The 57,671-nt window shown below is 69.9% G+C and carries 51 protein-coding genes (2 of these 51 cut by a window edge); 17 read left to right on the top strand and 34 right to left on the bottom strand.

Going from position 1 to position 57,671, the window contains the following annotated elements; translation table 11 throughout:
• Positions 1-490, top strand: the 3' end of a protein-coding gene (gene rsgA / locus QNI14_RS00765) for a ribosome small subunit-dependent GTPase A (RefSeq protein ID WP_283714281.1). Its footprint begins 548 nt before the window's first position; the window shows 490 of its 1,038 coding nt (coding positions 549-1,038); its start codon lies off the left edge, out of view; the stop codon is at positions 488-490.
• A gap of 38 nt (positions 491-528) precedes the next feature.
• Positions 529-993: a thioredoxin-dependent thiol peroxidase gene (bcp, locus tag QNI14_RS00760; RefSeq protein ID WP_283714280.1), complete on the top strand. Its 465-nt coding sequence runs from the start codon at positions 529-531 to the stop codon at positions 991-993.
• A gap of 3 nt (positions 994-996) precedes the next feature.
• Here the strand turns inward: bcp and QNI14_RS00755 are convergent, their stop codons facing one another.
• Entirely contained in the window at positions 997-1,407 is a 411-nt protein-coding gene (locus tag QNI14_RS00755) for a histidine kinase (RefSeq protein WP_283714279.1), read from the bottom strand.
• A gap of 232 nt (positions 1,408-1,639) precedes the next feature.
• Between QNI14_RS00755 and QNI14_RS00750 the strand changes: the two genes are divergently transcribed.
• Positions 1,640-1,888: a WhiB family transcriptional regulator gene (locus tag QNI14_RS00750; protein ID WP_184215935.1), complete on the top strand. Its 249-nt coding sequence runs from the start codon at positions 1,640-1,642 to the stop codon at positions 1,886-1,888.
• 46 nt (positions 1,889-1,934) lie between these two features.
• On the opposite strand, the gene QNI14_RS00745 is transcribed toward QNI14_RS00750, so the two are convergent.
• The 3 genes from QNI14_RS00745 to QNI14_RS00735 are packed head-to-tail and all read right to left on the bottom strand — an operon-like array spanning position 1,935 to position 5,341.
• A complete protein-coding gene (locus QNI14_RS00745; protein ID WP_283714278.1) occupies positions 1,935-3,428 on the bottom strand; it encodes a sensor histidine kinase in 1,494 nt (497 codons plus the stop codon).
• Positions 3,429-3,479: 51 nt separating this feature from the next.
• Positions 3,480-4,715, bottom strand: a complete 1,236-nt coding sequence (locus QNI14_RS00740; protein WP_283714277.1) for a CpaE/TadZ family protein — start codon at positions 4,713-4,715, stop codon at positions 3,480-3,482.
• Positions 4,712-5,341: an SAF domain-containing protein gene (locus tag QNI14_RS00735; protein WP_283714276.1), complete on the bottom strand. Its 630-nt coding sequence runs from the start codon at positions 5,339-5,341 to the stop codon at positions 4,712-4,714. Before QNI14_RS00735 ends, QNI14_RS00740 begins: the two co-directional genes overlap by 4 nt.
• A 98-nt stretch (positions 5,342-5,439) precedes the next feature.
• Here QNI14_RS00735 and QNI14_RS00730 point away from each other — a divergent pair, with 98 nt between their 5' ends.
• The gene (locus QNI14_RS00730; protein ID WP_283714275.1) at positions 5,440-5,709 is read left to right on the top strand and encodes a helix-turn-helix domain-containing protein; all 270 of its coding nucleotides are present in this window, start codon (positions 5,440-5,442) and stop codon (positions 5,707-5,709) included.
• Positions 5,706-6,050: a LysR family transcriptional regulator gene (locus QNI14_RS00725; protein ID WP_283714274.1), complete on the top strand. Its 345-nt coding sequence runs from the start codon at positions 5,706-5,708 to the stop codon at positions 6,048-6,050. Before QNI14_RS00730 ends, QNI14_RS00725 begins: the two co-directional genes overlap by 4 nt.
• Before the next feature lie 29 nt (positions 6,051-6,079).
• Here the strand turns inward: QNI14_RS00725 and QNI14_RS00720 are convergent, their stop codons facing one another.
• Entirely contained in the window at positions 6,080-6,673 is a 594-nt protein-coding gene (locus tag QNI14_RS00720) for a hypothetical protein (protein WP_283714273.1), read from the bottom strand.
• Positions 6,674-6,812: 139 nt separating this feature from the next.
• On the opposite strand from QNI14_RS00720, the gene QNI14_RS00715 reads away from it, so the two are divergent.
• Entirely contained in the window at positions 6,813-7,250 is a 438-nt protein-coding gene (locus QNI14_RS00715) for an Rv3235 family protein (protein ID WP_283714272.1), read from the top strand.
• A gap of 13 nt (positions 7,251-7,263) precedes the next feature.
• Here the strand turns inward: QNI14_RS00715 and QNI14_RS00710 are convergent, their stop codons facing one another.
• Together QNI14_RS00710 and secA are read right to left on the bottom strand one after the other, a co-directional pair.
• Positions 7,264-8,487 carry a pyridoxal phosphate-dependent aminotransferase gene (locus QNI14_RS00710; RefSeq protein ID WP_283714271.1) on the bottom strand — a complete coding sequence of 408 codons (1,224 nt, stop codon included), beginning with the start codon at positions 8,485-8,487 and terminating at the stop codon, positions 7,264-7,266.
• 107 nt (positions 8,488-8,594) lie between these two features.
• The gene (secA, locus tag QNI14_RS00705; RefSeq protein WP_283714270.1) at positions 8,595-11,378 is read right to left on the bottom strand and encodes a preprotein translocase subunit SecA; all 2,784 of its coding nucleotides are present in this window, start codon (positions 11,376-11,378) and stop codon (positions 8,595-8,597) included.
• 151 nt (positions 11,379-11,529) lie between these two features.
• Here secA and QNI14_RS00700 point away from each other — a divergent pair, with 151 nt between their 5' ends.
• Together QNI14_RS00700 and QNI14_RS00695 are read left to right on the top strand one after the other, a co-directional pair.
• On the top strand, positions 11,530-12,852 hold the full coding sequence (locus QNI14_RS00700; protein ID WP_283714269.1) for a hypothetical protein: 1,323 nt from the start codon (positions 11,530-11,532) through the stop codon (positions 12,850-12,852).
• Positions 12,852-13,682: a serine hydrolase domain-containing protein gene (locus QNI14_RS00695; protein ID WP_283714268.1), complete on the top strand. Its 831-nt coding sequence runs from the start codon at positions 12,852-12,854 to the stop codon at positions 13,680-13,682. The genes QNI14_RS00700 and QNI14_RS00695 overlap by 1 nt, the downstream gene beginning before the upstream one ends.
• A 67-nt stretch (positions 13,683-13,749) precedes the next feature.
• On the opposite strand, the gene hpf is transcribed toward QNI14_RS00695, so the two are convergent.
• The 9 genes from hpf to QNI14_RS00650 all read right to left on the bottom strand — a co-directional run bounded on the left by hpf (position 13,750) and on the right by QNI14_RS00650 (position 24,020).
• Positions 13,750-14,415, bottom strand: coding sequence for a ribosome hibernation-promoting factor, HPF/YfiA family (gene hpf / locus QNI14_RS00690; RefSeq protein WP_283714267.1), 666 nt, complete (start codon positions 14,413-14,415; stop codon positions 13,750-13,752).
• 28 nt (positions 14,416-14,443) lie between these two features.
• Complete coding sequence (locus QNI14_RS00685) at positions 14,444-15,160, bottom strand: phosphoribosyltransferase family protein (protein WP_283714266.1); 717 nt, start codon at positions 15,158-15,160, stop codon at positions 14,444-14,446.
• Positions 15,161-15,254: 94 nt separating this feature from the next.
• Complete coding sequence (locus QNI14_RS00680; RefSeq protein WP_283714265.1) at positions 15,255-16,928, bottom strand: LpqB family beta-propeller domain-containing protein; 1,674 nt, start codon at positions 16,926-16,928, stop codon at positions 15,255-15,257.
• Positions 16,925-18,601 (bottom strand): MtrAB system histidine kinase MtrB, encoded by a 1,677-nt coding sequence (gene mtrB, locus QNI14_RS00675; protein ID WP_283714264.1) that lies wholly within the window; start codon positions 18,599-18,601, stop codon positions 16,925-16,927. Before mtrB ends, QNI14_RS00680 begins: the two co-directional genes overlap by 4 nt.
• A 25-nt stretch (positions 18,602-18,626) precedes the next feature.
• Positions 18,627-19,307: an MtrAB system response regulator MtrA gene (gene mtrA / locus QNI14_RS00670; RefSeq protein ID WP_283714263.1), complete on the bottom strand. Its 681-nt coding sequence runs from the start codon at positions 19,305-19,307 to the stop codon at positions 18,627-18,629.
• Between the two features lie 138 nt (positions 19,308-19,445).
• Positions 19,446-21,776 (bottom strand): catalase/peroxidase HPI, encoded by a 2,331-nt coding sequence (katG, locus tag QNI14_RS00665; RefSeq protein WP_283714262.1) that lies wholly within the window; start codon positions 21,774-21,776, stop codon positions 19,446-19,448.
• 38 nt (positions 21,777-21,814) lie between these two features.
• Positions 21,815-22,246 (bottom strand): Fur family transcriptional regulator, encoded by a 432-nt coding sequence (locus QNI14_RS00660; RefSeq protein WP_283714261.1) that lies wholly within the window; start codon positions 22,244-22,246, stop codon positions 21,815-21,817.
• A 60-nt stretch (positions 22,247-22,306) separates the two neighbouring features.
• Positions 22,307-23,764 (bottom strand): adenosylhomocysteinase, encoded by a 1,458-nt coding sequence (ahcY, locus tag QNI14_RS00655; protein WP_283714260.1) that lies wholly within the window; start codon positions 23,762-23,764, stop codon positions 22,307-22,309.
• A gap of 49 nt (positions 23,765-23,813) precedes the next feature.
• Positions 23,814-24,020, bottom strand: coding sequence for a DUF3499 family protein (locus QNI14_RS00650; protein ID WP_283714259.1), 207 nt, complete (start codon positions 24,018-24,020; stop codon positions 23,814-23,816).
• A 114-nt stretch (positions 24,021-24,134) separates the two neighbouring features.
• On the opposite strand from QNI14_RS00650, the gene QNI14_RS00645 reads away from it, so the two are divergent.
• Complete coding sequence (locus QNI14_RS00645; RefSeq protein WP_430539222.1) at positions 24,135-24,557, top strand: metallopeptidase family protein; 423 nt, start codon at positions 24,135-24,137, stop codon at positions 24,555-24,557.
• 28 nt (positions 24,558-24,585) lie between these two features.
• Here QNI14_RS00645 and QNI14_RS00640 read toward each other — a convergent pair whose 3' ends face one another.
• The 4 genes from QNI14_RS00640 to manA form a co-directional block, all read right to left on the bottom strand.
• Entirely contained in the window at positions 24,586-25,971 is a 1,386-nt protein-coding gene (locus QNI14_RS00640) for a DUF5719 family protein (RefSeq protein ID WP_283714257.1), read from the bottom strand.
• Complete coding sequence (locus tag QNI14_RS00635) at positions 25,968-28,817, bottom strand: glycosyltransferase (RefSeq protein WP_283714256.1); 2,850 nt, start codon at positions 28,815-28,817, stop codon at positions 25,968-25,970. Before QNI14_RS00635 ends, QNI14_RS00640 begins: the two co-directional genes overlap by 4 nt.
• Positions 28,818-28,882: 65 nt before the next feature.
• Complete coding sequence (locus QNI14_RS00630) at positions 28,883-29,203, bottom strand: WhiB family transcriptional regulator (RefSeq protein ID WP_283714255.1); 321 nt, start codon at positions 29,201-29,203, stop codon at positions 28,883-28,885.
• Between the two features lie 156 nt (positions 29,204-29,359).
• Positions 29,360-30,493, bottom strand: coding sequence for a mannose-6-phosphate isomerase, class I (gene manA / locus QNI14_RS00625; RefSeq protein ID WP_283714254.1), 1,134 nt, complete (start codon positions 30,491-30,493; stop codon positions 29,360-29,362).
• Between the two features lie 38 nt (positions 30,494-30,531).
• Here manA and QNI14_RS00620 point away from each other — a divergent pair, with 38 nt between their 5' ends.
• From QNI14_RS00620 to QNI14_RS00605, 4 genes are read left to right on the top strand one after another with little or no spacing between them, the layout of a single operon-like run.
• A complete protein-coding gene (locus QNI14_RS00620) occupies positions 30,532-31,929 on the top strand; it encodes an O-antigen ligase family protein (protein WP_283714253.1) in 1,398 nt (465 codons plus the stop codon).
• Positions 31,930-31,937: 8 nt separating this feature from the next.
• Positions 31,938-33,254, top strand: coding sequence for an O-antigen ligase family protein (locus tag QNI14_RS00615; RefSeq protein WP_283714252.1), 1,317 nt, complete (start codon positions 31,938-31,940; stop codon positions 33,252-33,254).
• Positions 33,255-33,308: 54 nt separating this feature from the next.
• Positions 33,309-35,219 carry a glycosyltransferase gene (locus QNI14_RS00610; RefSeq protein ID WP_283714251.1) on the top strand — a complete coding sequence of 637 codons (1,911 nt, stop codon included), beginning with the start codon at positions 33,309-33,311 and terminating at the stop codon, positions 35,217-35,219.
• Complete coding sequence (locus QNI14_RS00605; RefSeq protein ID WP_283714250.1) at positions 35,216-36,190, top strand: glycosyltransferase; 975 nt, start codon at positions 35,216-35,218, stop codon at positions 36,188-36,190. Before QNI14_RS00610 ends, QNI14_RS00605 begins: the two co-directional genes overlap by 4 nt.
• 43 nt (positions 36,191-36,233) lie before the next feature.
• On the opposite strand, the gene QNI14_RS00600 is transcribed toward QNI14_RS00605, so the two are convergent.
• From QNI14_RS00600 to glf, 3 genes are all read right to left on the bottom strand, one after another.
• Positions 36,234-36,965, bottom strand: coding sequence for an ABC transporter ATP-binding protein (locus tag QNI14_RS00600; RefSeq protein WP_283714249.1), 732 nt, complete (start codon positions 36,963-36,965; stop codon positions 36,234-36,236).
• Positions 36,965-37,756 carry an ABC transporter permease gene (locus QNI14_RS00595; RefSeq protein ID WP_283714248.1) on the bottom strand — a complete coding sequence of 264 codons (792 nt, stop codon included), beginning with the start codon at positions 37,754-37,756 and terminating at the stop codon, positions 36,965-36,967. The genes QNI14_RS00600 and QNI14_RS00595 overlap by 1 nt, the downstream gene beginning before the upstream one ends.
• A gap of 67 nt (positions 37,757-37,823) precedes the next feature.
• Entirely contained in the window at positions 37,824-38,960 is a 1,137-nt protein-coding gene (gene glf / locus QNI14_RS00590; RefSeq protein WP_283714247.1) for a UDP-galactopyranose mutase, read from the bottom strand.
• A 275-nt stretch (positions 38,961-39,235) separates the two neighbouring features.
• Between glf and QNI14_RS00585 the strand changes: the two genes are divergently transcribed.
• The gene (locus QNI14_RS00585; RefSeq protein ID WP_283714246.1) at positions 39,236-40,723 is read left to right on the top strand and encodes a lipopolysaccharide biosynthesis protein; all 1,488 of its coding nucleotides are present in this window, start codon (positions 39,236-39,238) and stop codon (positions 40,721-40,723) included.
• Between the two features lie 3 nt (positions 40,724-40,726).
• Here the strand turns inward: QNI14_RS00585 and QNI14_RS00580 are convergent, their stop codons facing one another.
• From QNI14_RS00580 to QNI14_RS00570, 3 genes are read right to left on the bottom strand one after another with little or no spacing between them, the layout of a single operon-like run.
• Positions 40,727-41,236, bottom strand: coding sequence for a serine O-acetyltransferase (locus QNI14_RS00580; protein WP_283714245.1), 510 nt, complete (start codon positions 41,234-41,236; stop codon positions 40,727-40,729).
• A complete protein-coding gene (locus QNI14_RS00575; RefSeq protein WP_283714244.1) occupies positions 41,233-42,243 on the bottom strand; it encodes an NAD-dependent epimerase/dehydratase family protein in 1,011 nt (336 codons plus the stop codon). Before QNI14_RS00575 ends, QNI14_RS00580 begins: the two co-directional genes overlap by 4 nt.
• Complete coding sequence (locus QNI14_RS00570; RefSeq protein WP_283714243.1) at positions 42,240-43,475, bottom strand: UDP-N-acetylglucosamine 1-carboxyvinyltransferase; 1,236 nt, start codon at positions 43,473-43,475, stop codon at positions 42,240-42,242. Before QNI14_RS00570 ends, QNI14_RS00575 begins: the two co-directional genes overlap by 4 nt.
• A 145-nt stretch (positions 43,476-43,620) precedes the next feature.
• Here QNI14_RS00570 and murB point away from each other — a divergent pair, with 145 nt between their 5' ends.
• The 3 genes from murB to QNI14_RS00555 are packed head-to-tail and all read left to right on the top strand — an operon-like array spanning position 43,621 to position 47,548.
• Entirely contained in the window at positions 43,621-44,619 is a 999-nt protein-coding gene (gene murB, locus QNI14_RS00565) for a UDP-N-acetylmuramate dehydrogenase (RefSeq protein ID WP_283714242.1), read from the top strand.
• Positions 44,616-45,623, top strand: a complete 1,008-nt coding sequence (locus QNI14_RS00560) for a glycosyltransferase family 2 protein (RefSeq protein ID WP_283714241.1) — start codon at positions 44,616-44,618, stop codon at positions 45,621-45,623. Before murB ends, QNI14_RS00560 begins: the two co-directional genes overlap by 4 nt.
• Positions 45,620-47,548, top strand: coding sequence for an acyltransferase family protein (locus QNI14_RS00555; protein ID WP_283714240.1), 1,929 nt, complete (start codon positions 45,620-45,622; stop codon positions 47,546-47,548). The genes QNI14_RS00560 and QNI14_RS00555 overlap by 4 nt, the downstream gene beginning before the upstream one ends.
• Before the next feature lie 97 nt (positions 47,549-47,645).
• Here the strand turns inward: QNI14_RS00555 and QNI14_RS00550 are convergent, their stop codons facing one another.
• From QNI14_RS00550 to purE, 8 genes are all read right to left on the bottom strand, one after another.
• Positions 47,646-49,460, bottom strand: coding sequence for a glycosyltransferase family protein (locus QNI14_RS00550; RefSeq protein WP_283714239.1), 1,815 nt, complete (start codon positions 49,458-49,460; stop codon positions 47,646-47,648).
• Positions 49,461-49,507: 47 nt separating this feature from the next.
• Positions 49,508-50,578, bottom strand: a complete 1,071-nt coding sequence (locus tag QNI14_RS00545) for a glycosyltransferase family 2 protein (protein WP_283714238.1) — start codon at positions 50,576-50,578, stop codon at positions 49,508-49,510.
• 173 nt (positions 50,579-50,751) lie between these two features.
• Positions 50,752-51,501 carry an ABC transporter ATP-binding protein gene (locus tag QNI14_RS00540; RefSeq protein WP_283714237.1) on the bottom strand — a complete coding sequence of 250 codons (750 nt, stop codon included), beginning with the start codon at positions 51,499-51,501 and terminating at the stop codon, positions 50,752-50,754.
• On the bottom strand, positions 51,498-52,388 hold the full coding sequence (locus QNI14_RS00535) for an ABC transporter permease (RefSeq protein ID WP_347177820.1): 891 nt from the start codon (positions 52,386-52,388) through the stop codon (positions 51,498-51,500). Before QNI14_RS00535 ends, QNI14_RS00540 begins: the two co-directional genes overlap by 4 nt.
• Positions 52,389-52,507: 119 nt before the next feature.
• On the bottom strand, positions 52,508-55,012 hold the full coding sequence (locus tag QNI14_RS00530; RefSeq protein ID WP_283714236.1) for an SH3 domain-containing protein: 2,505 nt from the start codon (positions 55,010-55,012) through the stop codon (positions 52,508-52,510).
• Between the two features lie 81 nt (positions 55,013-55,093).
• Entirely contained in the window at positions 55,094-56,203 is a 1,110-nt protein-coding gene (locus tag QNI14_RS00525; RefSeq protein ID WP_283714235.1) for a glycosyltransferase, read from the bottom strand.
• Positions 56,200-57,648: an LCP family protein gene (locus QNI14_RS00520; RefSeq protein ID WP_283714234.1), complete on the bottom strand. Its 1,449-nt coding sequence runs from the start codon at positions 57,646-57,648 to the stop codon at positions 56,200-56,202. Before QNI14_RS00520 ends, QNI14_RS00525 begins: the two co-directional genes overlap by 4 nt.
• 10 nt (positions 57,649-57,658) lie before the next feature.
• Positions 57,659-57,671, bottom strand: the 3' portion of a protein-coding gene (gene purE, locus QNI14_RS00515) for a 5-(carboxyamino)imidazole ribonucleotide mutase (protein ID WP_283714844.1). Its footprint extends 455 nt past the window's final position; only the last 13 of its 468 coding nucleotides appear in the window; its start codon lies off the right edge, out of view; its stop codon occupies positions 57,659-57,661.

The following is a 57,671-nucleotide window of genomic DNA, read 5'->3' as shown; positions in this document are numbered from 1 at the left end:
CGAGGGGCTCGACGACCTCGAAGTGTTCACGAGCGGCCGCGAAGCGATGCCGGTCGAGACCATCGGCGCGCGACTGGCGGGGCACTCGACCGTGTTCGTCGGGCACTCCGGTGTCGGCAAGTCCACGCTCGTCAACGCGCTCGTCCCGGACGCCCTCCGTGCCACCGGGCACGTCAACGAGGTGACCGGCCGCGGCCGCCACACGTCCAGCTCGGCCGTCTCGCTGCGATACGTCGGCGACGACGGCAAGGGATGGGTGATCGACACCCCCGGTGTGCGGTCGTTCGGACTCGGCCACGTCGACCCCGCGAACATCCTGCGCGCGTACACCGACCTCGCCGCCGTCGCCGCGGAGTGCCCGCGCGGGTGCACGCACCTCCCGGACGCCCCGGACTGCGCGATCGCCGAGGCCGTCGCCGACGGCCGGCTCGGTGACCGCGGCGCTGCGCGGCTCGACTCCCTGCAGCGGCTGCTCGCGACCTTCGCCTGACCCGCGGCACCCCTCCGCCGGACGCCTAGACTGGGTGGATGCCACGTCTCGAGCCCGGCCAGCCCGCACCCGACTTCACCCTTGTCGACCAGGACGGCTCGTCCGTCGCACTCGCGGACCTCCGTGGCACGAACGTGATCGCGTTCTTCTACCCGGCCGCCATGACGCCGGGGTGCACGACCGAGGCCTGCGACTTCCGCGACAGCCTCGCGCCGTTGCAGGCAGCGGGCTACACCGTCGTCGGCATCTCGCGCGACGAACCCGCCAAGCTCACTGAATTCCGTGAGCGGGACGGGCTCACCTACGACCTGTTGAGCGACCCCGACCACGCAGTGCACAACGCCTACGGCGCGTGGGGCGAGAAGATGAACTACGGCAAGGTGGTCGAGGGCGTCATCCGCTCAACCTTCGTCATCGACGCGGACGGCACGATCGCGCACGCGCTCTACAACGTGAAGGCCACTGGGCACGTCGACCGGATCCGGACGCTCCTCGGCGTCTGACGCTCAGGCGTCGCCGACGTCCTCGGCGCGTTCACGCTGCGTCCGCGGACCGGCGGCGCGCGACGCCGCCACGAGCAGGACGAACCCGAGCACGCCCGGAGCGGCGATCGCGGCAGCCGTTGCCGGCGCGGCATCCGGTCCGGTCAACGTCCCACCCGCAATCGCGAGGATCAGCAACTGCGCGACGATGCCGCCGGAGCGACCCCACGAACCGCCGCGCCAGACCGCCACCGCGAACGCGGCGAGCGCTGCGGCGACGACGAGCGTCAGCACGAGCAGCGCGATCGAGCTCGACACCGCAGCCGTGTCGCCACGCAGCAAGGCGACGAGCTCCCACGCGGTCAGGGCGACCACGCCGATCGCTTCGAGCGCGAGGAAGACCGCAGCGACGCGTTCGATGGCCGTTGTCCGCATGCGTTCCCTGTCCGTTCGCCGGCGTCACGGCGCAGCGACGGCCGGCGGGCGCGTGAAAGCGCCGAAATACTCCGTTAACCCTTGATTCACATGCCTGAGCATGGGACCATATATGAGCAAGTGTGCTCCCACAGCGCCGTGGGGCGAGCAATCAGCTCGCACACCCACATCAGGTTAGTCGACGTCGCCCGGCGTCGCACCCCGACCTCATACATCCGCAAGGAGCACCGCTATGGATTGGCGCGACAAAGCAGCCTGCCTGACCGTCGACCCGGAACTGTTCTTCCCGGTCGGCAACACCGGCCCCGCCGTCGACCAGATCGAGAAGGCCAAGGCCGTCTGCGCCCGCTGCACCGTCACTGAGCTGTGCCTGCAGTACGCCCTCGAGACCGGTCAGGACTCGGGCGTCTGGGGTGGCCTGTCAGAAGACGAGCGCCGCGCGCTCAAGCGCCGCGCCGCGCGCGCCCGCCGCGCTTCCTGACCCACGCTCCCCGTGCGGGTCGGCCGTGCCGGCCCGGATCGTGCGCTCAGCTGCGATCGCGCCCGATGTAGCGCATCGGGATCTCGATCGTCACCTCGGTACCGCTGCCCATGAGCGTGTGCCAGTCGATCGTTCCGCTGAGTTCACCCTGGATCAGGGTGCGCACGATCTGGGTGCCGAGCCCCCGGCCGACCTGCCCCTCGGGCAGGCCGACGCCGGAATCGCGGACGCGCACTTCGAGCTTGTCGTCGTCGCGCTCCGCGACGATCTCGACCTCGCCCTCCTTGTCGGCGAGGCCGTGCTCGACGGCGTTCGTGACGAGCTCGGTGAGGGCGAGTGCGAGCGGCGTCGCGTATTCGCTCGGCAGCGTGCCGAACGCGCCGGTCTTGAGCGTCCGCGCGCGCGTGTTCGGCGACGCGGCGACCTCGGCGACGAGCTTGAGCACGCGGTCGAACACGTCGTCGAAGTCGACGCTCTGGGTGAGGCCCTCCGACAGCGTGTCGTGCACGACCGCGATGGCCGACACCCGTCGCATCGCCTGCGTGAGCGCATCCCGCGCCTCGTCCGAGTGCGTCCGGCGGGCCTGGATCCGCAGCAGCGACGCCACGGTCTGCAGGTTGTTCTTCACCCGGTGGTGGATCTCACGGATCGTGGCATCCTTCGTGATGAGCTCCTGCTCCTGGTGCCGGATCTCACTCACGTCGCGACAGAGCACGATGGCGCCGATGCGGTTGCCGTTGTCTCGGAGCGGGATCGTGCGGAGCGACACCGTCACGCCACGGGCCTCGAGGTCGGCGCGCCAGGGCGCGCGCCCCGCCATCACGATCGGCAGTGACTCATCGAACTGACGGGATGCCGGAAGGATCGCCGTCGCGACCTCGATGAGCGACTCCCCCTCGAGCTCGTCGTCGAATCCGAGCCGGTTGAACGCCGACAGCGCGTTCGGGCTCGCGAAGGTCGTGACGCCGTCCACATCGAGGCGGATGAGGCCGTCCGATGCTCGGGGCGCGCCGCGGCGCGGTGAGGTGGGTGCCGCGAGGTCGGGGAAGTCGGCCGAGGCGACCATCCCGAACAGGTCGTCGGCGCAGTCGTTGAACGTGATCTGCTGCCTGGAGGGGGTGCGCGCCTCACCGAGGTTGGTGTGCCGGGTGAGGACGCCGACCACTGTGGGCGGCGTGTGCTCGGTGCCGCGTTCACGGACGATCGGCACCGCGCGGACGCGCGTCGGGGTCTCCTCGAACCAGTCCGGCGAGGCCGAGTCGACGACGCGCGCCTGCGTGAACGCGTCCTTCACCTGGGTCCGCCACTGCGGGCGCACCAGGTCACCGACGATGTCACGGTAGAAGAGCGTCGCAGCGCCGCTGGGGCGGGTGTGGGCCACGGCGATGAACGAGTCGTCTGCCGTCGGCACCCAGATCACGATGTCCGCGAAGGCGAGGTCCGCGAGCAGCTGACCGTCGCCGGCGAGCCGGTGGAGCCACTCGATATCGGCAGCGGAAGAGCGCCCCTGGGCGTAGACGAGGTCACTGAGAGTCGACACGCCTCCACCCTAGAACGCCCACCCTCGGTGGACGCGCACAGCGCCCGCCCGTCAGGCGGTGCGGGCGAGCCGCCGGCGCGTCGCAGCGCGGGACGGCGGGGTGGATGCCGACACCGTGAGGGTCTCGGCGACGAGGCGGCGCACCGCCGTGGCGATCGCCGACCGCGGTGCCACGTGTGCGATCGGGCGGGCCGCGAGCATCGCGGCATCCGTCCCCTTCGCGTCCCACGGGACGAAGGACACCTCCGAGACACCCGCGTATCGCTCGAGCGTGCGGCGGATCTGCCCGCGCGCGTCGATGCCGAGCGCGCCGGGGCGGGTTTTGTTCACCACGACCCGGACGGGCGTCGTTCCGACCACCGCGCGGAGGTCCGGCCACGCGCGGACGAACCGGGCCACGCCGACGGGATCGGCGGCCACGACCGCGATCACCAGGTCGGCCGCCTCGAGCGCAGCGCAGGTTGCGGCGTTTCGTCGCGGTCCGTCGACGAGGTCGCTGACGATCTCCTCGTCGCGCTCGAGGGATGCCGCGACGTCGACCACCACGTCGTCGACCCAGTCTCGGCATCCCTCGAGTGCCGCGAGCACCCGGGCGGCGGAGAGTTCTGGCCACCGCCCCGGTCGGTTCACGCCGGTCAGCACGTCGACGTCGCCGAGCGACGCGGCGATCCGGGTGAGCTCGGCGACAGTGAGCGCGCCCCGCTCCGCCTGCCGGCACGCGGCCGCGAACCCGGGGCCTTCGTCCGCCAGACCGGTCGCGAGTGCGAGTGACGGCGCGTGCGTGTCGGCGTCGACGAGTGCGACGCGGCGGTCGCCGCCTGCGAGCGCGCAGGCCAACTCGACCGCGAGCGTGGTCCGTCCGGGCGAGCCGTGCGTGCCCCACACCGTGATGACGCGTCCTCTGGTGGGCGGCGCGACCTCGGTGTCGGACTCGGTCGCCGTCAACTTGGCCACGCTGTCGTCGATCCCGCGCGGGACGAGTCCGAGCGATGCGGCCAGCCGCCGGTCGGCGACCCGTTCGCACAGCGGCACGACCCGGACACCGAGGCGATCACAGGCGGCGACGAGCTCGGCGCTCAGCGAACCGGCGCGCACGTCGACGAAGAGCAGATCGGCGCGCGAGAGCTCGGCGAGGAGCTCGGCCGCCTCGGGCGTCGACAGCGCGTCGCGGAGCGCGGCCGCGAGGCGCGCGGCCGCCACGACGGCCCGTACGTCGACCGCGTCGTCGCGCAGCCGATCTGCGAGATCCTGCGCCCGGCGGCCGTCGACGGCGACCACCGCCTTCACGATGCCGCTCCCGAAATCGGCACGACCGAGAGCCCGGATCCGTCGCCGAGTGCCGCCAGTGTCGCCGCGACGTCGGCGCGCGCGATCACCAGCTCGAGCGAGACATCCTCGCCCGACACGACCGCATCGTCCCGAGAAACAGCGACGACCGTGGCCGAGGGCACCAGGATGCGCGGCGTGCCGTACTCGCCGCGCTCCCCCGGCGGCGCCGCCCACACCTCGACGACGCTGCCGGTAGTGACCGACGCCGAGACGTCCCCCACGGTACGGACGACGACGGTCGTGGTGGTCGCGGCGGCGGCATCCGCCATCGCCGTCCGTGGCACGAGCTCACCCGCCTCGATCGTGCGCGTCGCAACCGCGCCGGGTTCGAGCGATGTGGGCGACGCATACGCGTCACCGGACTGCCCCAACGCGACCTCGACGACGTGGAGGTCGGATGCCTCGACGATCTCGCCCGGCACGATCGTGCGCGCGGCGGCGAAGACCGGCGCGGTCTGCCGCGCGCTGGCGACGACGATCCAGACACCCGCGACGGATGCCACGATGAGGGCGATCCCGAGCAGGAATCGCGCGTCGGCCCAGAACGCGCGGGGCTTCGGGCGGACGGTCTCAGCACTGGTCATGACGACATGCTGACCGAGGCGGACGGTGAGCGGCGCTGATTTTCCACAGCCCGGCGCGGGTCCGGCCGAGGCCGCCCCGAGGCGCCGATAATGGGGGCATGCCCGAGAACCCGTCATCGCGCATGCTCACGCCCGCACAGGTCGCGGAGATGCTGCAACTCGACGTCGACGAGATCGTCGCGCTCGTGCTCGACGGGCGCCTCCGCGGCGCGAAACTCGGCTCGCCCGCCGTGTGGCGAGTCGAGGCGGACAGCGTCGAGGACTACCTCGACGACGAGGCAGAAGCCACGCGGCGCCATGCGCTGTGGCACCAATCCAATGCCGCGAGCTTCCCGGAGCTGTGGGGACGGGGACGGCGAGGCGAGTGAACGTCACCTATCTGCAGCGTTTCCTCGCGGTCGCCGAACACCTGCACTTCCCGCGCGCCGCGATCTCGCTCGGCATTCCGCTCGCCTCGCTGTACACGTCGATCGACAAACTCGAGGCCCAGGTCGGCGAGACACTTGTGCACCGCGAGAAGCCGACCACCTTGACCCCTGCCGGCACTGCGCTCCTGCGCGACGCGCCCCGACTCATCGCCGAGGCGCCGCCGCCCGTCGAACGACCCAGCGTCCCTGCGGGCGGGAAGGCGAAAGCGTCGAAGGGCAAGGGCCGCGCGCCGATCGTCAAGGGGCAGCCGAAGCCCTACAAGAAGCGCCAAGGCCGCTGAGAACCCAGAGCTGCTGACGCGGCATCCGCTCAGATCACGGTTGCCGGCGTCTCCAGCCTCACCGCGACGAGCGCGGCAAAGGGCACGATGCGGTGCCCGGTGACCATGTCGGCGCGTCGGGGCGCGTCGTGGTCGTGCAGCGCGATGTCGAGATGATCGGATGCCGCCCGATCGATCGTCCCCGCGAGCGAACGCCCCGACACGGTGCGGAGCGTCACCGGCACCCGCCGCCGCACCAGATCGCGCAGCACGAACCCGAAGGTCATCCGCTCCCGCAGGCGCGAGACCGTGCCTCCGCGAGCCGAGCGGAGGATGTCCGCGTGCGACGCCCCGATCGCGGTGATCGCCGCTGCGGGGAGGATCGTCGCGCCACGTGCGACAGCGCCCGCATCGAGCGCGATCCAGTCCGGGCCACTCGCGACGAGCGTTCCGGAGAGGTCGTCCCCGCCGGCCAGCTCGACCGTGACGGACGTCTCGCCCACGCAGAGCGCGGCGAGGCGTTCGGCGAGGCCGAGTCGCGCCACACGCAGCCGTTCGGCTTCGGTGTCGAGGGCGGCCCGCTCGGCCTCCCATTCGGAGTCGAGCTGGTCCTCGAGGTCTTCGAAGAATCGATCCCAGCGCACGCGGCGACTGTATGGCATCGCCTGATGCCAGGTCGGTCGCTGTCCACATGTTGGAGGATTCTCATCCCGGCACGCTCGCCGCTGTGCTGTACTCGGGTCCACTTGCGAAGCCCCTCCCCTGTCGACGAGAGGAACCGACATGGCACACCCCGCAACCGACGACGCCCGACTCCCCCGTTCGGGGAGCGCCCTCGACGTCGCCGAGTACTTCGCCCCGCAGCGGACCTCGTCGGAGGACCTCCCCGAGATCGAACCGCTCGTGAAGAACCTCACCATCGGCGTCCTCGAAGTGCTCGCCGGGGTCCGCGAGGTCGACCAGCTCGCACGCTGGCTCGGTGAAGACGCCTACCGTGCGCTCGTCACCCGGTCGAACCTCTCGGCCCGCGCGCGCAGCGCTCGCGGGGTCGCCGCAGTGCGGCCCGCGCACCGGATCCTCACGCAACGACTGTGCGAGCCCACCGACGGCGTCGTCGAAGCGGTCGTCGTGGTCGCCGGTCCCGCCCGCACCCGCGCGGTCGCGATGCGCTTCGAAGGCTGGGACGGCCGCTGGCGGGCGAACTCGCTCGCGCTGCTCTGACGGCGGTGGGCAGCTACTGCCGGTACGACGACAGGAAGTTCCCGAGCCGCTCGATCGCCTGCGTCAGCACGCGCGCCTCGGGCAACGTGACGATGCGGAAGTGATCCGGCGTCGGCCAGTTGAATCCAGTTCCCTGCACGAGGAGCACGTGCTCCGCGACGAGGAAGTCGTAGACGAACTTGGCGTCGTCGTGGATCTCGTACACGTTCGGGTCGAGCCTCGGAAACGCGTAGAGCGCACCCTGCGGCTTCGCGCAGCTCACGCCGGGGATCGAGGTGAGGCCCTCCCACGCGGCATCCCGCTGCTCGTGCAACCGCCCAGTCGGGGCGATGAGCGAGTCGATCGACTGCACACCCGACAGCGCCGCCTGCACGGCGAACTGCGCGGGGACGTTCGGGCAGAGCCGAGTGGATGCCAGCAGTTGGATGCCCTCCAGGAACCCGGCGGCGTGCCGCTTGGGACCGGTGATGACCATCCACCCGGAGCGGTAGCCGGCGACGCGGTACGTCTTCGAGAGCCCGTTGTAGGTGAGGCAGAGCAGGTCGGGAGCGAGGGTGGCGAGCGGGATGTGCTCGGCGTCGTCGAACAGGATCCGGTCGTAGATCTCATCCGACAGCAGCAGGAGGTCGCGCTCGCGCGCGATCTCGACGATGCCCTCGAGGATCTCGCGCGAGTAGACCGCGCCGGTCGGGTTGTTCGGGTTGATGACGACGATCGCCTTGGTGCGGTCGGTGACCTTCGCCCGGATGTCGTCGAGGTCGGGCTGCCAGCCGGCCTCATTGTCGGTGCGGTAGTGCACGGGCGTGCCGCCGGCGAGGCTCGTCATCGCGGTCCACAACGGGTAGTCCGGCGCCGGGATCAGCACTTCGTCGCCCTCGTCGAGCAGCGCCTGCATCGTCATCGTGATGAGCTCCGAGACGCCATTGCCGAGGTAGACGTCGTCCGGATCGAACTTCGGGAAGCCGGGCACCTCTTCGTAGCGCGACACGATCGCGCGGCGAGCGGACATGATGCCGCGGGAGTCGGAGTAGCCGTGGGCGCGCGGGATCGCCTCGATCATGTCGCGGACGATCTGGAACGGCGCCTCGAACCCGAAGACGGCGGGGTTTCCGGTGTTGAGTTTGAGGATCGTGTGACCCTCGTCCTCGAGGCGGTCGGCCTCGACCAGTGCTGCCCCGCGGATCTCGTAGAGGACGTCTTTGAGCTTGGACGACTGATCGAGCATGCGGGGTGTCATCGGATCAGACTATCGCCGACCCGGCGGTCCAATCCGAGGCCGGTGGCCTGCATGACGAACGCCGAGCCGTTCGGCTCGGCGTTCGTCATGCGCGGGTCGGTGCCGCGTTACTTCTTCTTCTCGGCGCGGCGCTGGGCGCGGTTCTGCGGCGCCGCATCAGGGGCGTCGGTGCGCTGCCCGAACGCGCCGCGAGCAGCCTCGGCTGCGGGAGCCGACGACTGCTGCTGTCGCACCTTCGTGGTCGCCGCCTGCTGCACCTGGCCGCGGTCGTTGCGGACCTCGACCTCGCCCGCGTCGTTCGCCGCGGTGTACTGCAGCTTCTGCGCCTCGATCGTCGGCGCCGTGAGGCCCTTCGCCTCGACCTGCGCGTCGATGTCGCCGCCCTCGGCCTGGCGCACCTCGACCTCGAGGTTGTAGAGGAAGCCGACCGACTCCTCCTTGATCTGCGCCATCATCGACTGGAACATCTGGTAGCCCTCGCGCTGATACTCGATCAGCGGGTCGCGCTGCGCCATCGCGCGCAGGCCGATGCCGTCCTTGAGGTAATCCATCTCGTAGAGGTGGTCGCGCCAGCGGCGGTCGAGCACCTGCAGCACGACGCGACGCTCGAGCTCGCGCATCGCGGGGGTGCCGAGCTTCTCCTCACGCGCGGCGTAGGCGATCTTGGCATCCGACAGCAGTTCGCGCTTGAGCAGCTCGGGCGTGATCTTGCCCTTCGCGCCGCTCTCGGCGACGACCTCGTCGATCGTGACGCTCACCGGGTACAGCGTGCCGAGCTCAGTCCAGAGCGCGTCGAAGTCCCAGCTCTCGTTGTGGCCGGTGCCGGTGTGGTCGTCGATCACGGCGCCGATGGCGTCCTCGATGAAGTGCTCCACGCGCTCAGAGAGGTCGTCGCCCTCGAGCATGTGCCGACGGTCGGCGTAGATCGCCTCGCGCTGACGGTTGAGCACGTCGTCGTACTTGAGGACGTTCTTGCGGATCTCGGCGTTGCGCGACTCGACCTGTGCCTGCGCGCTCTTGATCGCGCGGCTCACCATCGACGATTCGATGGCGACGTCGTCGGGGAAATTCGTCCGCGAGAGGATCGCCTCGGCGGCACCCGACTGGAACAGTCGCATCAGGTCGTCGGTGAGCGACAGGTAGAACCGGCTCTCGCCCGGGTCGCCCTGACGGCCCGAGCGGCCCCGGAGCTGGTTATCGATACGGCGCGACTCGTGACGCTCGGTGCCGAGCACGTAGAGCCCACCGGCGTCGACGACCTTCGCCGCCTCTTCGCCGACCGTCTCCTTGACGGCGCCGTACACGTCGTCCCAGGCGGCTTCGTACTCGTCGGGGGTCTCGACAGGGTCGAGCCCCTTCGACTTCATCTCCTGCACGGCGAGGAACTCGGCGTTGCCGCCGAGCATGATGTCGGTGCCTCGACCCGCCATGTTCGTCGCGACCGTGACGGCACCGAAGCGACCGGCGCGCGCAACGATCTCAGCCTCGCGGGCGTGGTTCTTCGCGTTCAGGACCTCGTGCTTGACGCCCTTCTTCGAGAGCAGGCGCGACAGGTACTCGCTCTTCTCGACGCTGACGGTGCCGACGAGCACCGGCTGCCCGGACTCGTGGCGCTCGGCGATGTCTTCGACGACCTGCGCGAACTTCGCCTGCTCGTTCTTATAGACGAGGTCTGGCTGGTCCTTGCGGACCATCGGCCGGTTGGTCGGGATCGGGACGACGCCGAGCTTGTACGTGGACATGAACTCCGCGGCCTCGGTCTCGGCCGTACCGGTCATGCCCGAGAGCTTGTCGTAGAGACGGAAGTAGTTCTGCAGCGTCACCGTGGCGAGGGTCTGGTTCTCGGCCTTGACCGCCACACCCTCCTTCGCCTCGATCGCCTGGTGGATGCCCTCGTTGTACCGGCGGCCGACGAGGATGCGACCGGTGTGCTCGTCGACGATCATGACCTCGCCGTTCATCACGACGTAGTCGGTGTCGCGTTTGAACAGCGCGAGCGCCTTGATCGAGTTGTTGAGGAACGAGATGAGCGGGGTGTTGGCCGACTCGTACAGGTTGTCGATGCCGAGGTAGTCCTCGACCTTCTCGATGCCGGGCTCGAGCACGCCGATCGTGCGCTTCTTCTCGTCGACCTCGAAATCGACGCCTGCCTCGAGCGTGCGCGCGATCTTCGCGAACTCGAGGAACCAGCGGTTCGCCTCGCCCGAGGACGGGCCCGAGATGATGAGCGGCGTACGCGCCTCGTCGATGAGGATCGAGTCGACCTCGTCGACGATGCAGAAGAAGTGGCCCCGCTGGACGAGGTCCTCCTTGCGCCACGCCATGTTGTCGCGGAGGTAGTCGAAGCCGAACTCGTTGTTGGTGCCGTAGGTGATGTCCGCCTCGTACTGCTGGCGGCGCACCTCGGGCGTCTGCCCCGAGACGACGGTGCCGGTGGTCATGCCGAGGGCGCGGTACACGCGGCCCATGAGCTCGGACTGGTACGACGCGAGGAAGTCGTTGACCGTGATGACGTGGACGCCCTTGCCGGCGATCGCGTTCAGGTAAGCCGGGAGCGCGGCGGTGAGGGTCTTGCCCTCACCGGTCTTCATCTCGGCAATGTTGCCGAGGTGAAGGGCGGCGCCGCCCATGATCTGCACGTCGTAGGGACGCTGACCGAGCGTGCGGGATGCCGCCTCGCGGACTGCGGCGAACGCCTCGGGCATGAGCTTGTCGAGCGACTCGCCCGCCTCGTACCGGGCGCGCAGCTCAGCGGTCTCGCCGCGCAGCTCGTCGTCGGTGAGGTGGGTGTAGTCCTCCTCGAGGGCGCCGACCGCCTTCACGACCTGCTGCAGCCGCCGCAGGATGCGTCCTTCGCCGGCGCGAAGCAGTTTCTCGAGTGGGTTGGCCACGGAGGATCTCCATCTGTCAGGTCCCCCCGACGCACAGTGTCGACGGGAGCCGGAGCGCAGAACGCGCAGACATACCCCGCTATGTTATCTGCCCGTGACCTTCGAAGGTGCTGGACAACCTCGAGCGGACCCGGCGACGTAGGATCGGCTCATGGCCGGTTTCTGGGGCAGACGCAAGCGCGAGGACGCGGAGATCGAGGCGCAGGACGCCGAGCTGAGCCGGAAGGCGGGAGCCGCACTCGTCGCCGCAGACGAGCGCATCCGCGTGACCGACGACGAACTCGCGTACGCCGAGATCGAGCTCGGCCGCGACGCGACGAAAGAGCTCCGCAACGCGCTCGACGCCGTCCGCCAGCACATGGGCGAGGCGTTCCACCTCAACCAGCTCAACTTCGACGAGATCCCCGACACTCCCGAAGAGCTGCGCACCCGAAACGCGCGCATCGTCCAGCTCTGCGAGTGGGCCGAAGACCTGCTCGACGACCGCACCGAGAGCCTGGCCGAGTCGATCGCCCGCGCACGCCGCGCACCCGAGATCATCGAAGGCATCCGTCGCGACGTCGCCCGCATGCGCGAGCGCCTGCCTGCGCTGAACGCGACCCTCGAGCGACTGGCGGTCCGATACTCGGATGCCGCGATGCGGACCGTCCTCGGCAACGCCGCAGAAGCCGAGCAGCTCCTCGCGTTCGCCGAGCACAGCGCCGGCGTCTCGGAGCGTCGCCGCGACGACGGCCACCGCGAGCAGGCGAACCTCGCGCTGGAGACGGCGATCGAGGCATCCCGGCGCGCGTCGACGCTGGTCGACGCGGTCGACACCTTCGAGATCGAGGCCCTGCGCGCCGAGTCGACGCTGTCGGCGATCGTCGAAGACTCGCGCGAGGACCTCGTCGTCGCGCAGCCGATGCGCGGCACCCCCGCGGTCGGCGAAGCCGCCGCCGAGCTCGAGGCCGCGCTGGCCTCGCTCACGCCCGCCGGCAGCAAGCCCGACCCGTTCGCCGAACTCAGCCGGCTCCGCACCGCCAATGCCGCGTTGGATGCCGCGGTCGCAAAGGCCCGCGAACGCGCCGAGCGGCCGATCCCCGCCGAGTCGCACGTGCACCACGCGATCGACGACGCGGACCGCCAGATCGGCGTCGCCCGCAGCGTCATCTCCGGCCACCGCGGCTGGATCGGCGCGGACGCCCGCACCCGCCTCGCGGAGGCCGAGCGCATCCGCGGTGAACTGATGGCGTTCGCCGGCCCCATCGCCGAGGACGACCGCGAACGCGCGATGACGCTCGCGCGTCGGGCCGGGCAGCTCGCCGGCCAGGCGCTTGAACTCGCGCAGCGCGACATCGACTCGTCCCGCCCGAACGACTGGGGCGGCGGCGGGTACGGTGGCGGGCGTCGCGGCGGCGGCATGGGTGGCGACATGGTCGGCGGCCTGCTCGGCGGCCTCATGATCGGCGGCATCCTCGACGGCATCTTCGACTGATGTCCGCGCTGCAGGAGGCCGTCGCGCAGGCGGCGACGTGGCCCGCCCCGCACGTGTCGGCTGCGGTCATCACGGCGGACGGTGCGGTCGCGGCATCCGTCGGCGATCAGGAACGTCGATACCGGCTCGCCTCGGTCACCAAGCCCCTCAGCGCGTACGCCCTGCTCGTCGCGATCGAGGAGGGCGCACTCGCCCTCGACCAGCCGGCAGGTCCCGACGGCGCAACGGTCGAGCACCTGCTCGCCCACACCGCGGGGTACGACTTCTCCTCGCACGAGCTGCGCGCCGAGCCCGGCGCCCGGCGCCTGTACTCGAACACCGGTTTCGACGTGCTCGGCGACCTGCTGGAGTCGGAGACCGGCATCGGCTTCGACGACTATGCCCGCGAGGCGGTCTTCGCGCCGCTCGGCATGACGCAGACGACGACCGGCGACTCCCCCGCCGCGGGTGGCTGGTCCACCGCTGCCGATCTGTCGCGCTTCGCCGCCGAGCTGCAGGCACCGACGCTCGTCGACGCGTCCACGCTCGCCCGGGCCACGAGCGTCGCGTTCCCGGAGCGGCGGGGTGTGCTCCCGGGCTACGGCGTGCAGCAGCACAACGACTGGGGCCTCGGGTTCGAGATCCGCGCGAACAAGTCGCCGCACTGGACGGGCGCCTCGAACTCGCCGGCGACGTTCGGGCACTTCGGTCAGGCGGGCACGTTCCTCTGGGTCGACCCCGTCCTCGGCGCTGCCACGGTGGCGCTGTCCGATCGCCCCTTCGGCGAGTGGGCGATCCGCGCCTGGCCGGGATTCAGCGACGGCGTCGTGGCCGCGCTCCGCGCCAATTGACGCAGGACGAGACGGACAGCACGAAGGGCGAATGCCACGCGGCATCCGCCCTTCGCAGGTCGGGGGCTCAGCTCGCCAGTTCAGCGGCCTCCGGAGCCGCGGTCGTGGTCAGCGAGATGACGCCGTAGTCCCAGCCCTTGCGGCGGTACACGACGCTCGGCTGGTCGCTGCGCGCGTCGATGAAGAGGAAGAAATCGTGACCGACGAGCTCCATGCGGTCGACGGCGTCCTCGACGGTCATCCACTCGGGCTCGAAGCGCTTGGTGCGGATGACGACGGGCGTGTAGTCGGCCTCGTCCTCGATGCCGTTCGCGACGGGGATTTCCCCGGTCGCGACCGCCCGGAGCACATCGACCGACGCGGGCTGCACGTCGATGCCGGTGATCGTGCCGCTGCCCTTCTCGAGCTTGGCGCCGCGCGGGTGGTTGCGGGCGTCAACGCGCTTGTCCTTGGCGCGACGGATCTGCTCTGCGAGCTTGGTCACCGCGAGGTCGAGCGCCGCGAACTTGTCGCCGTCAACGGCCTCAGCCCGGACGATCGGGCCCTTGCCGGTCAGGGTGACTTCGACCGTCTCGTCCTCGCGCATGCCGTTGTGATACGCGCGATGGGTGACCTTGATGTCGAGGCGCTGCGCGCGCGGGGCAAGGTGTTCGATGCGGGCCGACTTCTCCTCGGCGACCGAGCGGAAGCGATCACTCACGCTCACTCCCACGCCGACGATATTGATCTCCATCGTGACCTCCTTGTTCCGGTCCACCCGGTCAAGGGCGGACCTGGGGTTCGCCTTGTGTCCCCCCACGGTAGTGCTCCGCCTGCGCGATGTCACCCTCTCGTTCCGAGGAGTTTCCGACGCGTTCGGTATGCCGTGGGGTGGATGCCACGGTACGCGCACCGAGCACGATCGCACCCGCGCTGCGGAGGGCGGAGGCGGCAGCGGTGAGCGTCGCACCGGAGGTGACCACGTCGTCGACGAGGACGACGCGGAGCCCCTCGCACCGTGACGCGGCGAGGGCGCCGGCGAGGTTCGCGGCGCGCTCGACCCGGGTGAGTCCGCGCTGGTCGTCGGGGCGGCGCACCCACCGCAGCACAGGGACGAGCGGGATGCCGGCGCGCCGGGCGACGAGCTCCACGGGGGCGAATCCGCGGCGACGAAGCGATGCGCGCGAGGGCGGCACCGCGACCGCGGCATCCGCCGCGAGGTCAGGGGTCGCGGCGAGCGCAGCCGCGAGCGGGACGGCGAGCGCCGTGCGGCCGTCTTCCTTGTAGGCGCGCAGCGCCCGCGCGGCGACGCCCTCGAAGCGGATGCCGCTCCACACCTCGAGGCCACCGTCGAGGGTGCGACGTTCCGCGCGCGGCAGGAGCGCGGTCGCGCACGCGTCGCAGAGGAGCACATCGACGGCGTCGCACCCGGCGCACCACGTCGGGAACACGATCGAGAGCGCCTCCTGCAAGGCCGAGCGCAGACCGGATGACCGCATGCAGCGAGTCTCATCGGGGCAGGGTATCCGCTCGGCGCCGGCGACGGCGCTCGTGGAGCTTCGGGCGCAGGACGCACCGGTGGAGAATGCGGCGTCAGTCGGGCGTGCCCTGCTGCACCGCGAGCACGTCGACATCGGCCGCGAGGATCTGCCACGAGCCACGCTGGACGAACAGCGCGCCCTCCGCGGTCCGCAGCCGGACGCTGCCCGGCTGGTTGCCGCCGGCGACCGAGACGACGCCCGCCGGGGCGAGGATCTCGACGCCTTCACCGCCGATCGGTTGCTCGCGCATCATGCGCTGCTCGCCGTCGGTCCAGACCAGCGCGACCGTCGCGTCGTCGAGCCACGTCAGCTCGATGCCGTCACCGGCGAGCGTCGCGACCGGGTGCGGCTCGCCGATGGCGACCGGCACGTCGCCGTCGTCCCGCACGATGCCCGCGACCCACACCGCCGAGCGCACGCCGTCTCGGACGAGCGCCGCGACCCGCGTGCCGTCGCGAGACACCCGCATCGCCGACACCGCCGTCGCACCCGTCCAGCCGCCGGCGAGCGTACGAGCCGACCCATCGGGCCCGTACGCGACGATCTCGGCCGGTGTCGAGGAGGGCACCGTCCAGATATGTCCGAACGGGTCGATGCTCGGTGCGGTGAGGCCCGCCCTGGTGTCGAGCTCGGCGACGGAGCCGTCGGATGCCACCCGCAAGACAGCGCCGCTCGTGGTGCGCACCGCCGCCGTCGTGCGATCGGCATCGAGTTCGATCGACTCGGGCTCGATCGTCGAGAAGGCGGCGGTCAGCTCGGGGAGCTCTTCGAGCTCCGACCCGGAGAGGAAGCCGAACCGCCCCTCCGCGAGGACGAGCGGCCGCACTTCGACGCGGTGCTCCTCGACTGTCGCCGCCCGGACGTCGAGCACCTCGTCGCCGACGAGCATCTGCACCTTGAGGATGCCGGCGTCGGCGAGACTCGCCTCGAGCTGTGCCTGCATCCGCGACAGCGTCTGCGCCGAGAGGTCGCGGGCGCTCGCGTCGAGCGAGACCTGCGCCACACCGGCATCCACGGGCACCGACGGCTGGGTCAGCGAGACGTCCTCGGGGAAAGCGTTCTGCACCGAGCTCGCCAGCCACGGGCTCTTCGGACCCGTCACGAGTGCGTCGGTGATGCGGGTCGCCGGGTTCGTCGCCGGGAACCAGCGCACGTCGGGAACGAGCGAGCGCCATTTCGGGTCGAAGTAGGCGAGCGAATAGCTGCGGAACACCGAGCTGAACCGGTTGGCGTCGAGCACGATGCCGTCGGGCGCCTGCGCGATGCGCCACTGCTCGTTCTCGAGGACGAGCTCGTATCGGAGCGGGATGGCGCCCTCGCCGCTCGGTTCGTACGCGCCGGTGTCGTCGACCGTGGCGACGGGATCGACGTTGACGACGATCTCCTCGTCGCTGACCACGTCGACCGTGCGGTCGCCGGCGGCATGGATGATGACGCCCGCCTGCGGCTTCCACGTCTCGCGGAACTCGCGCGTGAGGAACTCCTGCGCCGTCGCCCAGTTCTGCCGCGGACCCGAACCCGCCGCGATGAACCCCTCGACGACCTGCTGCGGGGTGGCATCGGCCACCGGACCGTCCGGGACGAACGAGAAGTCCGGCAGCCCCTCGACCTCATCGATCGCCCGTCCGACGTGCACCGGACCGTCGACGGGGAGCCCGGCGCAGGCGGTGAGCGTGAGCGCGACGAGGGTCGCGGTCACGGCGGCGAGGCGGGTGCGCAGGCTCATGCGCGGTCCTCCCGTCCCGGGAGCAGGATCGGCTGGGTGAGTCCGAGGTCCTCGAGCGAGAGCGAGCCGTCGCGGGGCTCGACGTCGATCGGGGACGACGTTCCGAGGCTGTCGCCGAGCCGGCGTGGCAGGGTCAACACGAAGTTCGTCCCACCGCCGAGCTCGGACCACACCGCGAGCGTGCCGCCGTGCAGGCGGGCGTCACCGAGGGCGATCGAGAGTCCCAGCCCGGTGCCGCCGATCGTGCGGCGCCGAGACGGATCGGCGCGCCAGAACCGATCGAAGACGCGCTCGGTGTCGGCGGGCGCCATCCCGAGCCCGAAGTCCCGGACGCCCAGCGCGACGGCGCGCTGATCACTGTCGACGGTCACGACGATGGGTCGGCCCTCGCCGTGCTCGATCGCATTGCCGAGCAGATTCCGCACGATCCGGCGGACCCGACGCGGGTCCATCTCCACCGGCGAGTAGCCGCCGGGTGCGACGAGGCGCACGTCGGTGCCGTGCTGGTCGGACAGTTGCCGCATCGACTCGATGACGTCCTCGGCGAGGTGCGCGAGGCTCGTCGCCTCGACCTCGAGCTGCACCGACCCCGCGTCATAGCGGCTGATCTCGAGGAGATCGGCCAGCAGCACCTCGAACCGCTGCACTTGCGCGTGGAGAAGCTCGGCGGCGCGAGCGGTCGTGGGCTCGAATGCCTCGCGCCCGTCGTTGATCATGTCGGCGGCGAGTCGGATGGTGGTGAGCGGGGTGCGGAGCTCGTGCGACACGTCGGACACGAAGCGCTGCTGCACGAGCGACAACTCGGCGAGCTCCTTGATCTGGCTCTCGATGCTGTCGGCCATCGCGTTGAACGAACGGCCCAGCGTCGCGAACTCGTCCTCACCGCGGACCGGAAGCCGCACGGCGAGGTCACCCGCGGCCAGCTTCGCGCTCGTCTCTGCGGCCTGCGCGATCGGCACGGTCACCGAACGGAGCACGAACAGCGAGATCGCACCGATCAGCACCAGCAGCGCGAGACCGACGACCCACAGCGTGACCTGCACGAACTGCAGCGTCTGCGCCTCGGATGCCAGGTCGTAGGCGAAGTACAGCTCGTACGCGCCCGCTTCGGGCAGCAACAGCTGCTGCCCGACGATGATGCCGGGCGTCGCGCCGTCGTCGCCGTCCGGCAGCGCGATCGACTGCCACCACTGCCGGTCGCCGGTGAGCCGGACGCTCTCCTGCAGCTCGGAGCTGATCATCGCCGCCGTCAGGCCGCCGCCCTCGAAGCCCTGCGGGGCGATGGACGAGGGCTCATCATCCACACGGAAGACCGCGACCATCGTCGTGCCCGCCTGGCGCGACAGGATCTCGCGGCGCACCTCGTCCATGAGCACCTGCAGAGCAACGACATCGCCCTCGACGACGGCGGCGTCGAACGTCGTCTGCGCCGCCTGCGTCGCGCGCTTCGCGGCATCCTGCACCTGGTCCGCGCGTGATTCGTACAGGTCGTTCTGGATCGCGAGCGACATCCACACGAGCGCCACGAGGATCGTGAGCGCCGTGAGCGTGAGCGTCACCGCGAGGGTGCGGAACCGCAGCGAGCGGCGCCAGAGCGACAGGAGCCGTCTCCCCCACGACCGCCAGTCACGCCACGAGGGGACCACGGTGTGCGTCCCCGTGCGCGTCGTCATCGACACGGGTGCCTGCGCACGACGGTCACACGGCGGCGCCGGCGCGGTAGCCCACGCCGCGCACGGTCGTCACGATCTGCGGGTTGTCGGGGTCGCGCTCGACCTTGGCGCGCAGCCGCTGCACGTGCACGTTCACGAGGCGCGTGTCGGCCTTGTAGTGGTACCCCCACACCTGCTCGAGGAGCATCTCGCGGGTGAACACCTGCTGCGGCTTGGAGGCGAGGGCGACGAGGAGCTCGAACTCGAGCGGCGTGAGCGCGATCGGCGCCTCGCCGCGGCGAACTTCGTGGGCGGCGACGTCGACGGCCAGATCGCCGATGCGGAGGGTCTCGGCGGCAGGCGCCGATGACGGGCGGAGCCGCGTCCGGATGCGGGCGACGAGCTCCTTCGGGTTGAACGGCTTCACGATGTAGTCGTCCGCGCCCGACTCGAGTCCACGGACGACGTCGGCGGTGTCGGTGCGTGCGGTCAACATGATGATCGGCACGCCCGACTCGGCCCGGATCTGCGTGCACACCTCGATGCCGTCGAGGCCCGGCAGCATGAGGTCGAGCAGGATCAGCTCGGGGCGCTCCTCGCGCCAGGCGTCGACCGCGGCCGCACCGTCGGCGCAGAAAACGACGTCGAAGCCCTCCGTGCGCAGCACGATGCCGATCATCTCGGCGAGAGCGGTGTCGTCGTCGACAACCAGGATGCGCGATGTCATGTGGGCCGATTCGTCCTTCACGTGTGGCGGGGTGGACCCACCGTCGGGTTCCTCAACAGTAACCGAACCGTGACCTGCGATGCAGAAGCGCGCGGCCCGCCCCCACGAGGGAGGACGGGCCGCGCGGAGCGCACCGGGTCAGCGGTGCAGGTCGAACCGGTCGAGTTCGGTGACCTTCGTCCACGCGGCGACGAAGTCGCGCACGAACTTGTCGGCGGCGTCGTCCGAGGCGTACACCTCGGCGATCGCGCGCAGCTCCGAGTTCGAGCTGAACAGCAGGTCGGCGCGGGTGCCGACGCCGATCGGCGACCCGTCCGAGGCCGTGCCGCGGAAGGCGTGCGCGCCGGGGTCGAGCGCCGTCCACGTCGCGCCGAGGTCGAGCAGCTTCACGAACACGTCGTTCGAGAGCACGCCGGGGCGCTCGGTGAAGACGCCGTAGGCCGAGCCGTCCCAGTTCGCGCCGATGGCGCGGAGACCTCCGACGAGGACGGTGAGCTCGGGTGCACTCAGCGTGAGCAGGTTCGCCTTGTCGACGAGGTGGTGCTCGGCGGGCAGCACGGCCTTCGGGCCGTAGTAGTTGCGGAAGCCGTCGGCGGCGGGCTCGAGGTAGCCGAACGACTCCACGTCCGTCTGCTCCTGCGTGGCATCCGTGCGTCCCGGGTGGAACGGGACGGTGACATCCACACCGCCGGCCTTCGCCGCCGCCTCGACGCCGGCGTTGCCGGCGAGGACGATCAGGTCGGCCAGCGAGACGCGCTTGCCGCCAGCCTCGAACGCGGCTTTCACGCCCTCGAGTGCTCCGAGCACCTTCTGCAGCTGGGCGGGGTTGTTGACCTCCCAGTCCTTCTGCGGTGCGAGGCGGATGCGGGCGCCGTTGACGCCACCGCGCTTGTCGCTGCCGCGGAACGTGGATGCCGCTGCCCACGTCGTGGCGACGAGCTCGGCCACCGTCAGGTCGGTCGCGAGGATCTGCGCCTTCAGGGCGGCGGCATCCGCGTCGTCGATCAGGTCGTGGTCGACGGCGGGGACGCGGTCCTGCCAGATGAGCTCCTCCTGCGGCACCTCGGCGCCGAGGTAGCGCTCGATGGGGCCCATGTCGCGGTGGGTGAGCTTGAACCAGGCGCGGGCGAACGCGTCGCCGAACGCGACCGGGTCGTCCTTGAAGCGGCGCGAGATCGCGTCGTAGGCCGGGTCGGTCCGGAGGGCGAGGTCGCTCGTGAGCATGCGGGGCTCGCGGCGGCCTTCCGAGTGCGCGAGCGGCACCATGTCGGCGCCGCCGCCGTCCTTCGGGCGCCACTGGTGCGCACCCGCGGGGCTCCGCATGAGCTCCCACTCGTAGGCGTAGAGAATGTGGAAGAACTCGTTGTCCCAGCGGGTCGGGTGGTAGGTCCACGTGACTTCGAGGCCGGAGGTGATGGTGTCATCGCCGACGCCCGAGCCGTTGTTGTTCTTCCAGCCGAGGCCCTGCTGCTCGAGGCCGGCGGCCTCGGGGTTTGCCTCGAGGTTCGTGTCGGGCGCGGCGCCGTGGGTCTTGCCGAAGGTGTGACCACCGGCGATGAGAGCGACGGTCTCCTCGTCGTTCATGCCCATGCGGCCGAAGGTCTCGCGGATGTCGCGCGCCGACTTCAGCGGGTCGGGCTCACCGTTGGGGCCCTCGGGGTTGACGTAGATCAGACCCATCTGCACAGCCGCGAGCGGCTTCTCCAGGTCGCGGTCGCCCGAGTAGCGCTCGTCGGCGAGCCACGTGGTCTCCGGGCCCCAGTACACGTCGTCGTCCGGCTCCCAGACGTCAGGACGGCCACCGGCGAAGCCGAAGGTCGAGAAGCCCATCGTCTCAAGCGCGACGTTGCCGGCAAGGATCATGAGGTCACCCCAGGAGAGCGACTGGCCGTACTTCTTCTTCACCGGCCACAGGAGGCGACGGGCCTTGTCGAGGTTGACGTTGTCGGGCCAGCTGTTCAGCGGCGCGAAGCGCTGCTGGCCGGTGCCGCCGCCACCGCGGCCGTCGGTCGCCCGGTAGGTGCCGGCGGAGTGCCAGGCCATGCGGATGATGAGCGGGCCGTAGTTGCCGAAGTCGGCGGGCCACCAGTCCTGAGAGGTGGTGAGCACCTTTGCGATGTCGGCCTTGACTGCAGCGAGGTCGAGCGCTTCGAAGGCGGTCTTGTAGTCGAAGTCCTCGCCGACGGGGTTGCCGACGGCCGGATTCTTCTTGAGGATGCGGAGGTTCAGCTGGTTCGGCCACCACACCTGGTTCGCGGAGCCGACCGTGGGGTGGGGCTGGCCGCCCTGGTTCTGGCGGTCGGCGCCGGGCGCACCGTGGAACACGGGGCATCCGTCGGTCTCGTTCGGACGGGGACGGGTCTCGCCGTCCGCACGCTCGTCGACGGGCGTGTCGATCGGGGTGACGGCCTGGTCGGCGTCGGTCGCCTCCGAACCGATGGGTTCGGCCTGCGGGTCGCGGTCGCTCATGGTGATCCTTCCGTAGGGGTGTTCGGGAGTTCGGGAGTTCAGTCGGCGGATGCCGCGCACGCGGCGCACACGCCCCAGTACGTCACCTCGGCGGCGGCGATCTGGAAGCCGTGATCGTCGGAGGGGTGCAGGCACGGGGCCGCGCCCACGGCGCAGTCGACATCCTTGACGACGCCGCACCCGGTGCAGATGAGGTGGTGGTGGTTGTCGTCGACGCGCAGCTCGAAGAGCATGGACTGGCCGGCCGGTTCGATCCGACGGACGATCCCCGCATCGACGAAGTCGCTCAGCGCGTTGTAGACCGACTGTCGGCTCGCACGGGGCAGGGTCGGGGCCACTTCGGCGAAGACGGCGTCCGCGCTTGCGTGCGGCCGGACGGCGAGCGCGCCGAGCACGGCGACGCGTGAGTCTGTGACCCGGAGACCGGCGTCGCGGAGGGCGACAGCGGGGTCGAGCACGGGTGCGGACATGCCTCCATACTACGCCTTCTTTTGATCAGATCAAATCAAGGCGAGCCTTACCTGCCGCCTTCAGTAGCGATAGTGGTCAAGCTTGTACGGGCCCTCAACGGGCACGCCGATGTAGGCGGCCTGCTCGTCCGTCAGCTCCGTCAACTGCACGCCGAGGGCGGGCAGGTGCAAGCGCGCGACCTTCTCGTCGAGCGTCTTCGGCAGCACGTACACACCGACCGGATACTCGTCGATCTTCGTGAAGAGCTCGAGCTGCGCGAGCACCTGGTTGGTGAACGACGCGCTCATGACGAAGGAAGGATGCCCGGTCGCGTTCCCGAGGTTCAGCAGGCGCCCCTCCGAGAGCACGAGGATGCTGCGACCGGTGGGAAGCCGGTACTCGTGCACCTGCGGCTTGATCTCGACCTTCTCGACACCCGGGATCGCCTCGAGCGCGGCCATGTCGATCTCGTCGTCGAAGTGCCCGACGTTGCCGACGATCGCGAGGTGCTTGAGCGCGAGCAGGTGCTCGGTCGTGACGACGCGGGTGTTGCCGGTGCCGGTGATGACGATGTCGACCTGGTCGGCGACGTCTTCGAGTCGGGCGACCTGGTAACCGTCCATCGCGGCCTGCAGTGCGCAGATCGGATCGATCTCGCTGACGATGACGCGCGCGCCCTGACCGCGGAGCGCCTCGGCGGCGCCCTTGCCCACGTCGCCGTAGCCGACCACGAAGGCGACCTTGCCGCCCATCAGCACGTCGGTGGCGCGGTTGATGCCGTCGGGCAGCGAGTGGCGGATGCCGTACTTGTTGTCGAACTTCGACTTCGTCACCGAGTCGTTGACGTTGATGCCGGGGAACAGCAGCTTGCCGTCGGCGTGCAGCTCGTAGAGGCGGTGGACGCCGGTCGTGGTCTCCTCGGTGACGCCGAGGAGCCCCTGCGCCATCCGGGTGAACCGCTGCGGGTCGCGGGCGAGGCTCGCACGCAGGGTGTCGAGGACGATGCGGTACTCGGCGGAGTCGGCATACGTCGCCTCGGGAACACTGCCCGCGGCCTCGAACTCGGCCCCCTTGTGGACGAGGAGGGTCGCGTCACCGCCGTCGTCGAGGATGAGGTTCGGACCGTCGAAGCCCTCCGCCGACCAGTCGAAGATGCGGTCGGCGAGATCCCAGTATTCGCGGAGCGTCTCGCCCTTGAACGCGAACACCGGCACGCCGGCGGGTGCCTCGACGGTGCCGGTCGGGCCGACGACGACGGCAGCGGCCGCCTCGTCCTGCGTCGAGAAGATGTTGCAACTCGCCCAGCGCACCTGCGCACCGAGGGCGACGAGGGTCTCGATGAGCACCGCCGTCTGCACCGTCATGTGCAGCGACCCGGCGATGCGGGCTCCGGCGAGCGGCTGCGACGCGCTGTACTCGTCGCGGAGGGCCATGAGGCCGGGCATCTCGTTCTCGGCGAGGCGGATCTGGTGACGGCCGGCCGGCGCGAGCGAGAGGTCGGCGACGACGTGGTCGATGGTCTTCACGGGAGTTGACACGGGGTCATTGTGCCACGGGGCGGCCCGCTCGCCGCCGCGGGTGACGGGATCAGACGCGCAGCGTCTCGTGCCGCACGACGACCCAGCCCTTCGGGACCGACATGCGGCCGGTGTGGATCGCGCACAGGTCGTGGGCGTGCGGGTCGTTCCCCGCGCCCAGCGGGCCGAGGACCGCCATCTGGTCGCCGTAGTCGTACGTCAGGGTCGTCACGGCCTCGCGGGCGCAGCCCACCTTGGAGCAGAGTCGTTCGCGCATCGCTGTCACGCTAGCCGCGCCGGCCGTCGACGAGCGGATGCCGCGCCGGAGGCGGCACCGACCGACGCGGCATCCGCCCGCCTAGGATTGCCGCATGGGAACGGTGGGCTCGGCATGAGGCGGCGCGTGCACCGCGTCGCACGCCCCGACCGCCACGGCCGGCACGGGCGACTGGACCGCAGCTCCGTCGTGCGGCCACCCCTCCCGGCGATCGAGACGCGCGCCGAGAAGTTCGACCTCACCGTCGGCACCGCCGTGGAGTTCCTGCGCAGCGCGTGGCCGGAACTGCGCGACGTCCGGTTCGACGTGGGGTGGATGCCACCCGCCTCGGACGCCGACGGGATCCCGCGCTGGTCGGTGCTCGCCGACCAGCAGCGCATCATCCTCTACCGGCTGCCCATCGAGCGGCTGGCCCGCCTGCACCGCGCCGACGATCTGCACCGGCGGATGATGATCGAGAGCTTCGTGTTCCGCGCGGCGGCGGAGTACCTCGACCGCGACCCGTGGGACCTCGGGCCGGACCGCTTCCGCTTCTGAGACGCCCGCTGGGCGCGGACCGTGCGTGTCAGCGCGGGCGGACGACGACGGGCGCTGCGGCAGCGTCGGCCGGCGCGACGGCGTACGACGCGATGGCACCGTCGCCGGCGTAGGTGATGTTCGCGCGGATCGTCTCGTCTCGCGCGTCGAGGAGGTACACCGACCTCGCGTCGACCGGGACGGTCACCGATCCGCCTGCCGGGACGAGGACGGTGGATGCCACACCCCCGCCGGCCGCCGCAGTGAGCTCGACCTCGACGTCGGCGTCGCCCTCTGCGGTCAGCGTGAGCCGCGGCGCTGGCCCCGCGGCGACGGCGAACAGGGTCGGCACCGAGATCGCGTCGGCCGCTGCGAACCACGCGAAGTCGGACCCCGCGCCGATTCCGGTCGCGGACCACAGTGAGGAGACGACGGGGGCGGCCGCCTCGAGGTCCACGCGGTAGCGTCCCGCGGGGAGCTCGTCGACGTCCACCTCGAGCGGGACACCGGCGACGAGCGCCAGCCCGTCGACCTCGAACACCGGCTCCGTCTCGCCGACCGGGGTCACCGTGAGGCGCGCGGTCGTGTCGTCCGACGGCGCGAGCAGACGGACGGAGGCCCCGACCCCGGCATCCGAGGTCCCGACGACGGCGGGGATCGTCTGGGTCGTGTCGGGCGCGGCGGTGGCACCGGCCTGGTCGATGCCGCCCGGGACGAGCGTGCGGGTAATGGAAGACTGCAAGGTCGCCTGCACCGGGGCCTGCGTCGCCGAGACGAGAACCACGGGGCTCTGCTCGCCGAGCGCGAGTGCGGCCAGCGGGACGACGCGCTGCGACCCCGCGGGGACGAGGATGTCGGCGCCGGCGTCCGGCGTCGTCTCCCCCGTCGCTCCGTACACGGTCAGCGCGACCCGCGAGGCGACGTCGCCGGGGTTCGCGATCACGACGAGGTCAGCCGCGCCGGTAAGGCCGCTGCCGGCTATCAGCCACGACTCCATCGCCGGTGGCGTACAGGCCGATGCAGCGAAGCCGGCGAGGTCGTCGGCGTCGACCGACGTCGAGCCGGCGGCTGCCAGGTCGGTGCGCGCGCCGTCCTGCGGCTCCGCCGTGAAGGCGGCGGCCGGGCGCCCGTCGGGCACGTCCGCCGGGGCGATCTCGCCGGACGTAGCCTCCGTGCCGGGAGTCGAGCCCACCGTGACGCGCTGCGCGCCCGCGGCCTGCAGCGCCGAGACATCCTCGATGTCGCGGCCGAGTGCGAGGGTCGACCCGCCGCAGGCGAGCCGCGACGTCGAAGGCTCCGGCGCGGCGGTCACGGTCTGCACCTCGCGCGTGACGGTCGGCCACGTCGCCGGGACGGCGAGTGCCACCGCCGCGACGATGCCCGCGCTGAGTGCCGCGCCGAGCGCGATGCGGGCGCCGCTGCGGATACCGCTCATGTCGTCCTCCTCGCGCCGATGACCCGAGGATGGCGCCGCGCGTCGCGCAGGCTCGAACGGGTCGGGACGGCGAGCAGCAGCGCCACCGCGATCACCCCGAGCTGCAGCAGCGCGATCCGACCGCCGGTGGGCCCACCGTCGGCATCCACGGTGCGTGCGGCGACATCGCCGCCCACGCTCCACAGCGTGCCGCGGGCGGTCTCGCCGACGCTGACGAGGTCGCTCCGCTGATTCAGGACGTTCTGTGCGCTCAGCCGCGTCGCGCGCGCGACGTCGGACTCGTCCCGGGGTTCCTCGAGCAGAACGAAGGCGACACCGTGGTCGGCGAGCGTCTCGACGACGTCTCCCGTTGACGAAGTCACGAGATCCGCGGTCACACGGGCGACCTCGGCATCGCCTGCGGACAGTTCGGCCTGGGCGGCGCGCAGCGTCGTCTGCCCGCCGAGGGTCTCACTCGCACCCCACACGACCGCGGCCGTGAAGCCGGAACGTGCATCGGCGGTCAACACGAGCGTCGCCGTCTGCTCACCCTCGAGCTCACCCTCGCTGCCGGCGGTCTCGACGTAGGCGGGCAGCGTGCTCGCCGGCCCGTCGGTGAGGGCAGCGGTTCCGCGGGCGGGCGCAGTGAGCGCCGGTACCGCGCCGACCGCGAGGAAGACGATCACGAGCGTGGCCGCCGCCGGCGCGAGCGGCGAACGCACCACCGCGGTCCCCCGGTGGGCCCCGTCGAGCCCGGTCGCCGCGGCCAACAGCAGACCCGCCCACGCGAGACTGAGCGCGGTACCCGGCCAGATCGGGACGGCTCCCGACGCCCCCACGGCGACCGAGACACCGGTGACGGCGAATGCCGTCACGACGCCCAGCGCTGCGACGACGAGCCCGAGCACCGACGGGACGAGCCGGCCGACAACGGGTGACAGCACCGCGAACAGCAGGACCGGCGCAGTCGCGACGAGGGCGATCCACCCGATCGGCGCGTCGCCCAAGAATCCGGTCCACCCCGCGGCGTCCGCCGTCGGGTACCCGAACAGCAACAGCAGTCGGTCGCCGACGGACGCGCCGAACGACGCCGCCCAGATCGGCCGACCGGGGTCTGCGAGGAGCCCGATCGCGTTGCCGAGGGACACCTGCCGCCACACGAGCGGGGCGAACATCGCCGCCGTCGGCACGATGAGCCACGCGAGCCGGCCGATGCCCTTGCCGCGCCTGAGCACGGCGACGAGCACGAGCGCGACCACCCACAGCACGACGACGGCACCCGCGAGCGACGGCGAGCACGCGACCACGACGGCGAGGAGGACGGATGCCACCCCGGCGCTGCTCCACGAGCGTCGGGCGGCGGCGGCCGTATACAGCAGCCACGGCAGTGCGAGATGCGCGATCACGGCGGCCGGACGCCCGTCGACGAGCGCCGTGAGGAACGTCGGCGCGACCGCCCACGCGAAGGCGACGGTGGCGCGGAGGATCGACCGGTCGGTGACACGGGTCGCGGCGAACCAGCCGCCCAGCGCGGCGAGCGGGAGCGCCGCCACCCACAGGACGACGAGCGCCCGCGACGGGTCGAACGGTGAGAGCGAGCCGATCACCGCGACCACCGCGGCGAACGGATCGGCCGGCCCCGCGGTGTCCCAGCCGAGCGCGCGAGGACCGTACGCGGCATCCGTCCACAGCGCGACGAGCCCGGTGCGCAACGGGGCGAGAGCGCCGCCGCCGAGCACAGGCCACGCGAGCAGCGACGCGAACACGAGCACCGAGGTCGCCAGCGCACCCAGCACCACCCACGCACCGCCGCCGCTGAAGAACCGCAGTTCTCCACGGGTACCGGATGCCGGTCCGTCGTCCAAGCGTTGCGCCAGGTCACGGCGGCCGATCCGCAGCGGGGCGAGCTGCGCCCACGACACCTGTCGGATGCGGGCGATGCGCCCGCGCGCCCGCGCGACGGAGGGCACCCGGAGCATCGCCGAGATCGCCGCCGCCCACTCCGGTCCGATCCGGCCGGGTTGCTTCGCGACGAGATGTCCGAGGGAGCGCCAGAGCGCCAGCGGCAGCAGCGACAACCAGTGCAGCGGAACGGCCGCGAGCGGCGCGTAGACGAGACGCCGATGCAGCTGCGCGGTTCGCCGCGCATAGGCGCGGCGGCCGCGCGAGGCCGCGGTCAGCCCGGAGGAGTCGCCGGCGACACCGTCGCCGGCGACGGCGACGAGTGCGGCGGGGGCGAGCGCGACACGCCCGCCGGCGAGGCGGGCGCGGATGCCGAGGTCGAGGCCTTCGTCCGCGCCGGACAGCCCGGGGTCGAGACCGGCGAGCGCGGTCCACACCTGCGCGCGCACCAGGACGCCGCGGATGTCGGTGCCGAGGACATCCTCTCCAGCGTCGTGCTGCCCCTGGTCGAGTTCGCCGTCCGCGAGACCGACGGTGCGGCCGCCCGGGGTGAGGGTGACGCCGAGCGACACGATCTGCGCGGGGTCGTCCCAGGCGACGAGCTTCGGCGCGGCGAGCGCGACCGACGGGGCGGTCTCGAGCGCACCCGCGAGGCGGGCGAGCGCGTCGGGCGCCGGTGCGGTGTCCTGCGCGAGGAGCCAGACCGCATCGCCCGCGAGTCGATGGCTGGCAAGCCGGAGCGCCTCGGCGAAGCTCGTACCGCGCGGCGCGACGATCACACCTTCCGCGCCCGACTCGGACGCGAGCGCGCGCAGACGGTCGTCGGGTCCGCAGAGGACCACGGTGAGGACATCGGCTCGACGGGTCTGCGCGGCGAGCGCACGCAGGGTGCGACTCAGGTGGAGGTCGGTCGGGCCGCGCCCGGACGGGCGCACGACCAGCAGCGCGTGAACTCGGGCGGGCATGACCAGGTCAGCCTAGGCGGGCAGCCGGTCGGCGCCGGGACGCGCGTCGGGGTGGCGCGAAACGGTCAGGATGCGCGGCGCTTGAGCTTGCGGCGTTCCCGCTCGCTGAGCCCGCCCCAGATGCCGAATCGCTCGTCGTTCTGCAGGGCGTACTCGAGGCACTCGCCGCGCACATCGCACGAGGTGCAGATGCGTTTGGCGTCACGGGTCGAGCCGCCCTTCTCGGGGAAGAACGCCTCCGGGTCGGTCTGCGCGCACAGCGCATCGGCCTGCCACGCGAGGGCGGAATCCTCGTCGACCTCTGCGGGTCGACGGACGCCGGGGACCCCGAGGTTGACCGGGTCGACGAACCAATTCTCGGGAACGCCGGAACGGTAACCCGTCATCTTGCTCTCCCACCTGTAAAGACCCTGCCGCAGTGCGGCTCGTGGCCTTAATTACACCCGTGTGATTCGCTCCGGTCAAGTCGCAGATCGTAAACCCTCAACCCGAGATTGAATCTTCACGCGCGCCTCGGCGTGTCGCGCCCGGCGTGTGGCGATTCAGGCGCGGCCCGGTTGCGCAACGTACACGGTGCCGTGCCCGTCGAAGGCGAGCGACGGCTCACCGTCGGCGTACGCCGCGGCACCCTGGCGGAGCTCCACGCGCCCCACGCCCGCGGCGACGCCGACCTCGCCGGCGACGGCCAGGACGATCGCCGGTCCGTCGAGCGGCAGGGCGACCGCACCGTCGACCTCGATCCGCGCGAGCAGGAAGTCCGGCACGCCGGCGTCGAACACCTCGGCGGGGCCGTCCGTCGTCGGCGCGAGCACCGGTGCGGGTCCTGGACGCGTGTCCACGATCCGCAGGAGTTCGCCGACGTCGACGTGCTTGGGGGTCAGCCCCCCGCGCAGCACGTTGTCGCTGGCCGCCATCAGTTCGACGCCGAGTCCGTCCTGATAGGCGTGGAGCACACCGGCCGGCGCAAACACGGCTTGACCGGCGCTGAGGACCACGAGGTTCATCAGCGCGGCGACGACGAGCCCGGGGTCGCCGGGGAAGTCCTTCGCAATGGCGCGGAGCACCTCGACCTCGGCACTCGCACCGGCTGCGGGGTCACCCAGCGCTGCGGCCAGGTCGGCGACGATCTCCGGCACGCGTCCCGACAGGGCGTCGTCGATGACGGCGCGGAGCACGCCCGCCTCGTCCGCACCCTGCAGCGCGGCCCGCAGTCCGCGCACCCCGGGCAACTGGGGCAGGACCGCCAGCAGCGCGTCGGTGCCCTCGACCGGACGCAGCCCGACGAGCGCGCGGAACCGCTCGCTGAGCGCGACGATGATCTCGGGCTTGTGATTGCGGTCGCGGTAGGTACGCTCCGCGGCATCCACCGCGATCCCGGCCGCGTCTTCGCGCGCGAAACCCTCGATCGCCTCCGCCACCGACGGATGGGCCTGGATCGACAGCGACATGGATGCCGCGAGGATCTTCAACAGATACGGCAGTGGCTCCTGTCCGGCCGCCGCGCGCACCTCGACGAGGGTGCGACCGTCGGCGATGCGGGCGGGGCTCCCCGGATGATCCCCGAACCACACCTCAGCTTCGGGTGTCCCGTCGGGCGCACGGCCCTGCAGGTTCGGGATCAGCGTCGGCGATCCCCAGGCGTAATCCCGCGGCACGTTCGAAAGCGACTCCAGCACGGGTCCAGCCTAGGTCCGCGCGATAGCCTGCTCTCACCATGGCCGTGCACACCAAACACCCCGTCGCAGCGCCTCCGGCTGCACCGGTGCGCGAGAAGACGAGCCACCTGCTCCTGCGCGGGTGGTGCATCTTCGTGCTCTCGCTCGCGTTGAGCGGCACGGCCCCGCTCGTGGCGTTCGGTGAGGTGGCGGCATCCGTCATCGGGATCGCCGTCGCGCTGGTGTCCCTCTTGATCCTGTTCGCCGTCCGTCCGCGCATCCAGTGGCCGCGGCTCCCCTGGTACGGACTCGGCTACGTCGTGTGGGCCCTCGCCTCGTTGCTGTGGACGCAGTGGATCGGCGCATCGATCCCGACGCTCACCCTGCTGGTCATCACAACCTTCCACGCGATCTTCGTCGGTGCGGTCCTCACCTGGCGCGAGCTCGTCCGGGCGATCGCCTCGGCCTGCAAGTGGATCCTGTCGCTGTCGGTCCTCTTCGAACTGTGGGTCTCGCTCGTCTGGGGCGGCCCGATCATGCCGCAGTTCGGCCGGCCGAGCGAGGGCGTGGATCCGATCGAGATGTGGTCGCGGAACAACCTCTTCGACGGCAACCGCATCCAGGGCATCTTCGGCAACTCCAACGCCCTCGCGTACGTCGCACTCCTCGCGATCATCGTGTTCGCGATCCGCATCGCCTCCCGCGCGCCGCGGCGCCCGGGACTGCTTCTCTGGATCGCCCTCGCCGCCTTCCTCTTCTTCCGGGCCGGTTCGGCGACCGCCGCGCTCGCAGCCGCGCTCGTCGTCGTCGTCCTCATCACGGTGCTGCTCATGCGCACGACGCGTCGCGCCGGTGAACGCACGCGGTACTACGTCGTCTACGCGCTCGTCGCTCTCGGCGGGCTGACGATCGCGTGGCTGGCGCGCGACGTGGTCTTCGGGCTCCTCGGCCGATCGAGCGACCTCACCGGACGCGAGGCGATCTGGCGGTCGGTCGCCGAGCGCATCGCCGAGCACCCGGTGATCGGATGGGGCTTCGCGACGCCGTGGATCCCCACCGAGCCGGCGTTCGACGGCTGGATTCTGGATCACGGCGTGACCGTCATGCAGGCGCACAACATGTGGCTCGACGCCACCCTCCAGCTCGGGGTGATCGGGCTCGTGCTCCTCATCGGCGCCTATCTCGCGTTCGTGTGGCGGTCGTGGTTCTTCGCCATCGACCGGCCGCGGTGGGACCTCGTGGCCGACCGGCCGTACTCCCCCGTGACGCTCCTCCCCACCCTCACCGGCGCGATCCTGCTGGTGCAGGGCATCGCCGAGTCGACCCCGCTGTTGAGCTGGGGCTGGCTGTTCCTCATCATGTTCGCGTTCAAGATCAAGCAGGCACCGCTCGTCGGACGGGGACCGTCGGAGCAGCGCTTGCGCGGCGAACAAGGCGACCTGTCGGCGGAACGATGACGATCGGGATGCCGCTGCCTCGCCGCTGGCTCGCCGACACGCTGGGGTCCGCGGACTTCGCGCGCGTGTTCACCGTCACGGTGATCGCCACCATCGCCGCGACCCACCTCATCGAGCGCCTCGCCGGGACGCCGACCCTGGTCACGATCATCGCCGCAGAATGCCTGATCGCGGTCGCGACCCTCGTCGTCAGGCGGGGCGAGCTGTCCGCGCTCCGCCTGCTCCCGATGACCCTGCTCGTCTTCCTCGCCTGGTCGCTCGCGAGCGTCGTGTGGAGTGTCGACCCCGGCGCCAGCTTCATCCGTTGGCTCTCCACCGCGGCGGTCGCCCTGCTCGCGGTCACGATCGGTCACATCCGCGACACGTTGCAGACGGTCCGCGCGGTCGGGGATGTCGCCCGCTGGCTCCTCGCGATCTCACTCGGCCTCGAGATCCTCTCCGGCATCCTGCTCGACACCCCGTTCACGTTCCTCGGCATCAGCGGCGACCTGGCCGAATGGGGACCGATCCAGGGTGTGTTCGGCACCCGCAACATGCTCGGCTTCTTCAGCGTCATCGCACTCGTCACCTTCGCGATCGAGCTGCGGACCCGGTCGGTGCGAACCGGTGTCGCCGCGGCGTCGATCGCGCTCGCGGCGGCCACCGCGCTCCTGTCGGCATCGCCGACCGTCTTCGTCCTGGTGATCGTCGTCGCGTCGATCGCGGGGGTGCTCTACCTCGTCCGCCGCCTGCCGGAGGGGCGCCGCACCCCGGTGCAATGGGCGCTGGCCGGCGTCGCCGCGATCGGGGGCGTCGCCGCGTACCTGCAGCGATCCGAGATCATCCGCGTGCTCGGTGCGGCGGATGACCTCGCCATGCGCACCGAGCTGTGGCGACTCATGGAGTTCTACGTCCGGCGCTACCCGGTGCAGGGATGGGGGTGGTTCGGGCCCTGGGATCCGCAGGAGTCGCCCTTCGCGATCATCAACTATCTGCTCGAGGAGCGTCACACCACCGCGCTCAACGCGTACATGGACGCCCTCCTCCAGCTCGGCTGGGCGGGTGTCGCCGTCTTCGTCGCCTTCTTCGCGCTGACGTTCGCCCGGTCGTGGCTCGACGCGAGCAGGCGCCGCGCCGCCGTGCACGCCTGGATCCCGCTCCTCGTCGCGGCGCTCGCGGTGGTGTCGGTGTTCGAGAGCTTCACGCTCTTCGGTATCGGCTGGCTGTTGCTCGTCGTCTGCGCGGTCCGCGCCGGGCAGTCCAGGTCGTGGCGCGAGCGGTTGGGATCCCGTACTGGCGCCCCAGACCTGCCGCGCTCACCGGGAGACCACAGCCTCGACGGGTAGGCTGTCGGGCGGCCCCGGCGACCCGGCGCCATGGACCGATCACGGAGAGACCCCTTGACCCACGTCCTCGCGAACGTCGTTTTCCCCCTCGACCGCGACCCCGACATCCTCCCCCTGTACGCCGACCCCGAGACGTGGTCGACGATCGAGGGTGAAGGTGTGCGGGTCAGCAGTCGCGCACACCTCGGCAACATCCTGGGCCGCAACAGCTCCCGCATTCCGGCCGGCCGCCGCGTCTCGTTCGGCAGCTACTTCAACGCCTTCCCCGCCTCGTACTGGCAGCACTGGACCTCGGTCCGCGACGTTCGCCTGACGATCGAGATGCAGGGCAAGGCGACGATCCTCGTCTACCGCTCGAACGGCGCCGGCGTCCACCAGCGCATCGTCACCCACGAGGTCTCAGGTACCTCGACCACCGACATCGACCTCGAGCTCACGCAGTACACAGACGGCGGGTGGATCTGGTTCGACATCGTCGCCGACGCAGCGGACGCCGTTTTCCAGGGTGGGCGATGGACGACCGAGCAGGCGCCGGTCCGAGCCGGCAAGGCCTCCATCGGTATCACGACCTACAACAAGCCCGACTACTGCGTCACGACGCTGCAGAGCCTGCTCGACGCATCCGACGTCCTCGAGTACATCGACCGGATCTTCGTCGTCGACCAGGGCACCGAGCGCGTGGCCGACCGCGAGGAGTACCCCGCGATCTCCGAGCAGCTCGGCGAGACGCTGCAGGTCATCACGCAGCCGAACCTCGGCGGATCGGGCGGCTTCGCCCGCGCCATGCTCGAGACCCTCGAGCGACCGGACAGCGACTTCGTCCAGCTGCTCGACGACGACGTGCGCATCGATCCCGAGGCGCTGCGTCGCTCGATCGTGTTCGGACGGTACACCACCGTGCCGACCCTCGTCGGCGGGCACATGTTCGACCTGCTCGACCGCCCGAAGCTGCACGCCTGGGCCGAAGTCATCGACGAGCACCCGTTCATGTGGCGGAACCTCTTCCAGGAGAAGATGCCGCACGACTTCGGCACCCAGAACCTGCGGCAGAACCCCATGCTGCACCTGCGCATGGACGCCGATTACAACGGCTGGTGGATGTGCCTCATCCCCACCGAGACCATCCGGCAGGTCGGGCTCTCCCTCCCCGCGTTCATCAAGTGGGACGACGCCGAATACTGCCTGCGCGCCGGCAAGGCGGGCTTCCCGACCGTCTCGCTCCCCGGCGTCGCCCTCTGGCACGTGTCGTGGATCGGCAAGGACGACGCGATCGACTGGCAGGCGTACTTCCACGCCCGGAACCGGATCGTCGCCGGCCTCCTCCACTCCCGCGCACCCCTCGGCGGCACGCTGCTGCGCCACAGTCGCCGCGTCGACATCAAGCACCTGATGATGATGCAGTACTACCCGACCGAGCTCCGCGCCCGGGCCCTGAAGGACGTCCTCTCGGGCCCCGCGCACATGGCCGGCAACATCGCGACCGCGATGCCGGCTGCCCGCGCCGTGGCATCCGAGTTCGCCGAAACGGTCGTCCATAAGGACGCCAGCCGGGTGCTCCGCTCGCGCGGCGGTCGTCAGGTGTACAGCCAGGTGAAGTGGCGCGAGTTCGACAGCCCGACCGGGCTCCGCCTCCGGTGGTTCACCGCCGTCTCGCTCATTTCGCACTGGCTGCACCAGCCGCACCAGGACAACGTCACAACCCCCGAAGTCGAGTTCGGCAAGGGGGATGCCAACTGGTGGCGCATTCCGCGGTTCGACAGCGTGCTCGTCAGCTCCGCGGACGGCAGCGGCAAGCAGGTCTACACCCGTGATCGCGCCCGTTTCCGCAGCCAGCTCGTCGGCACGTTCCTCCTCCACGGCAAGCTCCGTCGCCGCTGGAACGCGCTGGCCGCCGAATACCGCGCCGCCCTCCCCGAGCTTGTCTCGGTCGAGTCGTGGCGTCGGATCTTCGACGAGTCGAAGTGACCGAGGTGTCCGCAGCCGGTGCGTTCGATCCGGCATCCGCCACGATCGCCGTCGTGACGTACAACCGGTCGCACCTGCTCCTCCGACTGCTCGAGAGCATCACGCGGATGGACCCGAAGCCCGGGCGCGTCGTGATCGTCGACAACGCGTCGACCGACGACACCGCCACCGTCGTGGAGTCCTACCGCGACCGCCTGGGTGCCGAGCTGATCTATCAGCGCCTCGACACCAACACGGGCGGCTCGGGCGGGTTCAGCGAGGGCATGCGCCTGGCATACGAGGCCGGTTCCACCTGGATGTGGCTCATGGACGACGACGTCGAGGTGCTGCCCGACGGCCTCGCGAAGATGGGGACGTGGAGCTCGCGGTTCAAGAGCATCCAGGGACGCCGGTTCGACTTCGACGGCAGCGAGTTCTACTGGCAGTACCGCTTGTCGATCCCGCTCGGCATCCCGATCCCGTTCGCGCCCGCCGGGTTCGACGCCTCCGGCTACCGCGAGATGAACAGCGGCTGCTTCGAGGGCATGTTCATCCACCGCGACGTCGTCGGTGAGATCGGTCTGCCGGACCCGCGGTTCTTCATCTACTGGGACGACTCGATCTACGGCTGGCTCGCTTCGCGGAAGACCACGTCGGTCATCGTCGACGAGTTCGTCCTGCGCCGCACCCGCGAGATCGCGCAGTGGGACATGGGCGTGCGGCACCTCAATGCGTCCAGCAACATGTACCGGTACTACATCATGCGAAACCGCGGATACATGAAGCACTACTTCCGCACCCACGGCGCGTACCGCCCGGTCCGGTTCGCGGTGGGGACGATGTTGACGTTCGCGAAGGAGCTCATCAGGCTCGCGTTCGTCGAACGCACCTTCCGGGGCACGAGCCACCTCCTGCGAGGGACGCGTGATGCGCGCACGCTCGCCCGCGACACGTCGTGGCGCCCCATGCCCCCGCTCGATCAGGTGGCGTGATCCCTACCGGGCGCTCGGTGCGGCGAACGGTCACCGTCCTCGATCAGCGGAGTTCCGCGTTGTAGCGGTCGAGCACGTCCGCGATCGGCCCGTCCATCACGAGACGCCCGCCCTCGAGGTACAACCCCCTCGTGCAGAACCGCCGCAGGTCGCGCTCGTTGTGGCTCACGAAGAAGAGCGTGCGCCCTTCCTCGAGCAGCTCGTCGATGCGCCGGTAGCACTTCTCCCGGAACGCCTTGTCGCCGACGGCGAGGACCTCGTCCACGAGGAGCGTCGGCTCCTCCAGCTGCGAGACCACGGCGAACGCCAGCCGCACCTTCATGCCGCTGGAGAGGTGCTTGTACGGGGTGTCGACGAAGCTCTGCAGCTCGGCGAAGTCGATGATGTCGTCGAATCGACGAACGATCTCGGCGCCCGGCATCCCGTGGAGGCCAGCGGCCAATCGGACGTTCTCCCGCACCGTGAGGTCGCCGACGAACCCGCCGGTGATCTCGATCAGCGGGGCGACCCCGCCGTGGACGCGGACGGACCCCTCGTCGGGGATCAGGACACCGGCGACGAGTTTGAGGAGCGTGCTCTTGCCCTGGCCGTTCCGCCCGACGACGCCGATCGCCTCACCCGGGCGGACCATGAACTCCACGTGCCGCAGCGGCCAGAACTCGTTCGTCCGCACGCGGCGGGCGGCCGGCGCGAACAGGTCCTTGAACGTGCGTCGGCCGCGGCGGTTCTTCCGGAACCGGATGCCGAGACCGGTGACCTCGATTGCGGTCTCCATCACAACTCCTTCAGCATCGGGCGCTCGAGCGAGCGGAACGTGATGATGCCGACGACGAGGAAGCCGACGCTCATGACCGCTCCGATCACGATGGAGGGGGTGTGCCACTGGTCGGGGAAGAATCCGACCCGGTAGAGCGAGAAGATACCGGCAAGCGGGTTGAAGGCCGCGAGTTGCGAGAACACGCCGGGCAGATCGCGGACCCCGTAGATGACGGGCGATGCGTAGAAGAGCGCGCGGAGGATGAGCGTCGTGGTCCGCTCGAGATCGGTGTAGAGGACGCACAGGGGCGCGATGAGGAGACCGATCCCGACCAGCAACACGGCCTGCAGCAGCACGGCGAGCGGGAAGAACAGGAGGTTCCACCCCACGGTGGCGCCGCCGAAGACGGCGAAGGCGACGAGGACCGGCAGCGAGAAGACGAACTCGATGCCCTTGCTCAGCACGATCCGGTTGACCCAGATCGACCGCGGGATCGCCGTCGAGCGCACCAGTCGCGCGTCGCGGTTGAACGCACGGGTGAAGTCCGAGACCGACGAGTTGAACCACACCCACGGCAGGAGGGCCGCGATGAGGAACACGATGTACGGCTGCTCCCCCACCGACCGCGAGAAGACCTGCGTGAAGACGAACCAGTAGATCGCGCTCATCACGAGCGGATCGAGGACCGACCACAGGTATCCGAGGGCGCTCGTCGAGTACCGCACCTTGAGGTCACGGCCCGACAGCAACCACAGCGAGTGCAGGTAGCGCTTCGCCGATCCCGGCGCGCCCACAGTGGCGGTGGTCACGGAGCGAGTCTAGGCGTGAACGAGCGCCGCGCCCCGCACGTGGCGCGTCCTCGGCGTGCGCGGCGCATCACGCGAGCTGATTGCTCCACATCGACAGCGCCGACCCGATCGCCATGTGCATGTCGAGGTACTGGTAGGTGCCGAGCCGACCGCCGAAGTGGACGCCGTCCTCGCCCTTGGCGAGCTCGCGGTACGCCAGAAGGCCGGTGCGGTCCTGCGGGGTGTTGACCGGGTAGTAGGGCTCGTCCTCGCGCGTCGCGAAGCGCGAGAACTCGCGCATGATGACGGTCTTGTCGGTTGGGTACCGATCCGCGCGCTCCGGGTGGAAGTGGCGGAACTCGTGCACGCGGGTATACGGCACGTCGGCATCCGCGTAGTTCATGACACTCGTGCCCTGGTAGTCACCCACCGGGACGACCTCTTCTTCGAAGTCGAGCGTGCGCCAGCTGAGTTCACCCTCGACGTAGTCGAAGTAGCGGTCGACGGGACCGGTGTAGACGATGGGCAGTTGGCCCACCGTCGCCTGCTTGTTGAACGGCTGCGACTCGTCGAAGAAGTCGGTGGACAGTCGGACGTCGATGTTCGGGTGGTCGGCCATCCGCTCGAGCCACGCGGTGTACCCGTCGACGGGGAGCCCTTCCCAGGTGTCGTTGAAGTACCGGTTGTCGTAGTTGTAACGGACGGGAAGGCGGCTGATCACCTCGGCCGGAAGGTCCTTCGGGTCGGTCTGCCACTGCTTGGCCGTGTAGTCGCGGATGAACGCCTCGTAGAGGGGGCGGCCGATGAGGGCGATGCCCTTCTCCTCGAGGTTCGCCGCGGTCTTCACGTCGAACTCGCCCGCGAGCTCCTGGACGAGCGCCATCGCCTCGGCCGGCGAGTGCGCCGCCTGGAAGAACTGGTTGATGGTGCCGAGGTTGATCGGCAGCGGGAACACGACGCCCTTGTGGTTCGTGTAGACGCGGTGCACGTAGTCGGTGAACGCGGTGAAGCGGTTCACGTACTCCCACACCGTCGCGTTGGAGGTGTGGAACAGGTGCGCGCCATACCGGTGCACCTCGATGCCGGTCTCGGGCTCGTCTTCGCTGTAGGCGTTCCCACCGATGTGGTGTCGGCGATCGATGACGGTGACCTTGCGTCCGGCGGCAGCGGCACGTTCGGCGATCGTGAGGCCGAAGAAGCCGGAGCCGACGATGAGGAGATCCATGCGTTTCGTGCTTTCGTGAGAACGGATGCCGCAGACACGGCGACGCGGCGGGAGGTGCACCGCCGCGGCGCACCGATCCTACCCGACGAGGTTCCACGGGCCCTGAGCGTGGACGCGCGTCACGCCACGTCGCGACCGGCAGCGGCTCGCGGCACCCTCCCCGGTCCCGGGGCTCCCAGTCGTCACGGCGTAGAGTCGTGTGCGGTCGCCGACGCGCATCGTTCCCGTGGGATGCGCGAGCGCCGACCTGAGCGCGACAGAAGGCAGAGCAACTCGTGACAGACGGCGAACCTCCCGTAGCTCCTGAGGGCCCGTCGCTGCGTGCGCGCGCCGCGCGGGGCAGTGCGGTCACCCTGGTGACACAACTGAGTCGATCCCTCGTGCTGCTGGGCGGGACGATCATCCTGGCCCGGATGGTCGCGCCCTCCGACTTCGGGCTCGTCGCGATGGTGGTCGCGGTGAGCGGTATCGCGGAGATCCTCCGCGACTCCGGGCTCTCGTGGGCGGCGCTTCGTCGAACCGACCTCACGCAGCAGCAGCGTTCCAATCTGTTCTGGATCAACGCGGGGATCGGCCTTGCGCTGGGAGCGATCATCTTCGGGCTCTCGTGGCCACTGGCCGCGTTCTACGGCATCGAGGAGTTGGTGCCGGTCGTGCAGTGGATCGCCCCGATCTACTTCTTCAACGGGCTCGCCACCCAGTTCCGGGTCGCCATCAACCTCGACCTCCGCTTCGCACGGCTCGCGATCATCGACATCGCCGCACCGGTCGTCGCCCTGGCGCTGGCGATCTGGCTCGCGATCGGCGGCCAAGGGCTGGCCGCGCTCGTCGTCCAGCAGCTCGCGACAGCCGTCGTCGCGCTCCTGCTCACGGTGCCGTTGGCCAGGTGGTGGCCGAGCGTGCCGCGGCGCGCCCCCGGCATGAGAGCACTCATCGGCTTCGGCGCCCGGTTCGCGGGCGTCCAGTTGTTGTCCTACGGGACGCGCAACGTGGACAGCATCGCGATCGGCCGGGCGTACGGCCCCCGTGACGTCGGCCTGTACGACCAGGCGTACCAGCTGGCCGTCGCACCGCTCGTGCTGCTCAATTCGCCGATGAGCCGCGTGGCCGTGCCCGTGCTCGCCCGCGTCCAGGACGATCGGGACCGCTACATGGCGGGCCTGCGCGACGCGCAACTCATCGCCTGCTACGTCACGTCGACGGTCCTGCTGGTCGCGGCCGGGGTGGGAACCCCGCTGATCACAATGCTCCTCGGCGAGAACTGGGCCGCAGCGGGACCGATCTTCTCCGTCCTGGCGATCGGCTCGGTCTTCCGTTCGATCCAGCAGGTGGCCAACTGGATCTTCGTCGTCGAGGACCGCACCAAGTCGATGCTGCGACTCAGCCTCGTGGGTCAGCCGATCATCGTCGCGCTCATCCTCCTGGGACTCATCTGGGGGCCCGTCGGGGTGGCCGCCGGCGGTGCGCTGGGCTGGTGCATCTTCTGGCTGCTGTCGCTCGCGTGGGTGCGGAGGGCCACCGGACTCGCGGTCCGCCCGCTCCTGGTCGACGCGATCCGCATCATCGTGCTGGTCGGCCTGCCCGCCGGCGCCGCAGCGCTCCTGGTCGCGCTCTTCGTCCCGCTCGCTCCCGTGTGGGTCGTCGTGCTGGGTGTGCTCGCGGCAGGCGCCTGGTGCGGCGTCATCACCCTCGTCTCGTCACGGGTGCGTGCGGACGTCCGCACCCTGACGCGATTCGTCCGCCTCGCCGTCAAGGGGAAGTGACGTCTACGCGGATGCCGCGGTGTCGCCGGGTTCCGCGATGCGGACGACCCGCGCCGGGACACCCGCGACGGTCGCATGGTCGGGCACATCCTTCGTCACGACCGCGTTCGCCGCGACCACCGCGTGACGCCCGATCTTCACCGCACCCACGATGACGGCGCCGGCGAAGATGGTCGCGTCGTCGCCCACCTCCGGGTAGTTCCCCGCCTGCCAGTCACCGACCCTCGCACCGCCGAGCGTGACGTTCTGGTAGATGCTGACCCGCTCCCCGATGCGGACGCCCTCGCCGATGACGATGCCCACCGGGTGCGGCATCCGCACCGTCGGCGCCAGGATCGCCTTCGGATTGATGTACACGCCGAAACGCCGCGCCATGCGCTCTGAGACGAGCCTCGCGACCAGCGGGCTGCGGCCCTGAAGCTTCGCCATCCGGCGCAGACGCCGGCGAACGCTCGGGCCAGGCGCGCCGATGAGCACGCCCACGAACTCCTGGAGTCCACGTTTCATCGTCATCGTGTGCGACGGTACTCCGCGTACCAATCGACGAACGCCTGGACACCGGTCGCGATCGGCGTCTCGGGGACGGCGCCGACGAGCTCCCGGAGCAGCGTGGGATCTGCCATCGTCGCGGCGACGTCACCGGGTTGCATCGGCATGAGGTTCTTGCGCGCCACTTTGCCGGTGACCTGTTCGACCGCGTCGATGAAGTCCATGAGGCCGATCGGGCTCCCGCCGGCGATGTTCACGACCCGCCACGGCGCCACGGGCGACAGCGAGTCCACACCCTCGGGGCCGACGGGCTTGCCCTGCTCGGGTGGACGGGACGCGAGCGCGACGATGCCCTCGATGAGGTCGTCGACGTAGGTGAAGTCGCGCGACATGCGCCCCTCGCCGTAGACGTCGATGGGCTCATCGCGCTCGATGCGCTCGACGAACTTGTAGAGCGCCATGTCGGGGCGCCCCCACGGCCCGTACACGGTGAAGAACCGGAAGCAGGTCGTCGGGACGTCGAACAGGTGCGCGTAGGAGTGGCTCAGCGCCTCACCCGCCTTCTTCGTGGCCGCGTAGAGCGAGACCGGGAAGTGCGACGGGTCGTTCTCGTTGAAAGGCACCTTCGTGTTGCCGCCGTAGACCGACGAGGTCGAGGCGATCATGAGGTGCTTCGGCGCACGGTTCCGCGCTGCTTCGAGGATCGCCTGCGTTCCGACGAGGTTCGCGCTGATGTAGCTCTCGGGGTTTTCCAGGCTGTACCGCACGCCCGCCTGTGCCGCGAGATGAACCCAGATCTCCGACTCATGCCCGTTGAGCGCCGCAGCCATCGCATCCGGATCCTCGATCCGGCCGCGCACCCAGCTGAAGTTCGGGTGCTGCTCGAGGACATCGAGCCGCGCCTGCTTGAGCTGGGGGTCGTAGTAGGCGGTGACCGCGTCCAGGCCGCGCACGGTGTGCCCCTCAGCGAGGAGTCGCTGTGCGAGGTGGAAGCCGATGAACCCGGCGACGCCGGTGACGAAGTACTTCACGACCACTCCGCATCTGCACCGAGCGAGCGGAGCTTCTCGGCGAAGTCCACGTAGCCGCGCGAGATCTGCCACGCATCCGTGACGGTCGTCTCACCGTCAGCCATCAGTCCGCAGATCGCCAGCGCCGCGCCCGCGCGCAGGTCGAGCGCGCGCACGGAGGCACCGGTCAGCTTGCCGTCGGCGCCCTCGATGCGGAGCCAATCGCCGTCGACCCGCGATGAGAGGCCCATCTTCGCCATCTCGTCCGCGTATCCGTAACGACCAGGGAAGCGCAGATCGATGATCTTCGACTCGCCGCGCGCTCGCGCCGCCCATGCGCCCATGATCGGCTGGACGTCGGAATTGATGCCCGGGTGCGGTCCGGTGCTGATCTCGAACGGGTAGCAGTGCTCGCCCCGGACGAAGAGCGATCCGTCGCGCTGCTCGTACGTCGCGCCGGCAGACCGGAGGTGGGCCAGGATCACCTCGAGGTCGTGCACGGGGAAGCCCGCGATCTCGACCTCTCCGCCCGTGGCGCCGGTCGCGACCAGCCAGGTCAGCGCTTCCATGTTGTCGGGCATGACCGAGTAGTCCGCCGCGCCGAGCGCTTCGACGCCCTCGATCTCGATGCGTTCCTGTCCGTGGACCGTGATCTTCGCGCCCATCGAGTTCAGCATCGCGACCAGGTCGAGGACCTCGGGTCGGATGTGCGGGTTCCGCACCTGCGTCGTTCCCTTGGCCAATGTCGCCGCGAGCACCGCGTTCTCGGTCGCGCCGGTCGAGCGCAGACGCAGGTGCACATCGGTGCCCACGAGGCCGTTCGGTGCCTCTGCGTAGAGGTACGCCTCATCGTCCCAGACTCGCGCCCCGAGCTGTTCGAGCAGGCTCACGTGGATGTCGTACTGACGTTCGCCGAGCCGGCACCCACCGGGCAGCGGCACGGCGGCCCGGCCGTAGCGCGCGGTCAGGGCGCCGAGGATGAGCAGGGTGTTGCGGATCGAGCGGCCGGGCCAATTCAGCTGCGTCGCGAGCGGGGCCGCCTGCGTGATGCGGATCTCGTCGGTGCCCACGGTCGTCGCAGACTTGCCGAGGGCCTCGAGCATGCCCACGTGGATCTGGGCGTCGAGGAGACCCGCGGGGTAGTTGGTGAGTCGCACGGGCTCGTCCGTGAGGATTGACGCGGCGAGCAACCGCAGGGCCGAATTCTTCGCGCCGGCGACCGCCACGCGGCCCTCCAGCCTCGATTTCGACACATGCAAACTCTGGTAATCTGGCATGTCTTCCAGCTTATCGGCCCAATCACTCACCCCTGACCGATGCGCCATCGCTTGCGCTCCTTCGGATGACGAGGACGGTCCGGATGTCGCCCGGCAGGGTGTCGCATACGACGGAGCAGTAGTGCCACTGACCACCCCTGACCTCGTCGCCGCGCTCGAGGAACTCGCGCCCGGCGGCGTGCGGACCGGCGTCGACATGGCGACCGTCTCGGCGTGGCGCATCGGAGGGCCGGCGGATGTCTTCGTCGAGCCGGACACCGCCGAACAGGTCGCCGACGTGCTCCGGCTCATGTCTCAGCGCCCGGAGCCGCTCCTCGTGATCGGTGAGACCACCAACCTCTTCTTCGATTCGCGGGGATTCCACGGCGTGCTGCTGCGGATCGGCTCGAAGCTGTCCGAGGTGCGCATCGAGGGGAGCCGCGTCTACGCACAGGCCGGCGCCAGGGTGCCTGAGCTCGTCCGGAGCCTCGCCGATGCAGGACTCGGTGGCATCGCCCACGCAGGCGGCGTGCCCGGGACGATCGGTGGCCTCGTCCTCATGAACGGCGGCAGCCAGCGCAAGGGCATCGGCACCCACGTCCGCAGCGTGCTCGTCGCCGACGCCGACGGCGGGCTGCAGCGCCTCGGTGCGCAGGAACTCGGGTTCTCGTACCGGCACTCCCGACTGCAGGGCACCGACGTCGTGATCCTCGACGCCGAATTGGAACTGGAACCGGGCGATCCCGAGAGCCTCATCGCAGAGATCGACGAGATCATCGCGTCCCGTGCCGCGAAGTTCCCGCTCGACCTGCCCAACGGCGGATCCGTCTTCTTGTCCGACCCCGCCATGTACGAGATCGTCGGTCCTCCCGGGCACGCGATCGAGTCCGTCGGGCTCAAAGGCCTCGCAGAGGGCGGCGCCCAGATCTCGCCCAAGCACGCGAACTTCATCGTCAACAACGGCGGAGCGACCGATGACGACGTCCTCCGGTTGGTGGCGACGGCACGCAACAAGGTGCTCGCAGCGACCGGTTTCACGATGGACTGCGAAGTGCGGCATGTGGGCACCGACGGCGTGCTGCGCCCCGCCCACGTCGTCGCCGACGAGCGGTGGCCGTCGCTCGATCTCACGAAGGGATGACCATGCCGAAGGTCTCGGTGATCACCGCCTTCTACAATCGCGCGCCGGTGCTCCGCCGCACGATCGAGTCGATCCTCCAGCAGGGGTACGCCGACCTCGAGTTGCTCGTCGTCGACGACTGCTCGAGCGACGACACCAGCGAGCGCCTTGCCGAGCTCGCCGCCGAGTGGCAGGACCCTCGCCTGCGCATCATCCGCAACGAGCCGAACAAGGGGTTCGTCCGCACTATGCGCGATGCGATCGAGGCCAGCACCGGGGAATACATCGCCGTCCAGGGCTCCGGTGACGCATCGCTGCCCGACCGCATCGCGCGGCAGGCCGCCCTGCTCGACGCGCAGCGCGATGTCGTCGCCGTCGGATGCTGGTACCGGAACATCGACGATGAGAGCGGCGCCGTCGAGACGGTCCGCCCCGATGCCGCGGCCGCGAAGGGCGGAGTCACGACGTTCTCGCACGGTGAGATGATGATGCGCCGATCCGCGTACGACGCGGCCGGCGGGTACCGCACCGAGTTCAAGGTGGCCCAGCTCACCGACCTCGGCTTCCGCCTTCACCGGCTCGGCGGCTTCGCGACGGTGCCGGAGGTCCTCTACGACCGCCACGTGCAGAGCGACGGCGTGACGTACAACGCGAACAAGGTCCTCGAGCAGGCGCAGTTCCTGCGCCTGGCACGCCACCTGCAGAAGCTGCCGAACGAAGACGCCGTCCAGGCCGCGCTCGCCAGCGTGCGCGAAGGCGGTGTCAGCGCCGTCATCCCGGTGGCAGATGGCGGCGTGCAGCTGATCCTGGCGGAACGCTGCATCCGGCTGTGCGCCTACGATCGTGGAACGGATGCCGCGACCATCACCTCCCACGTGACCAGCCCAGTCCGGCGCCGAATCCTTCGAGCGCTCGCGCGCGTTTCCCGGTCGCGGCTCTCGGCTCCCGTGCGGTGGGCACTGCGTCTCGCACTGAAGACCACACCCGCCATGCGCGCCCTGTGGATGCGGCGAACGGGTTCATGAGCGCCGGGACGAAGTACCTCCCCCACGTCGACGGCCTGCGGGCGTTCGCCGTCCTCCCGGTCGTCCTGTTCCACCTCGGGGCGCAGTGGATCCCCGGCGGCTTCGTCGGTGTCGACACGTTCTTCGTGATCAGCGGCTACTTGATCACGGGGATCCTGTGGCGCGAGATGGACACCGAACCGGGCGATCCGCGTCGATTCTCGATCTGGGTGTTCTACCAGCGCCGGGCGTTGCGCATCCTGCCTGCGCTGGTCGTGGTCTTCGCTGCCGTCGTCGTCATGTCAGCCTTCGTGCAATCGCCGGCGGCGCAGGCAGCACTCGGTTCGCAGGTCCTCGCGGCGACGCTCTTCGTCTCCAATTTCTACTTCTGGCAGAACGAGGACTACTTCGCGGCCGACCCCAGCAGCCAACCACTCCTCCACACCTGGTCGCTCGCTGTCGAAGAGCAGTTCTACCTGCTCTTCCCGTTGCTGCTCTTCCTCGTCGCGCGATGGATGCGGCGGCACGTGCTCGCAGTGCTCGCCGCGATCATCGCGCTGTCGCTCGCCGCGAGCATCGTGGTCACGGCGCACGAGCCCGGCACCGCGTTCTACCTCCTCCCCACCCGGGCATGGGAACTCGGCGCCGGCGCGCTCCTCGCCGTGTGGCAATTGCGGCGAGGACGAACATCGTCCAGCCCGTGGATCGCAGCGGTCGGCCTCGTCCTCGTGGTCGGTTCGGTCTTTCTGATCGACAAGTCCATGCCGTTCCCCGGCGCCGTCGCGATCGCGCCGGTGCTCGGCGCCGTGCTGCTCATCGGCTGGGCGCGCGGGACGTGGGTCGGGCGCGTCCTGGAGTTCAGACCGTTCATCTACATCGGCACGATCAGCTACAGCCTCTACCTGTGGCACTGGCCGGTCATCGTGTTCTGGCGGACGATGACGGGCAACGCGATCGACCCGCTCGAGATGGTCGGTCTCTTCGCGGCATCCTTCCTCCTCGCAGCCGCCTCGACTGCGTGGATCGAACGCCCCTTCCGCACCAGGCGCATCCGGGACCTGTCGGCGCGCCGCGTGCTGATCCCGGCCACCGCGGTCATCGTGGTGTGCGCGACTGTGGGCGGGCTGTGGACGCGCTACCACTTCAGCCCGATCCCCGTGCCGGCCGCCGTCCAGGAGATCGCCGAGACCGCGGAATACGCCGACACCGCCGACTACCGTGAGCAGTTCCGTCGCGGAACGTGCTTCTTCAGCGGCAAGGAGACCGGCGCCTTCGACACCTACGACAAAGACGTGTGCGCGACGCCGGACCCGGATGCCGAGAACGTGCTCGTCATCGGCGACTCCCACGGTGCGATGTGGTGGCGTGGGCTCGATCTCGCCTACCCCGACGCCCACGTGATGCAGGCCACTGCGTCCGGCTGCTTCGGTCTGCAGACCGGCGGCGGCGAGGACGAGTGTCTCGAATTGCGGGATTGGGTGTGGGACGAGCTCCTGCCGGGCGGCGGTATCGATGTCGTCGTCCTCGCCGGTCGCTGGAATCCCGACACGCTCCCCGCCGTCGAACGCTCGATCGAGACATTGACCGCACAGGGCATTCGCACGATCGTGATGGGCCCCACCGTCGAATACGACGGTGATCTTCCCCTCCTCCTCGCCCGCAGCGTCCAGTTCGACTCGAGCTTCGACTTCGAGACCCTCCGCGTGCACCAACGCGACGAGGTCAACGCGCAGGCACGCACCATCGCCGAGTCTGCGGGCGCGGAGACGTATATCGACGTGATCGACCTCCTGTGCGGCGATGACGTCGAGTGTGTGCTCCGCGCGCCCGACGGAACACCGATGCAGTTCGACTACGGGCATCTGACGCTCACGGCGACCGAATGGGTCATCGCCGAGGTGCAGGACCAGCTGGACGCCGCCCTCGGCGCCGCTGGCAGGTCCTGACGCGCGACGGAGCACCCGCGTTCGCGGAGGTGCCGCCGATCCGGCGGCCCGACGCTCGGGTGTCGTCACGGCCGGATGCCGCTCACGCGGCATCCGCTCAGTTCGGGGCCGACTCCGTCAGGACGCCACGCTCGAGCAGGTCGTCCTGCAGCTCACCAGGGAGGACCCAGATGCGGAAGCTGCCGTAGTCCGTCGGTCCCTCGACCGCGAGTGCACCGGGAGCGGCATCCGTCCCGAAGTCTCCGCACGCCACCACGACGTCCGCATCGAACTCCGCGGGGTCGGAGACGACCGTGACCTCTCGCGGCGCGAACCAGTAGCCCACCCAGTTCCGCGCCTGATGGATGCCGACCGAGCGGTCACAGCGCGACTGGTAGAAGTCGACGGCCTGCTGCTCGCCACCTTCTTCGACGGTCTCCAGCGCGGCGGTGAGGCCGTCCGGGTAGTCGCGGGTCTGGCTGGGGTTGGCGGCGAGGGCGATCACGATCGAGATCCCCAACGCCACGATCGTGAAGAGCCGCGGGCGTCGACGCAGGAGTGCCATGATGACGAACATCGCGATGAGGTAGATCGATGCGATCAACCAGAACTGGTTCTCGTTCGTGAGGGACGGCACCATCGGCCGCGCGAAGGGCTCGTCCGGCCAGAATTGCTCCCACTGCAAGACAGCCGCTGCGTTCGCCGGCCCGTCGGTGGTTCCCCACGTGGGAACCCACGGCGCCACCCAGAACAGCACGGGGAGGATGACCGCGACGCTCGCGCCGGCGGCGGTGGCGATGACGGGCAGACTGACACCGCGCACGATCGCGACGAGTGCCAACAGCACGACGACGACCACGAAGGGGTCGATGTACCGGCTGTACACCCAGACGTCGAATCGGTGGTCCTCGGCAAGCATCTTGGACCCGCCCCACGCGACCATCGACACGGCGACGGCCGCGAAGGCGACGGCGGCGACGAAGCCGGCGGGACCGACCTGCCATGAGCGCAGGTCGCGGAGCACCCACACGATCACCACGACGGCACCGATGGCGATGAGTCCCGACGTGCCGACGAGCTGCACCCAGGTCTGGTTGAAGAGGATGCGGAGGAGGTCACCGGGAGGGGCGGAGGTGAGCTTGCCGAGGAAGCCCGTGTCCTGGCGGAAGCCCCACGGGATGAGTTGCGAGTTGATCGCCGACGCCACCGTTCGGACGCCGATCGCGCCGAGGACGATCAGCGGCAGAGCGACGACCGACACCTGCCACCGACGACGGACGAACAGGAGCATCCAGACGCCGGCCACGACGAGGAACGGCAGCGCCCGGGCGTGCGAGAGGTAGGCGCCGACCGCGAAGACCGAGAAGAGCACGCCGTTCAGGATCGTCGGGCGCTGCCAGACGGCGAACGCCGCGTAGGCCGCCCACACCACGAATGCGGAGAGCAACTGCTCCGAGAGGACGTAGTCGGCGAGCACGACCCGGCTCGGCAGCATCATCGTGATCGCGGCGACGGTGACCGCCTTCGCTGTGGTCAGCCCGACCTTCTTGGCGATGAGTGCGAGCGGGATGATCGTGGTGATCGCCACGATGTTGACGAGGATGTTCGCCAGCCGGTACACGAGCTCCGGATCGTGGGTCAGGGCCCAGATCGGCGCAACGAGGAACGAGGTGCCCGGGTAGTACCCGCTCAACGACATCGTCGCCACCTGCTCGCCCAGGATGATGCGGCCCATCTGGAGGATGCCGTTCTCGTCCCACGGCGTGCGCGGAGCGATCGCCGTGATCGAGACGATCGCGTGCAGCGCGATGCAGATGATGACGGTGATCCACGCGGCCCAGCGCCACCAGCGCTCGGGCCCGGCGTCGTTGAGCAGGTTCTCGGCGCGACGGCGCAGGCTTTGCGGCATCTCAAGGAGGGCGATCGTGGACACGGAGAATGGTCCCTTTCGATGGGTGAGGCGAGCGGATGCCGGGCGGGTCAGGCCCGAGCCGTCACCTGGTCCGCGTCCGCGGTCGGGTGATGCGCGATGACGGCGTCGACGCTCACGGGAAGCGACGGGTGCCGTGCCGCGTCAGCGAGCACCGGCGCGTTCGGGTCGAACACCCGCTCGGGCGCGTACTGCATCAGCTTGATCCGCTCGAGCGAGTCCTCGAGCAGGGTCCGGTTCGTGCGCAGCATGTCCGAGATCACGGTGAGGGCGACGCTCAGGAGTGCGCCGACGAGCATCGCGCTGCCGAAGATGAGTGACTGGATGTGATCACCGGCGACACCCATCCAGGTCAGGATGAGGAACCGTCCGAACGGGATGGCCGCACCGATGAAGAAGAGGAGCGCGAGCGTGAGGAACACGACGTGCGGCTTGAACATGATGTAGCTGCGCATGATGGCCTGCCCGGACCGACCCATGTGCTGGAAGATGTTCTTGAACAGGCGCGACTCGCGCGTCTTCGGGTTGGTGCTGATCTGCACGCTCTCGATGCGCAGCCGCTTGTTGCCCGCCTGGATGATCGTCTCCATGCAGTAGCTGAACTGCGTGACCACGTTGAGTCGGATGAGCGACTCGCGGGAGTACGCGCGGAACCCGCTGGCTGCGTCGGGGAGGTTCGTCTCGGCCGCGAAGTTGACGACCGAGCTCCCGAACCCCTGCATGACCTTCTTGAACGGCGAGAAGTGCTCGATCGTCTTGGTCTGACGATCACCGATGACGATGTCGGCCTCGCCTCGGAGGATCGGTTGCACGAGATCGGCGATGCGCTCCTGCGGGTACTGGTTGTCTCCGTCGGTGTTCACGACGATGTCGGCCCCGTGCTGCATCGCGTAGTCCACGCCGTCACGGAACGAACGCGCGAGCCCCATGTTGCGCGTGTGGAACACGAAGTGCTCGACGCCCAGCTCGCGGGCGACCTCCACCGTGCGGTCGCTCGATCCGTCGTCCACCACGAGGATGTGGATCTCATCGACGCCCGGGATCTCCTTCGGAATCGTGGCGAGCACGAGAGGGAGAGTCTGCTCCTCGTTGAGGCACGGAATCTGCACGAACAGGCGCATGGATGGGGATCCTTCACTTCGTCTGGGGCGGGCCGACTGGCCAGCACCGCTCGGCCACCGACAGCTCCGCCGCCGCATATTCTAGCCGCGCCCCCTGAGCGTACGTCGAAAGGGGGCAGCACCCCAGAGGACGCGCGACGGCGCGCACGATGCTCGGCGGGTGTCGCGCGGAATCAGGCCGCTTCGTTCATCGCAGCGATGGCCTCTTCGATCCCACCGTCGTAGCGAAGCTCGCCCTTGCGGATCACCACGCCGCGCGTGCACAGCTCGCGCACCATCTCCATGTCGTGGCTGACGATCACGAGGGTCTTCCCCGCCGCGATGAGCTCGTCGAACTTGGCGCGGCACTTCGCCCGGAACGGGGCGTCACCCACCGAGAGGATCTCGTCGACGAGCAGGATGTCGACGTCGACGTGGATGGCCACCGAGAACGCCAGCCGCATGAACATGCCGGACGAGTAGTGCTTCACCTCCTGGTCGATGAACTCCTCGATCTCGCTGAATGCCACGATCTCGTCGTATAGCGCCTCGATCTCGTCGCGCTGCATCCCGAGGATCGCGGCATTGAGGTAGACGTTCTCCCGCCCGGACAGCTCCGGATGGAAGCCGGCCCCCACCTCGATGAGACCCGCCACCCGGCCGCGCGTCAGCACTTCACCGGCATCCGGTCGCATGACGCCCGACAGCAGCTTCAGCAAGGTCGATTTCCCCGAGCCATTGTACCCGAGCAACGCGACCGAATCGCCCTCGTTGATCACGACGTCGAGCCCGCGGAGCGCGTGGAACTCGGTGGTCACCTTGCGGCGACGGATCCAGCTGACCACCGTGTCCTTGAAGGAGTGCGCGTGGTTGAGCAGGAACGTCTTGCGCACACCATCGACGATGATGCTCGGCTGCGGCGTTGCCGCGGTCTGGTCGCTCATAGGTCCTGCGCAAACTTTCCCTCGAGGCGGCGGAACACCATCTGCCCGATGACGATCATCGCGCAGGCGATGAGCAGTGCCCAGCACGTGCCGAGCAGGAGATCCGGCGGCGGGGTGAGCCCGAGCGCGGCGATCTGCGAACCGGTCACCGGCGCCCAGAACGCGAAGTGGAACAACTCGACCGCCTGTGTGATCGGGTTCAGGAGATAGAGCTGCGTCACCCAGGGAGCGCCGGCGAACGCCGACTGGACCATGGTCCAGGAGTACAGGACCGGCGAAGCCCAGGTCACCAGCATGAGGAGCAGCTCGACGATGTTCTCGGAGTCCCGGAATCGGACGTTGATCGCACCGAAGAAGAGTCCGGCCCCGAATGCGACCAGCATCAGGATCACGATGCCGGCGAGGACGGCGAGCACGCTCCAGATCGTGATGTTGACGATCCAGCCGAGGAACACGCAGACGATGAGCAGGAGGACGAGCTGCGGGAGGAAGTGCACGAGTGCGACGACCACCGACGACACCGCGAAGAGCTGCCGGGGCAGATACACCTTGCGGACGAGGGCGGCGTTGCCGACGATCGATGTCGTCGAGTTCTTGAACGCCTCGTTGAAGAGGTTGATGCACACGATCCCCGAGAAGAGGTAGATCGCGTAGTTCGGAATCCCCCGCTCCAGTTGGAGGAAGACACCCATGACGAGCCAGAACACCAGGAACTGCGCGCCGGGACGGACGTACGACCACGTCCACCCGAGCACCGAGTTGCGGTATCTGGTCGTGACGCCCGTGCGCACGAGGAGGTGGAGGAGATAGCGCCAGCGGAAGACGTCGAGGAGTCCGCGACTGGTTCCGGGCACGTCGAACTGCGCGCGGTCGATGGGTGTGGTCACGTCGTACAGAAGCCTTCGAGTAAGCGGTGGCTGTAGCGGCCACACCAGATCCTACAGCGCGCCGCCTGGGCGACCGGGGAGTGCGCACGCGGCGTGTGCGCCAACGCTGCGCGCCCCCGTCAATCGACCGAGGCCGCGGCGACCCACATCGATCCGGATGCGCTGGTGACCCGGAGCCATCGGCCGTCGCCCGTCACAGCGGTGGCCGTGAGCGCCGTCCCCTTCGTGAGGGTCTTGACCGCGGCGCCGCACGAGGCCGACGGGGCGAGGCGGCCGTATGCCCGCGCGGAGGTCACCCGATAGGTCTTGTCGAGGTTCTTCACGGAGGTCGGCTGCGCGCACGCCGAGCCCGACGCGACTGCCCTCACGGATGCTGCGGCGACCCACCTCGCGGCGACGCCGTCGTTCACGCGCAACCACGCACCGTCGGACGTGGCGGCCGAGGCGACGAGCACCGTGCCTCGCGAGAGCGTCTTGACGCCGGTCGAGCACTCCCCCGAGGGGCCGGTGCGGCCGTAGGCGCGCGCGGACGTCACCTGATAGGTCTTGCTGACGCTCGTCGTCTTGGACGGGGCGGCGCACACGTCGGTCGGCACCGCCGTGAGCGACGCCCGCGCGACCCACCGGGTCGCGGCGCCGTCGGTGATGCGCACCCACACGCCGTCGGTCGTCTGCGCAGTGGCGGCCACGGTCGCCCCGCGCGAGAGCGTCTTCACGCCCGTCGAACACTCCGAGGACGGCGCGGTCCGCGCGTATGCGCGTGTCGAGGACACCCGGAACGTGCCGGACAGGTCCGCCACGCTTCCCGGCTGCGCGCATGCATCCGGCACCGGCGCCATCGATGCGGCCGCGACCCACCGCGTGGCCGACCCGTCCTTCACACGCAACCACGTGCCGTCGTTCGTCTTCGCTGTGACGCTCAGCGTGTCGCCCGTGGTGAAGACCTTCGCGCCGACCGAACACAGCGACGTCGGCGCCGCTCGCCCGTATGCGCGCGAAGACGTGACGCGGTAGGCGCCGCTGATGGCAGTGACCGCGGTCGGCTGCACGCACGCGGCGTCGGCAGCGGCGGGAGCGAGCGACGCCTTCGCGACCCACATCGTCGTCGCGCCGTCGGTCACCCGGAGCCACATGCCGTCGGTCGACGCGGCCGATGCGACGAGAACGGTACCCGCCGTCAACGTCTTCGCCCCTGCCGTGCAGAGGCTCGACGGGCCGGTACGCCCGTACGCCCGCGCCGACGCGACCCGATAGGTGCCGTTCGCGGCGGTGCTGCTCGGCGCCGTCGTGCATGATGCCGTGCCGCCGCTGACCGTCGCGTAGTCGCTGTGGATCCAATACGTCTCGCCGCCGTGGGTGATGCGCCACCATGCCCCGTAGATGCCGGTGCGCGTGGGCTTGTCATCGCGATCGAGGGTGATGCGACCGGAGGAGCACGCCGTCGTCGGCGCCTTCCGCGCGTTGAGAGAGTCGCTCCGCACCGTGACGGTGCCCGACGCGGCGGTGATCTGGCTCGCCGGCGGGACCACACAGGAGGGGTCGGGGATGTCGAGCGAGGACGTGAGGACCCACCGGGTCTTGCCCGAGACGGTCGCGCGGGCCCACGCACCGTAGATGCCGGTCACGGCGACCTTCGCGCCCTTGCTGAGCGACGAGGTCTCACCGCAGACGAGGGTGGGTGCGGTGCGGACGGTCGCGGACGACGTCTTGACCGCGTAGGTCGCCTTCCGACTGACGACATCGGCGGATGCCGGGACGGTGCAGGCTGCGACCTTCGCGGGCGCGCCACTGGTGTTCTCGGAGGCATCCGGCTCGAACCACTGCACGTAATAGTTGTAGAAGTTGCGGTTGCCGTAGGTGGAGCAGGCGTCGCCCTCGGCGTAGCCCGCGGCGAGCGCCGCGACGTTCGGCCGGTACGGCGTGTAGATGTAGAGGTTCGCCGTCGCCTGGTTCTCGATGTACACCTTCGACGTGCCGCAGGTGGCATCCGGATGCCACTGGATCGTATTGACCTGCCCGGCGCGATAGTTGTAACGCGTCGGGTTCTTCGCGTACACCTGCTGCTGCCGCACGCCCAGGTACACCTGGTTCACGAACCCGGCGGATGCCGCATCGCAGGGCGCGGTGTCGGGGCAGTTCATCCCCATCGCGGCTCGGTAGCTCCAGTCGCTGGGCCGCGTCGCGGTGACGAGACCCTGCTCTTTCTGGAGCATGACCAGCACGACTTTCGGGTTGATCCCGCACGCACGGCTGACCGCGACGATGATGGTCGCGGCGGAGACGTTCTTGTAGGCCTTGATGGCCCCGCAGTACGAGTCCGCGGACTTCGCCTCGATCGACCCGGTGAAGTTCCGCAGGCAATCCGGCCCGGTGGTCGCCCGGCACGTGGGGACCCGCTTCTCGAGGAACGCCTGCACCTGCGCGACCGTCATCGACTGTTCGTCGAAGAACTCGGCGTCGCTGATGATCATCCCGCCGTCTTTGAGGTTGGCGGGCAGCTCGGCTGCCTGTGCGGTCGCAGTCGGGAGGAACGCGGAGAGGATGGCGGCGGCGAGGACGACGACGAGCGCCATCGCCGAAGGCCGGTCGAGGCGTGCTCGACGGGCGGTCGGAGTGTGGCGCATGTGAACAGTGTTACTGAAGTCGTCTTCGGTTACCAGCCGAGCAGCGCGATCGGACGGTCGACACGCCGCCGCGCGTCGTCCTCACAGTTCCGCGTGGAGCTGCCAGACCCGCTCCGCGGCGCCCCGCCACCCGAACGCGCGTCCGCGGTCGGCGGCGAGGACGGCGAGTCGTTCGACCGTCGCCGTCGAGGCGAGCGTCTGCGCCAGCGCGTCGGTGAGCGCGCCGTCGTCGTCGGGGTCGGCGAAGGCTGCACCGTCCAGCAGCACCTCCCGATGCACGTCGGTGCTCGTCGCGACGATCGGGACGCCCACCTCGAGCGCGTCGAGCACGCGCCACGGGAAGCCGCGTCCCCTTGCGGCAGCCAGGAACGCGACCGCACCGGCGTACACGGCGGCACGGTCGACGGGTTCGAGCGCGCCGCGGACGTGCAGGCGCCGCTCGGGGATGCCAGCCGCGGCGGCGATGTCGGCGATGGCGGGCTCGTCACCCGCAGGCGCGTCGAGCACGACGACCGCGGTGTCCCGTCCGTTCCGCGCGATCGCGGTGAAGGCCGCGTGGAGGCCGGCGGATGCCGCACTGGAGCCGGCGACGAGGATGTACCCCTCGGGGAGGCCCTGCGCTCGCCGCCGACCGATCTCGTCGGACGGCACGCGAAGACCGGTCGCGGCGGCACCTGCGATCACGCGGATGCGGTCGCCGAGCGGGGCGATCTCGGCGACCCGCTGTGCGAGCGCGTGCGTGGGGACGACGACGGCGTCCGCGTGTCGTGCGGCGCGGCGCAGCATCGCCCTCGACCACGCGACCGCCGCTCGGGGGAGCTCGTCCGGCGCGTCCCATGCGCGCGAGTCCCACATCGTGACGACGGTCTGGTCGTGATCGTGAACGCGATCGTGCCGCATGAGCGGCGCGGCGAGGGACGGCGAGTGGATCAACCCTGCGCCGGCGACGACGCGGAATCCGCGGCGCCAGAGCTCAGCGACGGGCGCGGCGGGGAACGGGAGCCGGTCGACCCCGGCGAGTGCGAGCGTCTTCTCGAGCTGGTCGGCGTCGCTCGGCACGATCCCGCGCACGTCGCAACCGCTCGGCGCGGTCGCCACCAGTGCGGCGGCGAGGTCGCGGGAAGCGGCCCGGACGTCCTCGTCACCGGTCGGCGTGGGCTGGTCGAGGACCACCCGGAGCGTGGTCGTCATGGCGCAGGGGTCGGGGTCGGCGGGTGGAGCAGGTCGTCCACCATCGCATGGATGCGTTCCCAGTCCTCGGACGTCGGGTCCTCGGGATCGATGTCGGCGCCCTTCGGCGTCAGCTCGAGGTCTTGGACCTCCTGTTCCTTTGCCTTGACTGCGAGGTCGACGAGGAACGGCAGCAGTGAGTTCGGGATGTCGGTCTGCACGAGGTTCTGCCCGGCGGCCACGATGTCGTTGAACCGCGCGAGCACGGTCGCGGGTGTCGCCTGCGCGAGGATCGCGGTCTGCAGTTCGCGCTGGCGCCGCATCCGGTCCCAGTCGCTCGTGGTGTAGCGGGACCGGGCGTACCACTGCGCGGTGTCGCCGTCCATCCGCTGGGTGCCCTCTTCGATCCAGCCGATCGCCCAGTCCTCCGCGGGCTGCCCACTGTACGAGGGTCCGCCGCCTTCCGGCAGCCGGTCCTGCACGGTGATCTCGACACCCCCGAGCGCGTCGACGAGATCGGCGAACCCGTGCATGTCGATGAACACGTGGTACGGGATCTCGATGCCGAGGATCGCCTCCGCGGCATCCTTCGTCGCTTCCACGGCGGGGCTGGAGTTCTGGGACACCGCGTCGGGGTACAGGCTCGCGCCGCGGTCGTCACGGCAGGTCTCGACGGCGTTCATGAGCTGGTTGATGCCCGAGCTCCAGCCGCAGGCGCTCGAGGTGTGTCCCTGGAACCCGTCCGGGTAGAGCTCCTGCATCGGCCCCTCTGAGAAGGGGGCGTGGCGGAGGTCGCGCGGGATGCCGAAGATCGTGACCGCACCGCTGTCGGCGTTGACTGACACCACCGAGATGCTGTCGAACCGCATCGAGTCGCGGCCTTCTCCGCTGTCGGCGCCCAGCAGCAAGAAGTTGTAGTACCCGTCCGAGGGAGGGACGCTCGGGCCCGCGGCGAAGATCGACAGCCCCGAACGCAGTGGCGCGACCACGGACTGCGCGGCGTAGACGGCGGTCGAGGCCGGGACGAGTGCGAGCACCATCGCGACGATCGCGACTGCGGCGCGGGTGCGCCCGGGAACGCGGGCGAGCCGGATGAGCCGTAGCGTGTCGATCGTCAGGACGAGCCATAGCGCGGCGTACACCCACAGCAGGACCTGCACGACGGTGAGGGACCACCACGAGGCCAGCACCATCGTGAGCACGGTCCGCCAGAGGAAGGCGGTCAGCACCGCGAGCACGACGAGCGCCCACATGACGAGCGTTGCGACGATGCCCGTGCGGCCGAGCAGTCGATTGCCTGCCAGCACCTGCGCGGTGCCCGGGAAGAGGAAGTTCGAGGCGACCAGCCACCAGGCGCGGCGCGACATCACCTTCTCGGAAGAGACGTCGGGATTGCGGATCGGTCGTTCTTCGAGCACCCGACCGGATGCCGCGGATCGAGGCCGCGGCGGACTGGCGACGCTCACGGTCGGCGCCTCACAGCGAGTCC

Origin of the sequence: Microbacterium dauci (assembly GCF_030065535.1) — a bacterium.
GTDB lineage: Bacteria > Actinomycetota > Actinomycetes > Actinomycetales > Microbacteriaceae > Microbacterium > Microbacterium dauci.
Note: the sequence above shows the minus strand (reverse complement) of the source record. Positions and strands in the feature narration are given on the sequence as shown.

Excerpts from the sequence above, each read along its gene's own strand:
- bcp (WP_283714280.1), top strand. The coding sequence starts at position 529 with ATGCCACGTCTCGAGCCCGGCCAGCCCGCACCCGACTTCACCCTTGTC.
- QNI14_RS00755 (WP_283714279.1), bottom strand. The coding sequence starts at position 1,407 with ATGCGGACAACGGCCATCGAACGCGTCGCTGCGGTCTTCCTCGCGCTC.
- QNI14_RS00750 (WP_184215935.1), top strand. The coding sequence starts at position 1,640 with ATGGATTGGCGCGACAAAGCAGCCTGCCTGACCGTCGACCCGGAACTG.
- QNI14_RS00735 (WP_283714276.1), bottom strand. The coding sequence starts at position 5,341 with ATGACCAGTGCTGAGACCGTCCGCCCGAAGCCCCGCGCGTTCTGGGCC.
- QNI14_RS00730 (WP_283714275.1), top strand. The coding sequence starts at position 5,440 with ATGCCCGAGAACCCGTCATCGCGCATGCTCACGCCCGCACAGGTCGCG.
- QNI14_RS00715 (WP_283714272.1), top strand. The coding sequence starts at position 6,813 with ATGGCACACCCCGCAACCGACGACGCCCGACTCCCCCGTTCGGGGAGC.
- QNI14_RS00710 (WP_283714271.1), bottom strand. The coding sequence starts at position 8,487 with ATGACACCCCGCATGCTCGATCAGTCGTCCAAGCTCAAAGACGTCCTC.
- QNI14_RS00700 (WP_283714269.1), top strand. The coding sequence starts at position 11,530 with ATGGCCGGTTTCTGGGGCAGACGCAAGCGCGAGGACGCGGAGATCGAG.
- QNI14_RS00695 (WP_283714268.1), top strand. The coding sequence starts at position 12,852 with ATGTCCGCGCTGCAGGAGGCCGTCGCGCAGGCGGCGACGTGGCCCGCC.
- hpf (WP_283714267.1), bottom strand. The coding sequence starts at position 14,415 with ATGGAGATCAATATCGTCGGCGTGGGAGTGAGCGTGAGTGATCGCTTC.
- QNI14_RS00685 (WP_283714266.1), bottom strand. The coding sequence starts at position 15,160 with ATGCGGTCATCCGGTCTGCGCTCGGCCTTGCAGGAGGCGCTCTCGATC.
- QNI14_RS00680 (WP_283714265.1), bottom strand. The coding sequence starts at position 16,928 with ATGAGCCTGCGCACCCGCCTCGCCGCCGTGACCGCGACCCTCGTCGCG.
- mtrB (WP_283714264.1), bottom strand. The coding sequence starts at position 18,601 with ATGACGACGCGCACGGGGACGCACACCGTGGTCCCCTCGTGGCGTGAC.
- mtrA (WP_283714263.1), bottom strand. The coding sequence starts at position 19,307 with ATGACATCGCGCATCCTGGTTGTCGACGACGACACCGCTCTCGCCGAG.
- katG (WP_283714262.1), bottom strand. The coding sequence starts at position 21,776 with ATGAGCGACCGCGACCCGCAGGCCGAACCCATCGGTTCGGAGGCGACC.
- QNI14_RS00660 (WP_283714261.1), bottom strand. The coding sequence starts at position 22,246 with ATGTCCGCACCCGTGCTCGACCCCGCTGTCGCCCTCCGCGACGCCGGT.
- QNI14_RS00650 (WP_283714259.1), bottom strand. The coding sequence starts at position 24,020 with ATGCGCGAACGACTCTGCTCCAAGGTGGGCTGCGCCCGCGAGGCCGTG.
- QNI14_RS00645 (WP_430539222.1), top strand. The coding sequence starts at position 24,135 with ATGAGGCGGCGCGTGCACCGCGTCGCACGCCCCGACCGCCACGGCCGG.
- QNI14_RS00640 (WP_283714257.1), bottom strand. The coding sequence starts at position 25,971 with ATGAGCGGTATCCGCAGCGGCGCCCGCATCGCGCTCGGCGCGGCACTC.
- QNI14_RS00635 (WP_283714256.1), bottom strand. The coding sequence starts at position 28,817 with ATGCCCGCCCGAGTTCACGCGCTGCTGGTCGTGCGCCCGTCCGGGCGC.
- QNI14_RS00630 (WP_283714255.1), bottom strand. The coding sequence starts at position 29,203 with ATGACGGGTTACCGTTCCGGCGTTCCCGAGAATTGGTTCGTCGACCCG.
- QNI14_RS00620 (WP_283714253.1), top strand. The coding sequence starts at position 30,532 with ATGGCCGTGCACACCAAACACCCCGTCGCAGCGCCTCCGGCTGCACCG.
- QNI14_RS00615 (WP_283714252.1), top strand. The coding sequence starts at position 31,938 with ATGCCGCTGCCTCGCCGCTGGCTCGCCGACACGCTGGGGTCCGCGGAC.
- QNI14_RS00600 (WP_283714249.1), bottom strand. The coding sequence starts at position 36,965 with ATGGAGACCGCAATCGAGGTCACCGGTCTCGGCATCCGGTTCCGGAAG.
- glf (WP_283714247.1), bottom strand. The coding sequence starts at position 38,960 with ATGGATCTCCTCATCGTCGGCTCCGGCTTCTTCGGCCTCACGATCGCC.
- QNI14_RS00580 (WP_283714245.1), bottom strand. The coding sequence starts at position 41,236 with ATGACGATGAAACGTGGACTCCAGGAGTTCGTGGGCGTGCTCATCGGC.
- QNI14_RS00560 (WP_283714241.1), top strand. The coding sequence starts at position 44,616 with ATGACCATGCCGAAGGTCTCGGTGATCACCGCCTTCTACAATCGCGCG.
- QNI14_RS00555 (WP_283714240.1), top strand. The coding sequence starts at position 45,620 with ATGAGCGCCGGGACGAAGTACCTCCCCCACGTCGACGGCCTGCGGGCG.
- QNI14_RS00545 (WP_283714238.1), bottom strand. The coding sequence starts at position 50,578 with ATGCGCCTGTTCGTGCAGATTCCGTGCCTCAACGAGGAGCAGACTCTC.
- QNI14_RS00540 (WP_283714237.1), bottom strand. The coding sequence starts at position 51,501 with ATGAGCGACCAGACCGCGGCAACGCCGCAGCCGAGCATCATCGTCGAT.
- QNI14_RS00530 (WP_283714236.1), bottom strand. The coding sequence starts at position 55,012 with ATGCGCCACACTCCGACCGCCCGTCGAGCACGCCTCGACCGGCCTTCG.
- QNI14_RS00525 (WP_283714235.1), bottom strand. The coding sequence starts at position 56,203 with ATGACGACCACGCTCCGGGTGGTCCTCGACCAGCCCACGCCGACCGGT.